The 57185-nt window shown below is 37.7% G+C and carries 59 protein-coding genes and 2 riboswitches (2 of these 61 cut by a window edge); of the genes, 39 read left to right on the top strand and 20 right to left on the bottom strand.

Annotation, left to right across the window (positions count from 1 at the left end):
* On the top strand, positions 1–10 hold the end of the coding sequence (locus tag ACH6EI_RS20445; RefSeq protein ID WP_014461489.1) for an alanine/glycine:cation symporter family protein. Its footprint begins 1421 nt before the window's first position; only the last 10 of its 1431 coding nucleotides appear in the window; its start codon lies beyond the left edge, outside the window; the stop codon is at positions 8–10.
* A gap of 30 nt (positions 11–40) precedes the next feature.
* Here the strand turns inward: ACH6EI_RS20445 and ACH6EI_RS20440 are convergent, their stop codons facing one another.
* From ACH6EI_RS20440 to ACH6EI_RS20430, 3 genes are all read right to left on the bottom strand, one after another.
* On the bottom strand, positions 41–1540 hold the full coding sequence (locus ACH6EI_RS20440) for a sodium:solute symporter family protein (protein ID WP_014461488.1): 1500 nt from the start codon (positions 1538–1540) through the stop codon (positions 41–43).
* Positions 1540–1743 carry a DUF3311 domain-containing protein gene (locus tag ACH6EI_RS20435; protein ID WP_013055514.1) on the bottom strand — a complete coding sequence of 68 codons (204 nt, stop codon included), beginning with the start codon at positions 1741–1743 and terminating at the stop codon, positions 1540–1542. Before ACH6EI_RS20435 ends, ACH6EI_RS20440 begins: the two co-directional genes overlap by 1 nt.
* Positions 1744–2120: 377 nt before the next feature.
* Positions 2121–2720 carry a cupin domain-containing protein gene (locus tag ACH6EI_RS20430; RefSeq protein ID WP_014461487.1) on the bottom strand — a complete coding sequence of 200 codons (600 nt, stop codon included), beginning with the start codon at positions 2718–2720 and terminating at the stop codon, positions 2121–2123.
* Between the two features lie 385 nt (positions 2721–3105).
* Positions 3106–3184, top strand: a riboswitch (ZMP/ZTP riboswitch).
* A gap of 56 nt (positions 3185–3240) precedes the next feature.
* Here ACH6EI_RS20430 and ACH6EI_RS20425 point away from each other — a divergent pair.
* The 7 genes from ACH6EI_RS20425 (at position 3241) to ACH6EI_RS20395 (ending at position 11974) form a co-directional block, all read left to right on the top strand.
* Entirely contained in the window at positions 3241–4836 is a 1596-nt protein-coding gene (locus ACH6EI_RS20425) for a glutamate/serine transporter AimA (RefSeq protein WP_108674395.1), read from the top strand.
* A gap of 182 nt (positions 4837–5018) precedes the next feature.
* Positions 5019–6065, top strand: a complete 1047-nt coding sequence (locus ACH6EI_RS20420) for a DUF5105 domain-containing protein (protein ID WP_226313317.1) — start codon at positions 5019–5021, stop codon at positions 6063–6065.
* A 151-nt stretch (positions 6066–6216) separates the two neighbouring features.
* Positions 6217–6726, top strand: coding sequence for an acyl-CoA thioesterase (locus ACH6EI_RS20415; RefSeq protein ID WP_014461483.1), 510 nt, complete (start codon positions 6217–6219; stop codon positions 6724–6726).
* A 129-nt stretch (positions 6727–6855) separates the two neighbouring features.
* Positions 6856–7008, top strand: a complete 153-nt coding sequence (locus ACH6EI_RS20410; RefSeq protein ID WP_181170519.1) for a hypothetical protein — start codon at positions 6856–6858, stop codon at positions 7006–7008.
* A gap of 135 nt (positions 7009–7143) precedes the next feature.
* Complete coding sequence (gene ppc / locus ACH6EI_RS20405) at positions 7144–9912, top strand: phosphoenolpyruvate carboxylase (protein ID WP_014461481.1); 2769 nt, start codon at positions 7144–7146, stop codon at positions 9910–9912.
* Positions 9913–10130: 218 nt separating this feature from the next.
* A complete protein-coding gene (locus ACH6EI_RS20400) occupies positions 10131–10574 on the top strand; it encodes a hypothetical protein (protein WP_014461480.1) in 444 nt (147 codons plus the stop codon).
* Between the two features lie 392 nt (positions 10575–10966).
* Entirely contained in the window at positions 10967–11974 is a 1008-nt protein-coding gene (locus tag ACH6EI_RS20395; RefSeq protein ID WP_042992318.1) for an aromatic ring-hydroxylating dioxygenase subunit alpha, read from the top strand.
* A 30-nt stretch (positions 11975–12004) separates the two neighbouring features.
* On the opposite strand, the gene ACH6EI_RS20390 is transcribed toward ACH6EI_RS20395, so the two are convergent.
* From ACH6EI_RS20390 to ACH6EI_RS20380, 3 genes are all read right to left on the bottom strand, one after another.
* Positions 12005–12760 (bottom strand): ABC transporter permease, encoded by a 756-nt coding sequence (locus ACH6EI_RS20390; protein ID WP_014461477.1) that lies wholly within the window; start codon positions 12758–12760, stop codon positions 12005–12007.
* Entirely contained in the window at positions 12757–13494 is a 738-nt protein-coding gene (locus ACH6EI_RS20385; RefSeq protein ID WP_014461476.1) for an ABC transporter ATP-binding protein, read from the bottom strand. Before ACH6EI_RS20385 ends, ACH6EI_RS20390 begins: the two co-directional genes overlap by 4 nt.
* 97 nt (positions 13495–13591) lie before the next feature.
* On the bottom strand, positions 13592–14899 hold the full coding sequence (locus tag ACH6EI_RS20380) for a homocysteine synthase (RefSeq protein WP_098113695.1): 1308 nt from the start codon (positions 14897–14899) through the stop codon (positions 13592–13594).
* Between the two features lie 345 nt (positions 14900–15244).
* Between ACH6EI_RS20380 and yknW the strand changes: the two genes are divergently transcribed.
* The 4 genes from yknW to ACH6EI_RS20360 are packed head-to-tail and all read left to right on the top strand — an operon-like array spanning position 15245 to position 18941.
* Positions 15245–15931, top strand: coding sequence for a YknW family membrane protein (gene yknW / locus ACH6EI_RS20375; protein WP_014461474.1), 687 nt, complete (start codon positions 15245–15247; stop codon positions 15929–15931).
* Positions 15932–17062, top strand: coding sequence for an efflux RND transporter periplasmic adaptor subunit (locus ACH6EI_RS20370; protein ID WP_099000224.1), 1131 nt, complete (start codon positions 15932–15934; stop codon positions 17060–17062).
* A complete protein-coding gene (locus tag ACH6EI_RS20365) occupies positions 17059–17748 on the top strand; it encodes an ABC transporter ATP-binding protein (RefSeq protein WP_014461472.1) in 690 nt (229 codons plus the stop codon). The genes ACH6EI_RS20370 and ACH6EI_RS20365 overlap by 4 nt, the downstream gene beginning before the upstream one ends.
* Positions 17745–18941 carry an ABC transporter permease gene (locus ACH6EI_RS20360; RefSeq protein WP_028412099.1) on the top strand — a complete coding sequence of 399 codons (1197 nt, stop codon included), beginning with the start codon at positions 17745–17747 and terminating at the stop codon, positions 18939–18941. The genes ACH6EI_RS20365 and ACH6EI_RS20360 overlap by 4 nt, the downstream gene beginning before the upstream one ends.
* 97 nt (positions 18942–19038) lie before the next feature.
* Here ACH6EI_RS20360 and ACH6EI_RS20355 read toward each other — a convergent pair whose 3' ends face one another.
* A complete protein-coding gene (locus ACH6EI_RS20355) occupies positions 19039–20025 on the bottom strand; it encodes a S8 family peptidase (protein ID WP_014461470.1) in 987 nt (328 codons plus the stop codon).
* A 353-nt stretch (positions 20026–20378) separates the two neighbouring features.
* Between ACH6EI_RS20355 and folP the strand changes: the two genes are divergently transcribed.
* Together folP and ACH6EI_RS20345 are read left to right on the top strand one after the other, a co-directional pair.
* Complete coding sequence (gene folP / locus ACH6EI_RS20350; protein WP_098113697.1) at positions 20379–21227, top strand: dihydropteroate synthase; 849 nt, start codon at positions 20379–20381, stop codon at positions 21225–21227.
* A 284-nt stretch (positions 21228–21511) separates the two neighbouring features.
* Positions 21512–21706 (top strand): hypothetical protein, encoded by a 195-nt coding sequence (locus ACH6EI_RS20345; RefSeq protein WP_013055532.1) that lies wholly within the window; start codon positions 21512–21514, stop codon positions 21704–21706.
* Positions 21707–21732: 26 nt separating this feature from the next.
* Here the strand turns inward: ACH6EI_RS20345 and liaG are convergent, their stop codons facing one another.
* Complete coding sequence (gene liaG, locus ACH6EI_RS20340; RefSeq protein ID WP_098113698.1) at positions 21733–22602, bottom strand: LiaG family protein; 870 nt, start codon at positions 22600–22602, stop codon at positions 21733–21735.
* Between the two features lie 389 nt (positions 22603–22991).
* Positions 22992–23093: riboswitch (purine riboswitch) on the top strand.
* A gap of 138 nt (positions 23094–23231) precedes the next feature.
* Here liaG and ACH6EI_RS20335 point away from each other — a divergent pair.
* The 5 genes from ACH6EI_RS20335 to bioA all read left to right on the top strand — a co-directional run bounded on the left by ACH6EI_RS20335 (position 23232) and on the right by bioA (position 28984).
* The gene (locus ACH6EI_RS20335; protein WP_028412102.1) at positions 23232–24425 is read left to right on the top strand and encodes a NupC/NupG family nucleoside CNT transporter; all 1194 of its coding nucleotides are present in this window, start codon (positions 23232–23234) and stop codon (positions 24423–24425) included.
* Positions 24426–24738: 313 nt separating this feature from the next.
* Complete coding sequence (locus tag ACH6EI_RS20330) at positions 24739–26175, top strand: amino acid permease (RefSeq protein ID WP_013055535.1); 1437 nt, start codon at positions 24739–24741, stop codon at positions 26173–26175.
* 137 nt (positions 26176–26312) lie between these two features.
* Positions 26313–26876: a biotin transporter BioY gene (locus tag ACH6EI_RS20325; RefSeq protein WP_033578115.1), complete on the top strand. Its 564-nt coding sequence runs from the start codon at positions 26313–26315 to the stop codon at positions 26874–26876.
* Between the two features lie 31 nt (positions 26877–26907).
* On the top strand, positions 26908–27630 hold the full coding sequence (gene bioD, locus ACH6EI_RS20320; protein WP_047751605.1) for a dethiobiotin synthase: 723 nt from the start codon (positions 26908–26910) through the stop codon (positions 27628–27630).
* Positions 27611–28984, top strand: a complete 1374-nt coding sequence (bioA, locus tag ACH6EI_RS20315; RefSeq protein WP_028412105.1) for an adenosylmethionine--8-amino-7-oxononanoate transaminase — start codon at positions 27611–27613, stop codon at positions 28982–28984. The genes bioD and bioA overlap by 20 nt, the downstream gene beginning before the upstream one ends.
* 79 nt (positions 28985–29063) lie before the next feature.
* On the opposite strand, the gene ACH6EI_RS20310 is transcribed toward bioA, so the two are convergent.
* A complete protein-coding gene (locus ACH6EI_RS20310) occupies positions 29064–29246 on the bottom strand; it encodes a YolD-like family protein (RefSeq protein ID WP_013081858.1) in 183 nt (60 codons plus the stop codon).
* Between the two features lie 376 nt (positions 29247–29622).
* Between ACH6EI_RS20310 and ACH6EI_RS20305 the strand changes: the two genes are divergently transcribed.
* The gene (locus ACH6EI_RS20305; protein WP_028412106.1) at positions 29623–30288 is read left to right on the top strand and encodes a TerC family protein; all 666 of its coding nucleotides are present in this window, start codon (positions 29623–29625) and stop codon (positions 30286–30288) included.
* 130 nt (positions 30289–30418) lie between these two features.
* A complete protein-coding gene (locus tag ACH6EI_RS20300) occupies positions 30419–30556 on the top strand; it encodes a hypothetical protein (protein ID WP_165573229.1) in 138 nt (45 codons plus the stop codon).
* 74 nt (positions 30557–30630) lie between these two features.
* Here the strand turns inward: ACH6EI_RS20300 and ACH6EI_RS20295 are convergent, their stop codons facing one another.
* Both ACH6EI_RS20295 and ACH6EI_RS20290 read right to left on the bottom strand, forming a co-directional pair.
* Entirely contained in the window at positions 30631–31899 is a 1269-nt protein-coding gene (locus ACH6EI_RS20295; RefSeq protein WP_013055541.1) for a dicarboxylate/amino acid:cation symporter, read from the bottom strand.
* Between the two features lie 145 nt (positions 31900–32044).
* Positions 32045–33103, bottom strand: coding sequence for a DctP family TRAP transporter solute-binding subunit (locus tag ACH6EI_RS20290; RefSeq protein WP_033578117.1), 1059 nt, complete (start codon positions 33101–33103; stop codon positions 32045–32047).
* Between the two features lie 108 nt (positions 33104–33211).
* Here ACH6EI_RS20290 and ACH6EI_RS20285 point away from each other — a divergent pair, with 108 nt between their 5' ends.
* The 4 genes from ACH6EI_RS20285 (at position 33212) to gdh (ending at position 37362) form a co-directional block, all read left to right on the top strand.
* Positions 33212–34780, top strand: coding sequence for an ATP-binding protein (locus ACH6EI_RS20285; RefSeq protein WP_098113700.1), 1569 nt, complete (start codon positions 33212–33214; stop codon positions 34778–34780).
* Between the two features lie 12 nt (positions 34781–34792).
* Positions 34793–35479 carry a response regulator gene (locus tag ACH6EI_RS20280; RefSeq protein ID WP_098113701.1) on the top strand — a complete coding sequence of 229 codons (687 nt, stop codon included), beginning with the start codon at positions 34793–34795 and terminating at the stop codon, positions 35477–35479.
* 219 nt (positions 35480–35698) lie between these two features.
* The gene (locus tag ACH6EI_RS20275; RefSeq protein ID WP_098113702.1) at positions 35699–36559 is read left to right on the top strand and encodes a RhaT/GlcU family sugar-proton symporter; all 861 of its coding nucleotides are present in this window, start codon (positions 35699–35701) and stop codon (positions 36557–36559) included.
* 17 nt (positions 36560–36576) lie between these two features.
* Complete coding sequence (gene gdh / locus ACH6EI_RS20270; RefSeq protein ID WP_033578120.1) at positions 36577–37362, top strand: glucose 1-dehydrogenase; 786 nt, start codon at positions 36577–36579, stop codon at positions 37360–37362.
* 33 nt (positions 37363–37395) lie between these two features.
* Here the strand turns inward: gdh and ACH6EI_RS20265 are convergent, their stop codons facing one another.
* The 6 genes from ACH6EI_RS20265 to ACH6EI_RS20240 form a co-directional block, all read right to left on the bottom strand.
* Positions 37396–37974, bottom strand: coding sequence for a ferric reductase-like transmembrane domain-containing protein (locus tag ACH6EI_RS20265; RefSeq protein WP_098113703.1), 579 nt, complete (start codon positions 37972–37974; stop codon positions 37396–37398).
* Positions 37949–38872, bottom strand: a complete 924-nt coding sequence (locus tag ACH6EI_RS20260) for an FAD:protein FMN transferase (RefSeq protein ID WP_098113704.1) — start codon at positions 38870–38872, stop codon at positions 37949–37951. Before ACH6EI_RS20260 ends, ACH6EI_RS20265 begins: the two co-directional genes overlap by 26 nt.
* A gap of 12 nt (positions 38873–38884) precedes the next feature.
* A complete protein-coding gene (locus ACH6EI_RS20255) occupies positions 38885–39271 on the bottom strand; it encodes a hypothetical protein (RefSeq protein WP_098113705.1) in 387 nt (128 codons plus the stop codon).
* Positions 39272–39485: 214 nt separating this feature from the next.
* Positions 39486–39956: a DUF2178 domain-containing protein gene (locus ACH6EI_RS20250; RefSeq protein WP_033578130.1), complete on the bottom strand. Its 471-nt coding sequence runs from the start codon at positions 39954–39956 to the stop codon at positions 39486–39488.
* Positions 39946–40164 carry a helix-turn-helix transcriptional regulator gene (locus tag ACH6EI_RS20245; protein WP_013081870.1) on the bottom strand — a complete coding sequence of 73 codons (219 nt, stop codon included), beginning with the start codon at positions 40162–40164 and terminating at the stop codon, positions 39946–39948. The genes ACH6EI_RS20250 and ACH6EI_RS20245 overlap by 11 nt, the downstream gene beginning before the upstream one ends.
* A gap of 148 nt (positions 40165–40312) precedes the next feature.
* Positions 40313–40495, bottom strand: a complete 183-nt coding sequence (locus tag ACH6EI_RS20240; RefSeq protein ID WP_013081871.1) for a YolD-like family protein — start codon at positions 40493–40495, stop codon at positions 40313–40315.
* A gap of 393 nt (positions 40496–40888) precedes the next feature.
* On the opposite strand from ACH6EI_RS20240, the gene ltaS reads away from it, so the two are divergent.
* A complete protein-coding gene (gene ltaS, locus ACH6EI_RS20235) occupies positions 40889–42817 on the top strand; it encodes a lipoteichoic acid synthase (RefSeq protein WP_028412117.1) in 1929 nt (642 codons plus the stop codon).
* 76 nt (positions 42818–42893) lie between these two features.
* Here the strand turns inward: ltaS and ACH6EI_RS20230 are convergent, their stop codons facing one another.
* Together ACH6EI_RS20230 and ACH6EI_RS20225 are read right to left on the bottom strand one after the other, a co-directional pair.
* Positions 42894–43094, bottom strand: coding sequence for a YolD-like family protein (locus tag ACH6EI_RS20230; RefSeq protein ID WP_074893948.1), 201 nt, complete (start codon positions 43092–43094; stop codon positions 42894–42896).
* 229 nt (positions 43095–43323) lie between these two features.
* Positions 43324–43794: a GNAT family N-acetyltransferase gene (locus ACH6EI_RS20225; protein WP_034269568.1), complete on the bottom strand. Its 471-nt coding sequence runs from the start codon at positions 43792–43794 to the stop codon at positions 43324–43326.
* A gap of 111 nt (positions 43795–43905) precedes the next feature.
* Between ACH6EI_RS20225 and pdxR the strand changes: the two genes are divergently transcribed.
* The 11 genes from pdxR (at position 43906) to ACH6EI_RS20170 (ending at position 54387) form a co-directional block, all read left to right on the top strand.
* Positions 43906–45303, top strand: a complete 1398-nt coding sequence (pdxR, locus tag ACH6EI_RS20220; protein WP_228123027.1) for a MocR-like pyridoxine biosynthesis transcription factor PdxR — start codon at positions 43906–43908, stop codon at positions 45301–45303.
* Between the two features lie 134 nt (positions 45304–45437).
* Positions 45438–46373, top strand: a complete 936-nt coding sequence (gene mmuM / locus ACH6EI_RS20215) for a homocysteine S-methyltransferase (protein ID WP_098999800.1) — start codon at positions 45438–45440, stop codon at positions 46371–46373.
* 339 nt (positions 46374–46712) lie between these two features.
* Complete coding sequence (locus tag ACH6EI_RS20210; RefSeq protein WP_098999799.1) at positions 46713–47345, top strand: fumarylacetoacetate hydrolase family protein; 633 nt, start codon at positions 46713–46715, stop codon at positions 47343–47345.
* 148 nt (positions 47346–47493) lie between these two features.
* Positions 47494–47628 carry a hypothetical protein gene (locus ACH6EI_RS20205; RefSeq protein WP_257041451.1) on the top strand — a complete coding sequence of 45 codons (135 nt, stop codon included), beginning with the start codon at positions 47494–47496 and terminating at the stop codon, positions 47626–47628.
* A gap of 166 nt (positions 47629–47794) precedes the next feature.
* Positions 47795–48256: a CBO0543 family protein gene (locus ACH6EI_RS20200; protein ID WP_098999798.1), complete on the top strand. Its 462-nt coding sequence runs from the start codon at positions 47795–47797 to the stop codon at positions 48254–48256.
* Positions 48257–48484: 228 nt separating this feature from the next.
* Positions 48485–49048 (top strand): ImmA/IrrE family metallo-endopeptidase, encoded by a 564-nt coding sequence (locus ACH6EI_RS20195; protein WP_014461444.1) that lies wholly within the window; start codon positions 48485–48487, stop codon positions 49046–49048.
* Between the two features lie 327 nt (positions 49049–49375).
* Positions 49376–50680, top strand: coding sequence for a CitMHS family transporter (locus ACH6EI_RS20190; RefSeq protein WP_028407583.1), 1305 nt, complete (start codon positions 49376–49378; stop codon positions 50678–50680).
* Positions 50681–50833: 153 nt separating this feature from the next.
* Positions 50834–52423 carry an ATP-binding protein gene (locus ACH6EI_RS20185; RefSeq protein ID WP_098999797.1) on the top strand — a complete coding sequence of 530 codons (1590 nt, stop codon included), beginning with the start codon at positions 50834–50836 and terminating at the stop codon, positions 52421–52423.
* 27 nt (positions 52424–52450) lie between these two features.
* Positions 52451–53122 (top strand): response regulator, encoded by a 672-nt coding sequence (locus ACH6EI_RS20180; protein ID WP_047751596.1) that lies wholly within the window; start codon positions 52451–52453, stop codon positions 53120–53122.
* 24 nt (positions 53123–53146) lie between these two features.
* Positions 53147–54115 (top strand): tripartite tricarboxylate transporter substrate binding protein, encoded by a 969-nt coding sequence (locus ACH6EI_RS20175; protein ID WP_028412127.1) that lies wholly within the window; start codon positions 53147–53149, stop codon positions 54113–54115.
* A 134-nt stretch (positions 54116–54249) separates the two neighbouring features.
* Complete coding sequence (locus ACH6EI_RS20170; RefSeq protein WP_165573233.1) at positions 54250–54387, top strand: hypothetical protein; 138 nt, start codon at positions 54250–54252, stop codon at positions 54385–54387.
* A gap of 74 nt (positions 54388–54461) precedes the next feature.
* On the opposite strand, the gene ACH6EI_RS20165 is transcribed toward ACH6EI_RS20170, so the two are convergent.
* Entirely contained in the window at positions 54462–55334 is an 873-nt protein-coding gene (locus ACH6EI_RS20165; protein ID WP_028412128.1) for a LysR family transcriptional regulator, read from the bottom strand.
* Positions 55335–55474: 140 nt separating this feature from the next.
* Between ACH6EI_RS20165 and ACH6EI_RS20160 the strand changes: the two genes are divergently transcribed.
* Positions 55475–56593, top strand: coding sequence for an AbrB family transcriptional regulator (locus ACH6EI_RS20160; RefSeq protein ID WP_099330629.1), 1119 nt, complete (start codon positions 55475–55477; stop codon positions 56591–56593).
* A 65-nt stretch (positions 56594–56658) separates the two neighbouring features.
* Positions 56659–57185, top strand: partial view of a class I SAM-dependent methyltransferase gene (locus tag ACH6EI_RS20155; protein ID WP_028412130.1) — the 5' portion only. It continues 247 nt past the right edge of the window; 527 of the gene's 774 nt are visible here — the first part of the coding sequence; it begins with the start codon at positions 56659–56661; its stop codon lies off the right edge, out of view.

Genomic DNA, 57185 nt, shown 5'->3' with positions numbered 1-57185 from the left:
TATTATCTAAAAAAAGTTCAGCCAGTCGGCTGAACTTTTTTTATGCGTTTTTCTTTAATTCAGTTTGCGTAGTGCCTTTAGAAAATAATGTTTCTTTCACGCCATTTGTTGCTGCTTTCGTTTTTGCCGAAAAGATTGGATTTAAAATAACAACTACGAGTAGGTTAGATAATAATCCCCAGAACCCTTCATAAAGACCAAATGAATTTCCTGTGGCATGGACGGTAAACGTTACAACCAGCCCTACTACTAATCCAGCAATCGTACTTTCTTTCGATTGATTTCTCCAAAACAGGCTGATAACGATAGCCGGGAAGATTTGTACCATACCGGATACCCCTAGTAACTGTAGGGAAACAAGTGCTTGAGGGAATAATAAACCGAATAAAAGTGCCAGTCCAATAACAACGAAAACCATAGAACGAGTAACCATTGTTAATGTTTTACCCTGTACATTTGGATTAATTAAATCTCTGAATATATTATTTGCAAATAAGTTAGACGCTCCGATAGCCATGATAGAACATGGAATTAATGAAGCAAGAGCAATCGTTGCATAAGCTAACCCTTGGCCAATGCCGCCATATGAATATTGAATTAAGGTTAATAATGCTAATCTAGGATCCGTTGTATCTTGAGGTAATACTTGATAAGCAATAAATCCTAAGAAGATGACTAGAATTAAAACAATATTGTAAAGCGGTAAGAAAATAGCATTTTTACGAAGCGAATCTGCACTTTTAGCAGTGAAAACACCTGTAGCAGCGTGGGCCCACATGAATAAAGCTAAAGCAGATACGAGTGATGCTGTAATAAACCATGGAATGCCTTTAGGTCCTTGTGTTGGGACCGTTAATAGCTGAGGCGCATCCTTTGCAACATTGTCGATCATGTTGCCCCAGCTTCCAAAATGCATAATTGGCAGAGAAACAACCATAAATAACATAATCGCCCATACTAAAATATCTTTAATAATTGCCGTATATGTGGGACCTTTAATTCCGCTGAAAAAGGTATAAAGAGCCACAAGAAAGAATGAAAGAATAACGACAGCTTTTACGTTAATGTAGCCAGTTCCTGCAACGCGAAGAGTATCTTGAATACCGCTAAGCTGAAGATCAATATATGGAATAAGCATCAATACACCTACTATGGCAATTAAAGAGGAGAGAAATTTACTGCTAAAACGTTCTCTGGCATAATCAGCAAGCGTAGTAAGTTTGTGCTTTTTAGCAACAGTCCAAAGCTTTGGAAGAAAAAAGTATGAAATTAAAAAGGCTAAAACAGAGTAAGGGATGGCAAAAAATGCGATGCTTCCTCCCTGATAAGCTGTACTCGTAAGACCTAGGAATGTATAAGCAGTATATAAATCTGCTCCTACTAAAAGCCAGACAAGCAGGCTTCCAAAACGTCTTCCACCTACAGCCCACTCTTCAACTGAGCTTCTAGATGATTTGTCACGTCCCGCTATAAAGCCAATTGCGATAACGACAAGAACAATTGCTGATGTGATTAAAAGTGCTGTTAAATTTCCTTGCATTATTCAATGTCCCCCCAAGATTTTTGTAAACGATAAATAATAAATGTACAAACAGGCGTTAAGAAGACCCATAAAAATAACCATAAATGCAAAAGAGGTAATCCAAAAATAATTGGATGAATGTTATTTACAAAAGGTAAAAAAGCGAATTGAGCAATAAATGGAATGATGAATAAAATAAAAATTATGAATTTTCTGTTCAATTTTACTCCTCCTACTAAAAATTTATCTAACAATGTTCACTATGATAGCAAGTCTGACATGGTAAAGCAATAAGTTTTTTGAAAATTTCGTTATAATCCATGGAAATTTTTTTAGAAAAACAAAAAAGAGCTTATAATGAGAGTATATTTGAAATGATTATGAAAGAAAAAAAGGGGAGGAATCTAAGCGAAGTTGCTCTTGAAGCAAAAAGAAAATGGAAAAGAAGAAATTTAGTTTTGACCGAGAAATTTTTGTTATTTCGATGAGATAAAGTATATTGCTATTGCATCATAAGAAAAGAATTTGTATGTTCCAATAGAGATTCATGGGAAGAATAAAACAGAGCAAATAAAAAAACTAGACAATAAGTGCTTGTCTAGTTCCACCACTCTGTCAATGGTCCTTTGTCGCCATAAACAGGATCTGTTGTAGGAATAGGTACTTGGGCAATTTCATCAAATACGTGAGGGCGATCAGTTTGTTTTCCTGTTCGTAAATTGTAATCCATGCCCTCAGGATAAGCTCCAACCACTTTAAAATCAGCAGTTGACTGCAGACGCATGTGCCCTGTGCCTGCAGGAAGTACGAGCACATCGCCAGCATGCACCACGATATTTTCCCCCATATGTCCACCTAGTTTTAAACGTGCAGATCCGCTAATTACACCTAGTGCTTCATGAGAATTGCTGTGGTAATGGTGGAAATCATATATGCCGCCTACCCAGCTGTTTTTCCAGTTGTGAGAATTAAAAATGCTCTCCACTTTCTCTTTCTTACTAATAAATACGTGTTCATACAACAAAACTGGGAGACGAGGGTGATTTGGAATGGTTCCGTCGTCATCAAAATAAAGAACTTTTACATTTGCATAATTCATAAGCATCCCTCTAACAATCTTTTTTCGTAATTTTCCCTGTTTTTTGCTTGTGTAAACAGAGAAGTTTGCTCGAAGTACTTCATTCGTTGCGAAGTGCATGATATGTAGGTTTTAACGTTTTCCCAAAAGCAGTGTCCCACTTCAAGCGTAGCTAAGTGGTGGGCAGTTCACTTTAGTATCTTTTCTTCATATTGTATATAAGTAAAGGGTCTAGTGCAAGAATTCTATGGATATATAGCTGTTAATTCTTATTTTGTAAATGAATAATATATATTAATATAATTTGTAGAAGGTAATTTGCTCGTGGAGTAAAAAAATTAAATGATAGAGAAAGTTAGGATTTTAGTTCTTTTTGTAATTTAAAAGAGGTTTTCAGAAGGATTATTCGAAATTTTACGAATAATTTATTATTTTTAGAAAAGCAATGTAAATATTTTTGTGTATTGAGTAATAGTAATGAATATTATATACTGATAAAAAATATATTCCTATATGTGACTGGCGCAACATGGATGACCATGGGGGAGCATATAGCGTATAAGCCGCGCGCCTGGGCAAACACTTGAGAAAATTTCGCAAGTGTTTTTTTTATTTTCCTAGGGAAGAGGAGTAGATTTGGATGAGCAATATGCAAAGGAAGATGGGAACATTTGCTTTAACCATGACAGGCATAGGTTCGATTATTGGTTCGGGATGGCTGTTTGGAGCATGGAAAGCAGCTCAAATTGCGGGACCCGCGGCTATTTTTTCATGGGTTATTGGAATGGTGGTTATTTTGACCATTGCTCTATCATATGCTGAACTGGGCGCCATGTTTCCACAAGCAGGGGGGATGGTTAAATATCCTCAGTATTCACACGGATCATTTATTGGGTTTTTGGCTGCTTGGGCTAACTGGATTTCAATCGCTTCAACGATAACAGTGGAGGCTATTGCATCTGTGCAATATATGAGTACTTGGCCGTGGAAATGGGCTCGCTGGACTCATGAATTAGTAGATAATGGCATTTTAACGCCCAAGGGCTTGGCAGTTGCGTCTTTGTTATTATTCGTTTACTTTTTTGTGAATTATTGGACGGTAAATCTTTTTGCTAAAGCAAACTCATTTATTACGATTGTTAAATTGATTATTCCTGGTTTAACGGCAGGGGCTTTATTTTTTGCTGGTTTTCATAGTGGAAACTTTTCAAGTGAGCATGGGGTTGCTCCTTATGGGTGGGCCAGTGTTTTAACGGCAGTTGCAACATCAGGTATTGTGTTTGCATTTAACGGGTTTCAAAGTCCTGTAAATATGGCAGGAGAAGCAAAATCACCTAATAAATCAATTCCGGTAGCTGTAATTGGTTCAATTTTTATTGCTGGAATTGTATACATTATATTGCAAATTGTTTTTATCGGAGCAGTAAGTCCGTCATCAATTGCTGATGGATGGAATCATTTGAATTTTAATTCTCCTTTTGCTGATTTAGCGATTGCACTTGGAATTAACTGGCTAACAATTGTGTTATACGCAGATGCATTTGTTTCCCCTTCCGGCACAGGTGCTACATATACGGCAACTACTTCTAGAATGTTATACGGGATGCAGAAAAATGGATATTTGCCAAAGATATTTGGTACTCTTCATCCACTTTACAATGTTCCGCGCCCAGCTATGTGGCTAAATTTAGCAGCTTGCTTTTTGTTTCTCTTTTTATTTAGAGGATGGGGTGTCTTAGCAGAAGTGATCTCAGTAGCGACGCTTATCTCTTATATTATGGGCCCTGTAGCGCTTATAACATTAAGAAAAACGGCTTCACACTTTTACCGTCCATTTTATTTAAAAGGGGCATCAGTTATTGCGCCATGCGGCTTCGTTTTTGCTTCTTTGACGCTTTACTGGGCAAGGTGGCCGCTTACAGGTGAAGTGATCTTTATTATGGCAATTGGCCTGCCCATTTATTTTTATTACCAAGCGAAAAATAAATGGGTAGGCTTTAAAAAAGAATTTTTAACCGGGGCTTGGATGATTATCTATTTAGCGTGCATGATTTTTATTTCCTACATAGGAAGCGAAAAATTCGGAGGCAAAAATATTTTGCCTTTCGGATGGGATATGGTAGTGATTGCTTGTGTATCATTAGCTTTTTATTACTGGGGAATTAAAAGTGGCAAATCTAACCGATATATGAAAGAAGCTGAACAAATCAATCAAGAAAATTTTCAATCTAAATAAAAAACACGAGCTGATGCTCGTGTTTTTTTTATTTAGATGAGAGGAGAATTTAGACTTAGTTTTTATCAAAATATTGTAAAAAATATAGATTTTAAGGTTTAAGTATTTATATAGAGGGAACCTTTATTTGGGATAAAGTTCTAAAAAAACAAAATAAAGGGGATTAGGCAGCTGTGAAAAAAATGAATGTTTTGGCTTTGGCTTTTGTACTTATGCTAGTATTAGCGGCTTGCAACAGTTCTAAGGAAACGGGAGGATCCACTTCGGCTAAAAATAAGACGATTGAAGCATCCATTGACAGCGCTTCTTATATTTTAGTAGATAGTGATGAAGGAGCTACAAGTGAAGAAAAAGGGCTGTTGAAAGTTGATTTGAAAGTGAAAAATGTATCCAAAAACAGTATATCCTTATCAGATTATGACGGTGTGTATTTATACGAAGGAGATGAACAATTGTCCCCAAAAACGGGAGTGAACAGTCGTGAGCTCGGACTAGAAAACAGTACATCTGACAAGATTGGCGCTGGAAAGCAAAAAAATTTAACGTTTGTCTTTGAAGTCAAAAAAGATAAAAAGTACAAAATTGGGCTTCAGCCAACATCATCTGATTATGATGAAAAAATTGACGAAGTGACATTAACACTGGATACGAAAAAATACGCGAAAAGCTATAATAAGCTGCAAGACCCAGAAAAAGCTCTGCAAGCTTATACAGAAGTCCTTTACTTAAACAAAGAAAACGTAGACTATGATAAATATGTAACAGCAGACAAAACAGCTGTCATAGAAGAACAGAAAAAAGCGTTTAATGAGGAATTAAAAGGTGCTTTTTCTAACAGTTTAACCGACAACGCAAAAAAAGATTTTTTTAACATGTATAAAGATGTTTTAAAAGAAAAAGCAAGCGTGAAAACAAATGTGATTGCGAATGCAAATAATAAAGCCGTAGTAGAAGTGGAGTACACTACTCTTAATTTATCAGACTTATATTCATACGTATCGCAGCTTAAGAGAGCATATACAGATGAAACGAAAGATTACGATACAGAACACTCTGAAGAGTTTGCGGCTTCTAAATTCAAAGATATTGTAAATGAGTTAGAAACGAAAGACGGAAGTCGTCCCCTACGAATTTTTATGGTGAAAGAAGATGGGAAATGGACTGTAAAGTCAAGTGACCTATACAGTGATTCTTTAGGTAAAACGTTTGGATCAAGCTATATTCGATAGACAAAAAAGAGAAGAATTTTTCTTCTCTTTTTTGTTTTCTGTAAATAAATCAACGAGTTTTTTGTAAAGCTAAATTTATCAAAATATGCTAGTATAGGTTCATTCATTCTTTTATTCTTATTATGATAGGCATCAATGGAGGTTCTTACTAATGAAAGCAAATTATTGTAAAGATACAAAGGCCGTTCGAACGAGCCGCATTTTTCCTAATGATATTAATAATCACAATACGTTATTTGGCGGAAAGTTAATGAGTGATATTGATATGATTGCGTCTATTTCAGCTTATCGTCACAGTCGTACAGAGTGTGTGACAGCTTCAGCAGACTCTATTCATTTTCTGCACCCTATTACGCCTCAGGATTCTGTATGTTTGGAGTCATACGTATCATGGACAGGTCGTTCATCCATGGAAGTATTTGTGAAAGTGATTAAAGAAAATTTAAAAACCGGGGAGCGTCAAATTGCAGCCACATCATTTTTAACTTTTGTGGCAATGGATGATGATGGAAAGCCCCGAACAGTACCGGAGCTTATTCCAGAAACAGAAGAAGAAAAATACCTGTTTCAAACGGGGGCAGATCGCGCTGCCACGCGTAAACAAGTGCGTAAAAAAAGCAATGAACTAGCCTCGGTATTGGATTTAGGACAACCTTGGTAGGATAAAAGAGAGGCTGAAAAGTGTTTTAGCTCAAGTGAAAAACGAACCATTGATCAAGATGCTTGATTAGTGGTTCGTTTTTTTTGTTGTGTTAAACGTAGCTTTCGTGTGTGTAGGTACTTCTAGCAGTTGATTGGAGGGCAAGGCGAAGACTCCCGCGGAAAGCGAAGTCTTGCACGGAAACCAACTGCGGTGTCACAAGCGGTTCAGCCTATGTATCCCATTTGTTCGTCTTTAGATTGGATTCATTTCGTTATGTCTCGACCTCTTTTTTATATTTGATGAATCTTTCCTCCTAACCGAGAGGAGGAAATAAAATTATATGAAATTTATTTTCGTTCATGGTAATATGAATTTAATATAATTTTCTAAAAAGTTTAAAAAGTACAACATTTATGAAGAAAGGTGTCGAGTCTAATGGTAACAGTAGAAGCAGCAGAAAGACAAAACAGCAGCACTGCTCTGCGCCGTGATGTAAAGTTTCTCGGTCAATTGTTGGGGAAAGTTCTGGTTCACCAAGGTGGAGAAGAACTGCTCAACAAAGTAGAAAAAATACGCGAAGTGGCAAAATCACTTAGAGAAAACAAAGATGAAGCTATCTATAAAGAAATAAAAAATGAAATCGTTACTCTTGAACAGCCGATGCGCGAGCAGGTTATTCGGGCGTTTGCAGTTTATTTTCATTTAGTTAATATTGCAGAGCAAAATCATCGAATTCGTCGCAGACGCGAATATCAGCAGCAAGAAGATTCTATTATGCAGCCGGGCTCATTGGAAAGTGCCGTTGTTTCCCTTAAAAATAATGGCGTGGCACCAGACGTAATTGCTAACTTGCTTCAAACTTTATCTCTAGAGCTCATCATTACGGCTCATCCAACAGAAGCCACTAGGCGAAGTGTTCTTGATATTCATAAACGAATGGCTGAGCTTCTGAAAAACTTAGATAATCCAACGTTAACAAAACGTGAACGTACGGAAATTGAAGAAAGACTGTTTAGCGAAGTGTTGATTTTATGGCAAACAAATGAGCTGCGAGATCGCAAACCAACCGTAATGGATGAAGTATCCAATGGATTATATTATTTTGATGAAACGTTATTTGAAGTGCTTCCTCAACTTCATCAGGAATTGGAAAATTCCTTGAAGGAGAATTACCCCGAAGAAAATTGGAAGGTGCCTAATATCCTTCGATTTGGTTCATGGATTGGCGGAGACCGAGATGGAAATCCAAACGTAACTCCCAAAGTAACGTGGCAAACGCTTGTCAAACAAAGGAAGTTAGCTATTCGTAAATATAAAGAGTCGCTTACTCAATTGAGACAAAGGTTAAGTCAGTCTACAAAAAGAGTCGCAGTTTCAGATAACCTTCTTGATTCTATTAATCAAGAAATATCCCTGCTGCCTGAGAAAAAGCGATGGAGAATCAAACACGAAGTATACCGCTGCAAGCTTACGATTATGCTTCATAAATTAAATTTAGTTGGAGAGTCAGAAGCAGGTTATCAAAGGTCGGAAGAACTTCTACATGATTTATTTCTAATCAAAGATAGCTTGCAAAAGCACCAGCCTCAGGATTATCAGTTAAAAAGCTTATGCAAATTAATTCGCCAAGTTGAGCTGTTTGGTTTTCATTTAGCAACGCTTGATATCCGTAATCACAGCGGAGAACATGAAGCGGCGATCAAAGAAATTTTCCATGCTGTTTCTTTAGCTGAAGATTATTCAGCCTTAACAGAAGAGGAAAAAGTTAAGCTGCTAGGGAAGGTGCTTCAAGATCCAAGACCTGTGATATCGTTTGTAGAGAATTACTCCAAAGAAACGCAGCAAGTAATTGAAGTATTTAACATGATTCATCGAGCACATAAAGAATTTGGAGAAAGATCTATTGAAGTCTATTTAATCAGTATGACCCAGTCTGCAAGTGATTTGTTAGAAGTCATGGTACTTGCCAAAGAAGCGGGTATTTATCGCCTTCATGCAGATGGCCGCATTGAAAGTAAGTTAAATATAGCTCCGCTGCTTGAAACAATCGATGATCTCACAGCAGGCCCTAAAATTATGGAACAGCTATTTCAATTAGATTTTTATCGAGAGCACTTAAGAAAACAGCAGGATTTGCAAGAAATCATGCTTGGCTACTCAGATGGAAGCAAAGACGGAGGAACGCTTACCGCTAATTGGAAGCTCTACAAAGCGCAGCAGGAAATTCACGATATGGCGAGGAAGTATCAAGTTCGTCTGAAGTTTTTCCACGGTCGAGGCGGCTCACTAGGCCGAGGAGGTGGCCCGTTAAACCGAAGTATTTTATCTCAGCCTGTTGAGACACTAGGAGACGGCGTTAAAATTACAGAGCAAGGAGAAGTTCTTTCTTCTAGATACTCTTTATATGACATTGCTTACCGAAGTCTTGAGCAAGCGGTCTCAGCTCTTCTTACAGCGGCAGCAAATGTTTCCCAAGAAGCTGAACAATGTGATATTCGTACACATGAATGGGAAGAAACAATGGACGAGATTTCAACTGCTTCATTACGTAAATATCAAGAGCTTGTTTTCAAAGATCCAGACTTTTTAACGTATTTTAAACAAGCTACACCTCTTCCTGAGCTGGGGGCTTTAAATATCGGGTCACGTCCAATGAGTCGAAAAGGAAGTGATCGCTTTGAAGACTTACGAGCGATTCCGTGGGTATTTGCATGGACGCAAAGCAGACAGCTGCTTCCAGCCTGGTACGCTGCAGGTACGGGCTTACAGCACTTAGTAGAGAAATCCGGAGATATACAGCTTCTTCAGCAAATGTATAAAGAATGGCCATTTTTCCGCTCGACCGTTGATAATCTGCAAATGGCCTTAACAAAAGCAGATTTAATGGCAGCAAAAGAATATACGGAAATGGTACAAGACCCGGTTATTTCAGAGCGGATTTTTACCGCTATTAAAACAGAGTATAATGTTACGAAAGAAATGATTCTTCAAATCACGGGTCAAAAAGAATTAATGGATCATCTTCCTACGATTAAAGAATCTATTAAATTACGAAATCCGTATGTGGACCCTCTAACCTTCTTACAAGTTAAGGTCATTTCCAAGCTGCGTGAAGATGAGGCTGAAACGTTAAATGAAGAACTTTTAAAAGAAGCGTTATTAACGATTAACGGCATTGCAGCAGGGTTGCGTAACACAGGTTGATGATATTAAAGGACACCTCAAGAAAACAAAAGAGGTGTCTTTTTTTTTATTATTCTCACATAAAGAACTGCCTGTCAGTTCCCTCTCTTTTAAAGAGAACTTCCGCTTGTTAAATAGGCACTGAGAAAAATCAATGATAAAATAGAGAGGAAATGGTAATATTCTACAAGCAAATGCCAGTGGTGGGGTAACTAGATTGAATATGGAGGACGAGGATAATGGTAAAAAATTCGCAAATTTTCATTGAAGCTGACTCCGAGAATTCTGTATTTATTGGACTAGAATTTTGTGAGTATACACAAAAAATGAATCCTACTTGTTTGTCCAAACAGCATATAAATGTGTTTATTCATCCGGAAGAACTCACTGTGGAATTTAAGAAAACAAAAAGTGATAGAACTATCGATGATTTCCATCTGATGCATATCGTTCCGGTTCATTGCTTTAATTATTTATTATGTTCAATTTCGCAAGGTATTGTTACAGATGTTCAGCTGAAAGCGGTCGGTCATCAAGGAGAAACGTTGTTTGAAGAAAATCTTACATTGAAGTTTCATGAAAAAGCGACGGATTATGAAGAAACCCTCTCATTTTTCAAACATTTAAATCAAGAAATACAAAAACAGACGAAAAAATATACAGCCAGTTATATGAGCTCATGATAAAGGAAGCTGCGGTTTTTAAAACCGCAGCTTTTATTCGTTTAACCGAAAAAATTATGTTAGAGATGCTTACAAAGCAAGAGATTTTTCCGTGGGAAATTGATAAAGTGAAAATAAGAGAAATCAGTGGACAGAAAAGCTTTTAGCGGCTGGCCGCTCTTTATTCAATATATAAGGGTTAGGTTTTGAGATTAAAAAAATAGCGATGAATACGTATTGTCATTGTAGATGAAGTGCTAAGGTCGCTCTATCTGCAATTATGTAAAATCTTCGCGTGCTTATAGTCTGTTTTACGGAATGAAAAAGCTGCGGAATTAGAAGAACTCCTTCTATTTCTGCGGTTTTTTTTATAAACAAGAAATAAATTCACTTATCGTACGGAGGCGATGCAGATGATTAAAGATTTAGTATTGGCTAAGGAATGGCTGCCTGCAGCTTATTCACATGATTTAACGGATCAGCCCTTGCAAGTAACGATTTTAGAAGAGCGAGTTGCGCTTTTTCGCACAACTAATGCCATTAAAGCATTTAAAGATTTGTGCATCCATCGTGGTGCAGCATTATCTCTTGGAAAAGTAGTAGATGATTGCATTGTGTGCCCTTATCACGGATGGAAATACGATGAAGCCGGGGCTTGTGTGAAAATTCCTCAACAGCCGCCGGGAAGAGCTATTCCTTCAAAAGCAAAAGCACAGGTATATGATTGCGTTGAAAAGTACGGGATTATATGGGTGAAGATGAACAGCGAGGCAAGTGATACTCCTCTTCCTCAGTATGACGAATACCTTAACCCCGGATTTAAAACGGTTTGCGCCAACCCTCATACTCTGCAGGCAGCAGCTCCTCGTGTAGTAGAAAACTTTTTAGATGTAAGCCATTTGGCTTTTGTTCACGAAGGAAGCCTTGGACACTCGGACTACGCCGAAATTCCTGATTATAAGGTACATTGGAAAGATAACCGATACGTTTCTGATGAAATCGCTGTGTACGCAGATGCAGATGGTACGGGTAACTTTGCAACTATTTATTATACTTTTGAAATTCTTCGTCCTACCGTTGCAAGGTTGAAAAAAGTGAACTATGAAACGGGTGAAATCTTTTCGATGCTGTTTGCGGTTTTACCTGAAGAGGAAAGAAAGTCGACCGTGTTTGCATTGGTTTCTAGAAACTATTCGTTTGATGAACCTGATCAATATTTCCGTGATTTTCAGCAGCTTATTATTGAACAAGATACGAGCATTGTAGAAAGTCAAAAACCGGAAGAGCTGCCGCTTGACTTACAAGCAGAGCTTCATTTGAATCCGGACCGACTGAGTATTGCCTATAGAAGATGGCTCGGTGATTTAGGAGTGACCTTTGGAAGTGACATAGGAACAAGGTTAAAAAAAGCTGCTCAATAAAAAGAAGAAAGGAGACTCCTTTCTTCTTTTTTATGTATGTTCACGGATAAGCTGCTGATAGCTATTAAAAAGGGTAGGATATGTTAAGCGGCTTAAGATGACGCAGGAAAGCGTAGCAGAGGCTAGGATAGTAAAAACGATGAGCAGCTGGAATTTGACTGCTTGTATCGGATCTGCCCCTCCAATAATCTGGCCTGTCATCATGCCGGGAAGCTGAACGAGTCCAATTGTTTTTTGGCTTTCTACAGTAGGAATCATGCTAGCTTTGATTGCGGCATTTAAAATACTATGAATAGCTTGTTTAGGAGTTCCGCCAAGCGCCAGAATCAATTGAATTTCGTCTCGCCTTCTATTTACTTCAGCGTCTAACCGATTTAAAAATAAATTGGCCAAAATCATCGAATTTCCAATAATCATACCGCTGACAGGAATGACATATCGCGGAGTAGCAGGGATAATATGTAGGCCGAGCATAACGCTTTGGGTCAGGATTTCTACAATAAAAAGAGTGACAAATACACGAAAGAAAGCTTTAAACCCCTGCTTTTTTTTCTTTACAACATTTTGGGAAGCGACCGTCAGCATAAGGAATAAAATGAGAATCATAAAAGCAGGGTGATTCGCGTCAAAAATAAAAGATAAAACATATCCTATCACTAACAGCTGAACGGCTGCTCGAATACTCGCAATGATAATATCTTTTTCGAGTCCTATACGAAAAGATTTTGATAAAAAAAGAGCAATAAAAACAAAAACAATGGTGAAAATCAGTGAAAGTGAACTCATAGAAAGGCTCCTTCAATAAATTGTTTTGTTTCAGCTTTTACAGGAGCATGAAAAAAGGTCTCCGTCTTCGCTTTTTCTACAATCACTCCGTTCATTAAAAGCCAGACTTCCTCTCCTAAACGTTTGGCTTGATCTAAGTTATGAGTAACCCAAATAATCGTTTTATTCTGTTCTTTATGTAAATGAGAAATAAGCTGTTCAATTTCATGAGCAGAAGTGGCATCCAAAGCGGAAGTGATTTCGTCTAAAAGTAAAAGGTCCGATCCGTTCGACAGCGTACGGGCTAATGATAACCTCTGTCTTTGACCACCGGATAAATCTCTTGCATCCTGCTCTAACAAGTCAGGGGAAAGGCCGGTTAAGGCACAGAGTTCGTCAGGCATAATATCCTGTTTGCCATGCAGTTTTTGAACAAGCATCATATTCTCTCGTACTGTTCCATCAATAACAGGAGCCGATTGAAAAGCGATGCCCACTTTTTTTCGTAAATCAGAGATATTCCATTTGCTAATGTCTTTACCATATACTTCAATACTTCCTTCATCAGGTGCAGAAAGTAGATTGCACATGGAAAGAAGGGTGCTTTTTCCGGATCCTGATGGTCCTACCATCATGACGAGCGAGCCTTGCATCACTGTACCCGATATGCCTTTTAAAACACTATGTTCTTTATCTTTAAATGTTTTATGAACGTCTGTAAATGTAATAGCAGGTATTGAATTGAACGTGTTCATAGTAGCTCCTTTTTCATTCGTTTTGTTTATTGTAGCATAAGCGAAAGTATAAAAAGTTATTGGGCGATATAAAAAAAACTGTGAAAAATCACAGCTTTTAAACAGTTGTATTCACTTTTTGGCTGGCTTTTAAGGCATAATCTAAATCTTCAAGAAGGTCGTCGATTGCTTCTGTTCCAACCGATAGACGAATGAGTTCTGGCGTCACGCCGGAAGCTTTTTGTTCATCTTCAGATAGCTGTTGATGAGTGGTGCTTGCCGGGTGAATAATGAGTGACTTCGAGTCGCCGATATTGGCTAAATGAGAAAATAACTGAACGGAATCAATTAACTTAGCCGCAGCGTTTTTTCCTCCCCTGACACCAAAGGTTAAAATGGCTCCTTGTCCTTTAGGCAAATATTTTTGTGCCAATGAATAGGAAGGGTGAGAAGGAAGCCCCGCATAATGTACCCAGTCTACTAATTCATGCTGCTCTAAAAATTTCGCTACCTTTAATGCGTTTTCGCTGTGACGCTCTAATCGCAGATGGAGTGTTTCTACTCCTTGAAGAAGTAAAAAGGAATTAAAAGGTGATAAAGCAGCGCCAATATCTCGTAAAAGCTGAACGCGCGCTTTTGTAATATAAGCAGCTTCACCGGCGGCTTCTGTGTATACGAGGCCATGGTAACTTGGATCTGGAGTTGTTAAGTCTGGAAATTTCCCGCTTGCTTCCCAATCAAATTTTCCACTGTCTACGATAACACCGCCAATTGCTGTCCCATGCCCCCCAAGAAACTTAGTAGCAGAATGAACGACAATATCTGCTCCGAAATCGATGGGACGAAGAAGGTAAGGGCTTGGAACAGTATTATCAATAATAAGAGGAATTCCATGTTCGTGGGCAATGTCTGCAACTGCCTCGATGTCTAGCACATTTCCCTGCGGATTTCCAACGGATTCAGCATAAATTGCCTTTGTTTTGGAAGTGATTGCACTTCTAAAATTTTCTGGATTATCGGCGTTTACAAATTTTACAGTAATGCCTAGTTTAGGAAGCGTAGACGAAAAGAGGTTATATGTTCCCCCATATAAACTGCTTGCTGATACAATTTCATCTCCTGCGGAAGCGATATTCAAAATGGAAAAGGTAGTAGCTGACTGACCCGAAGCTACTCCTAGAGCACCAACTCCGCCTTCTAATTCAGCAATTCGCTGTTCAAAAACGTCCGTAGTAGGGTTTACAATTCGAGTGTAGATATAGCCTTGTTCACTTAAATTAAATAAAGAAGCAGCATGCTCCGTATCTTTAAATCCAAATGAGCTTGTTTGATAAATAGGTACGGCACGCGAAAAAGTAGCAGGATCGAGCTGTTGACCAGAATGGATGGCTTGTGTTTCAGGACGAAATGGTTTCTTAGCAGACATTGAAACTCCTCCTTAGATATAAAAACGTATAAAAAACATAGGAATAATAAACTTTAATCATAATATACGAATTCTACTGAATGATGTCAAATAATAATTAGAATATTTAGAAAATATAAATAAGATCAATACTATAATTCAGTGTCGATGTATCTCTTTAATTGTTAAAAATACCATAAAAAATATAAAATGTAAGAAAAATGTCAATATATTTGTATAATTATGTTAGAATATTAGGTGTTTGAGAGTTTTTTAGACAGAGTCGATTTTGCTAGAAGCCTTGAAAAAGTAGTGAAAGACGGGTCTTAAGAGCTACTAACAAAACAAAATAAAAGGAGTTTGATTATGAGTACAGAAGTTAACGTATCTTCCGAAGTCCAAGAGAAAGGAAAGCCTTCTATTTTTGGTTTTATTACGAGTCCGGTTGTACAGTTTGAGAAAATGAAAAGTAATCCGATCATCTGGGGACCTCTTTTACTTATCCTCATCTTAACAGCTGCAACAACGATTCTAGCCGTCTATACCCCTCAGGCACAAGAGGCGCTGCAACAGCAAAAAGAAGCTGGCATTGAAGTGAATTCAACATTTAGTATGATTGGCGGAGCAATTGGCGGAGTTATTGCAGTAGTTGCTACACTGGCATTCACAAGTTTGATTCTGTTTTTAATTGCAAAGTTAGGAACTGGAAAAACAACGTACCGCCAAATGTTTAGTTTGAATTTGTTTGTTACGTTCATCACAACAATCGGTCAGCTAATTAATACGGGAGTCGCTGCACTAGCACATACTTCAGCGAATGTGACTTCGTTAAATGGAATGGTTGGGGCTAAAGGTGCTATGGGAGGAGTATTTAATTCCATTGAAATCTTTTCTATTTGGGGACTTATTCTGACAGCAGTAGGACTACAAAAAGTGGCGAATGTATCAAAAGCTGCTTCTATTATTACAGTGATTATTTTATTCATCTTAGGAGCGGCTATTTCAGGAGTTGGAGGAGCTGCTTCAGAAGCGCTTAAAGGAGCAGGGTTGTAAATGAAAAAAGGAATAATTATTACAGCTGTAGCAGTTGTTATTGTTGCGGTTATTGGGATTAACGTATATCGTGCACAAAGTGTAAGTGGGAAAGCAATCAATGTTCACGTAGCGAATATAAAGGAAAAAAAGTTAAGAAATACAGTTATGGTTCCGGGTACGCTAAAGCTTGCTGATGAGCAATATGTCTATTTTGATGCTGAAAAAGGCGAGGTTGAACGATTTCACGTAACAGAAGGTTCTCGTGTACAGCAGGGAACCTCTCTTGTAACGTACGAAAGCGATGCGCTTGATTTAGAGCAAGAACAAAACAAGCTAGAAAAAAAATCGAGTCAGCTGCAAATTGACTCAGTAAGCAAACAGCTTTCTAATTTAAATAAAAAACAAAAAGAATTAGAAAAAGAAATGAGTAAGCAAGAAGCGAGAGATCAAATCGACACGGAGCGTACGCAGCTCAATCTCGATTTAGAAACGGCTAAAATTGATTTAGAACGAAACAAACTAGAAGCCAAATCAATTGCTAAAAAAGAACGTAATTTAGATGTAGCGAGTGATATTAATGGGACGGTGCTAGAAGTAGATAAAGAAGCGGTTAATAACACAAGTGACGTTCAAAAACCGCTTATACATATTGGTAATACCGATGAATACTTAGCTACTGGTGTGCTGTCTGAGTACGATGCATTAAAAATTAAAACCGGTCAAGCTGTCAAAATTACATCAGATGTTTTGCCTGATAAAGAATGGGCAGGTAGCGTAAAACAAATTGACTATCTACCTCAGCAGCAGGCGTCAGCAGAAGCCGGCAATGATGCGGCTAATCAATATCCAGTTGAAGTAAAAGTAGATGACCAAGATATCACGATGATTAAGCCGGGATTTAAGCTGCTGCTCGAGATTGAAACAAGCAGTAAAAAAGCTTCATCACTGCCGATAAAAGCAGTTGTAAATGAAGACGGAGAAAAATATGTGTACGTAGTGAAAGATAAAAAGGCGGTTCGTAAGGAAGTAAAGATTGGAGAAACAACAAATAAATTTATTGAAATTAAAAGCGGCGTATCTTCTAAAGACAAAGTTATTACAAATCCTTCAAAGGACTTAACTGAAGGTGCGGAAGTGACTGTTCAATGATTGAACTTGTAAATATTCATAAAAGTTATCATCTGGGCAAAGAGGAAGTGCCAATTTTAAAAGATATTAATTTGAAGATTTACGACGGTGAGTTTGTTGCGATTATGGGTCCTTCAGGCTCCGGTAAATCAACGCTAATGAACATTATCGGATGTTTAGACCGCGCTTCTTCAGGCTCCTATTTATTAAATGAACAAGAAATCTCCACTTATAGTGATGAGGAGCTGGCAAAAGTAAGAAATATTCATATTGGTTTTGTTTTTCAGCAATTTCAGCTGTTGCCGCGTTTAACAGCGGTAGAAAACGTAGAGCTTCCAATGGTATACGCCGGCGTATCTCGTAAGGAAAGACGCGCCAGAGCAGAAGCTGCGCTTGAAAAAGTAGGGCTGAGTGAGCGGATGAAACATTTACCGAGCGAGCTATCAGGAGGGCAAAAGCAGCGCGTTGCTATTGCTCGCTCTATTGTTAACAATCCGACGCTTATTTTAGCCGATGAACCCACAGGAGCCTTAGATACAAAAACGAGTGCTGATATTATGGAGCAATTTTCTAAGCTAAATGCAGATGGGACAACAGTTGTAGTTATTACTCATGAACCTGAAGTGGCAGAGTACACATCGCGTACAGTTATCGTTCGTGACGGTAAGGTATTAAGTCATAGCGACAAGGAGAACGATAGCTTATGAGTTTAATAGAAAATATTCGTATGGCTTTTTCCTCGGTTCTTGCTCATAAAATGCGCTCTATTTTGACAATGCTTGGTATTATCATTGGCGTAGGGGCGGTTATTATCGTTGTTGCTATCGGCCAAGGCGGAGAACAGATGATTAAGTCAGAAATAACAGGAGCAAGCAATACAGTTGATGTCTACTATCAGCCTCCTGAAGACGAGATGCAAGCTGATGACCTTTCCATGACGGGGGAGCCGATCTTTACAGAGGATGATATTAAAGCTCTTTCGACTATTCCCGGCGTGAAGAATGTGGTGGCTTCTAGCTCAATGGGAATGGGAATAAGATATAGAGACAAAGAATCAGATACAACTGTTAACGCAATTAATGAAGGGTATATTGAGGTTAATCAGCTTGAAGTTTCAAAAGGAAGAATGTTAGACAGCTCTGACTTTTTATCAGGTAATCGAGTAGGTGTGATCACAAGCGATATGAAAAAAGAGCTGTTTGATAAAAAGGAAGCCCTTGGACAAGTAGTATGGGTTCAAGGACAGCCTATCAAAATTATTGGTGTGACAAAAAAGCCAACGGGCTTTTTAGCATTTGAAATGCCAACTATTTATATTCCAGATAATACGTATAAATCAAGCTTCGGTAAGCTTGACTACACAAACCTTAGCGTTCAAGCAAAAAGCTCTGATCAACTGAAAAAAGTAGGCAATGACGCAACGGATTTGTTAAATAATTTGCATGATGCTGAAGATGCTTACCAAGTGCAGAACTTAGAAGAAATAGCAGATAGCATTGGAAATGTAACGCGAATTATGACAACGATTATTGGATCGATTGCAGGCATTTCCCTGCTTGTTGGCGGGATTGGCGTTATGAACATTATGCTGGTTTCTGTAACGGAACGTACAAGAGAAATTGGTATTCGTAAAGCATTAGGAGCCTCTAAAAGACAAATTTTAACTCAGTTTTTAATTGAATCTATTACGCTCACGCTTATTGGTGGTTTGCTTGGCATCGGCCTTGGCGCAGGCGGAGCGTCTCTTGTTTCGCTATTTGCCGGCTGGCCGTCATTAATTTCGTGGCAAGTAGTACTTGGAGGAGTGTTGTTTTCCATGACGATTGGCATTGTATTCGGCATGCTTCCTGCAAACAAAGCGGCGAAGCTAGATCCAATCGAAGCATTAAGATATGAATAGAGACATTCATTTGCATGTTTTTATTTCAAACTGACGAAAAGCTTTCCAATCATTTTTGAAAAAGCGGACCATTATATGATCCGCTTTTTCTTATTTGTCACTTACTAATATTGATGCGGGCTACGTTGATAATATCGTGTATTTTTTCCACTAGATTAAGCATGAGAAATCCATTTCCTTCGGAGCTTTTTCGATATCCAAGAGGAAGCGTCCTTCTTACAAGTTGAGCATAGATTTCAGCTTCAATTAAAGAACGTCCAAATTCTTTCTCACATAAATTAATTAATAGTGCTACAGCTCCTGCAACGTGGGGAGTTGCCATAGAAGTTCCTGAAAGCGTAGCGTACTTACCTTCTAAATAAGTAGAGATAATGTCAACACCAGGTGCGACCAAGTCTACTTCTTCATTAACATTGGTAAAAGGAGCTAAGTCTAGGTTGCTGTCTACGGCTCCTACTTGAATCACTTCGTTGTAACTTCCTGGGTACGAATATTCAAGTGTTTCTTCGCGGTCATCGCCTTCGTTTCCAGCTGCAACAACGACAGAAACATCTTTATTAACAGCATCTTGAACAGCTTTGTGCAGTTCTGGAACGTCTTGTGGTCCACCCAGTGACATGGAAATAACTCGCGCTCGCTCATTGTTAGGACCGCGCCATTCGACGGCGTAGTTAATAGCGTCAATAATCCATTCGTAATTTCCAGATCCTTCACCGGTAAGTACTTTTAAGCTTAAAATTTTTGCTTTGGGCGCCACCCCTACTACCCCTTCATTATTGAGCGCAGCAGCAATGGTACCCGATACGTGAGTACCATGCCCATTATTGTCTTCAAATATAGAAGAATCTCCATTATGATCGGAAGTGAAATTTCTTCCTCCGATAATACAATCTTTTAAGTCAGGATGATTTGTGTCAACACCAGTGTCGATAACTGCAATTACAATGCCTTCCCCTTGATTGCTTTGTTCCCAAATAGACGGCGCTTGAATTAAGCTTACTCCTTTAGGCGTTTCGTTTGTTGAGTCGATAATCGACTCAATTGTATAAGGAATTAATTTGACTTGTAACGGTTGTTGAGTCATAGTCATCCTCCTTGAAATGAATTCCATAAAAATGGAAGTTGCTTAATTATAAATTCCCAACTATTGCTATAAATTAAACGCTTTTTATGCGATTCCTTTCTTTTTGAATAAAAAGACTCATAAAAGATGTGAGAAGAGGAAAAAAGACCCTAAAGACAAGCCCTACAAAGATTTTTAATGTTATCTGTGTATTCGCTTTTAATGTTTATCTCACACTATAGAAGAAAGAAACTCCAAGAAAAATAACATAGAACTGGTGACTTTTGATATAATTACGAACGGTATGACATTCTCAAAATACATGATATTTATAAATATACATCAATTTGCAAATTACGAAGGGGCTGAGTATAGTGTCAACTTTAACGTCTCAATCTGTCATTAAATGCGGAAAGTATGAACTGAATTATGCGGACCGTACGCTTATTATGGGGATTTTAAACGTAAACCCGGATTCATTTTCAGATGGCGGAAAATACTACGATGTAGATAAAGCAGTTGCTCATGCTGAGGAAATGGTGAAGCACGGAGCAGACATCATTGATATCGGAGGAGAATCAACTCGTCCTGGTTATACAAGAATTAGCGATGAAGAAGAGATTAAACGGATTGTACCCGTTATTTCTGAAGTGGCTAAGCGCGTAGAGGTGCCGATTTCCGTAGATACATACAAGTCGGAAGTGGCCAAGCATGCGCTAGAAGCAGGAGCACATATTATTAACGATATATGGGGCGCAAAGGCTGATCCCAAAATGGCTCAAGTTGCAGCTGACTATAATGTTCCTATTATTTTAATGCATAATCGCCATGAGTCCAATTATACAAATCTGATTACAGATATGATAAGTGATTTAAAAGAAAGCATCTCCATTGCAAAGACTGCAGGAGTTCGAGATGATCAAATTATTTTAGATCCAGGCGTTGGTTTTGGAAAAACGGCTGCCCATAATGTAGAAGCAATTCAGCATTTAGATCAGCTGACGAATATGGGTTATCCGGTGCTGCTTGCTACTTCTCGTAAAGGATTTATTGGACAAATAGTCGATGCTCCTCCTACGGAAAGAATGGAAGGAACCGCAGCTACTGTATATGCTGGGATTGCACAAGGCGTACAAATAGTTCGGGTTCATGACGTATTAGAAATTAAGCGCTTTGTAAAGATGGCAGATGTACTGGTAGGAAAACATGTCTTTCAGTTTTAATAATCATCAAGATAACTGCATTAAAGTCATTTTAAAACCTTAAAATGTCATGTCTATTAGGTAAAGATTCCTGAGCAGTGAAGCTCGGGAATTTTTTATGTATGTAAAGTGGCGGAGGAAAATAATGTACGATTGGATGGTTGATTTTACATAATTTAGCTTTATGATAGAAAGAGAAGATATAACGCTTTCATATTCTGATTAAATCGTGCTGCTTAAAATGAAATAAATAATATCTTGGTATTCAATCTTATTCAATCACCGAAATATGGAGGAGAGAATGAATGAAATTAGCATTGCTTCTTGTCATTATTATCGGCGTTGCTGCCCTTGCAGGTACGATCAGTGCTGCAAAGAAAGTAGATGAAGATTACGGGAAATCTAAAAAGAAAAGTATAGTGAATTTATCTATTATTTACGGAGTCGTATTCATAGGATCAATTGTAGGAGTAGCATGGTATATTGCAGTGAGACCATAAATAAAACGAACACTTCCGTGTTCGTTTTATTTTGATTTTAACGTTAACTCTCCGCTTGAAACAGCTGCATCAATAGGATATTTTCCATTTCCATGCTTTCCTTTTAATACATCTTCTGTTACGGTTGCATTGCTTAACTTAAAGTCATTGTTTATATCACCGCTGCTTACTTTTCCATTCACTTTAAAACCAGCGCTTTTCGGAAGAACCAGCACGGCATCTCCAGATCCTACATCTACAGACACGGCTTCTTCTAGCTTTTTAAAATCCATATAGAGATCACCAGATCCAATGCGCGCCTGAAGTTTTCCTTGATAGTTTGTTCCTTTAATTTCCCCAGAGCCTACAGCAAATTTAGCCGTTTGGCTTTCAACATTACTCAGCTGTAAATCTCCAGAATTAACATCCGTACGAAGAGAGGTGCTCATCAAGTTTGAAATGCTTGCATTTCCAGAACCTACTTTAATCGAAACATCTTTCAGCTGAAGCGCTTGTTCAGGATGTGTAGCAATTTGAAGGTCCCCCGAACCTACGTTAAGCGCAAGGTTATGGTGATAATCTTTAGGAATGTAGATTGTTACTTTTGTGTTTGAAAAAATAGAAAGCCATTGAAAGGGACTTTTTTGATACGCGACAACTAGGGTGTCTCCATTTTGCTTTACATCTACTTTTCCTTTACCTTCTACTTTTGTTTTAATATCTTGACGATCTTGCGGAACAACAGTTGTACTAATGCTTGGAGAGTCGATTTGAATACGCTGAATATCACTTGATAATGCCGCTTCAGACTTGGACGTCTTGAATGAACTTAACGACCAGGAGGAAGGCGCAAACGCAGTAGAAAAGAGGACTGCCGTACCACCTATCACTAAAATAAAAGCCAATATTTTTTTCACGTTATAACCCGCTTTCTATCTATAATTAAATTTGTTTTCTTCTACCATAAAGTGTAAAATGAAAACCGGTTAATTTCAACGAACAGCAGGATTATTTTTTTCTACGTCTCAAGTCGTAAAAATGAAATGTTTTTTGTGAGGAGTTAAATGAAAAGCGAAGTAGAGATTTAAACATACTCATCAAAGAATTAATTTCTTTATTTCAAAAACAGGAAAATAATTGAGTTAAAAGAATGATTAAATTCACTTTTTTTGTGTGATTTTCCGATGAGTAGTTCAAAAGAAGTAATAAATAAATAGAATTTTCATACCAATTTTATTATTCCGAAAAACTTTTAAAGTGTTGATTATTAAAAAAATAAAGGGTAGAATTTGTTCATATCAATTGAATACAGCTAAGATTACGATCTTGTATATTATCAGTAATATGGTCTGATAGTCTCTACCTAGTAACCGTAAAAAACTAGACTACAAGAAAGTTTGGATATAAGCAGCAAAAAGAAGGGCGTATTATCATAGATACAGCCTTCTTTCAAAGCTCTTACTTTTCATACTTTCTGTTATTGTCAGAATTTATGAAAAGTAAGAGCTTTTTTTGTTTTTCAAATACACACCTGGGAGTGGCTTGCATGTACTTTTTATTAAATTTATTAGGCGTTTTTGTAGTAATGGGCGTCGTCTTCTTATGTTCTCCTAAAAAGAAAGAAATAAAGTGGCGTCCGATTGCTTCACTATTAGTCGTTGAAGTCCTCATTACTTGGTTTATGTTAGGAACTTCAATCGGAACATGGATCATTAATAAGATTGCTTCGTTCTTTACTTGGCTGATTTCCTGTGCCAACGATGGAATTGCCTTTGCGTTTCCATCCGTAATGGGAAATCAAACGGTTGACTTTTTCTTCAGTGCATTACTGCCTATCATCTTTGTCGTGACGTTCTTTGATATTTTATCTTACTTTGGTATTTTAACGTGGATTATTGATAAAGTAGGCTGGGTCATTTCGAAAGTTTCTCGCTTGCCTAAATTAGAAAGCTTTTTCGCTATCCAAATGATGTTCTTAGGAAATACGGAAGCATTAGCAGTTATTCGTAATCAGCTTTCTGTGTTAAAGGACAACCGTTTGCTTACGTTTGGAATTATGAGTATGAGCAGTATTAGCGGATCTATTATCGGTGCTTATTTAACGATGGTTCCCGCTACGTACGTGTTTACAGCAATTCCACTGAACTGTTTAAACGCGCTTATTTTAGTGAGCTTATTGAATCCAGTTCATGTTACAAAAGAAGAAGATATGATTTACGTACCGCCAAAGTCAGAGAAAAAAGACTTTTTCTCTACCATTTCAAACAGTATGTTAGTCGGAATGAACATGGTAATTGTTATTTTAGCGATGGTTATTGGATATGTAGCTCTTACATCTGCGCTTAACGGTATTTTAGGCGTTATTGTAGACGGCTTGACTGTACAAAAGATTTTCTCTTACATCTTTAGTCCATTTGCATTCTTACTAGGGCTAACGGGACATGATGCCATGTACGTAGCTCAGCTGATGGGTATCAAGCTAGCAACAAATGAATTCGTGGCGATGATGGATTTGAAGAAAAATCTAGATACACTTCCACCGCATACGATTGCAGTTGCTACAACATTCTTAACATCTTTTGCTAACTTCAGTACGGTGGGTATGATTTATGGTACGTATAATTCTACGTTATCAGAAGGTAAATCAACGATTATTGGAAAAAACGTATGGAAACTGCTTGTGAGCGGTATCGCTGTTTCTTTATTAAGTGCTATGATTGTTGGATTGTTTGTTTGGTAAAAAGTGAAAAAGCTGTGCTTTCGTCTTCGAAAGCACAGCTTTTTTCTTGTTGTATCATCTATTCATTTGAAGAAAAACGCTTATGAATATCAACAGTAAAAGGAAATCACACTATTCAAGAAAAATTCATTTTACTTTTGCAGAAAAACATTTTAAATCTAGTGAGCATTATGTTAAGATTACAAAAGGTTGTTTCATTTAAATTGAGAACACCGCATAAATATGTAAGTAAATATGCATAGAAAACAAAGGTTTATTAATTTTTTCTAGGTAATATCTCGTAATAAATAGGTTGAAAGGAAATGTCGTTAATATGATAGAAGGACAACAGCAAACAAATGAATTAAAAAAGACGATGAAAAGCAGACATTTGTTTATGATTTCGCTCGGCGGGGTTATCGGTACAGGTTTCTTTTTAGGAACAGGATACACGATTAGCCAAGCAGGGGCGATTGGAGCTATCCTTTCGTTTATCGTAGGTGGCTTCATTATGTACTTAACAATGCTTTGCTTAGGGGAACTTGCAGTAGCAATGCCAGTTTCTGGTTCGTTTCAGACATATACAACAAAATTTATTGGCCCTGGCGTTGGTTTTGCTTTTGGATGGTTATATTGGTTGGGCTGGGCTGTAACGGTTGCATTAGAATTTTTGTCAGCAGGTCAGCTTATGCAAAGATGGTTTCCTGATTCTCCTGTATGGATCTGGTGTGCTATATTTGCGCTTTTATTATTTTCATTAAATGCACTGTCAGCTAAAGCATTTGGTGAAGCGGAGTTTTGGTTCGCCAGCATTAAAGTGTTAGCTATTATTTTATTTATCGTACTTGGTGGAGCTGCTATGTTTGGTTTTCTTCCATTAAGCAATGGAGACAGCGCGCCGCTTTTCTCTAACTATACGGCTCACGGCGTGTTCCCTCACGGAATTAGTGCCGTGCTGATTACGATGATTACAGTTAACTTCTCATTTCAAGGTACGGAGCTTATCGGTGTAGCTGCTGGGGAAAGTGAAAACCCAGACAAGACTGTACCAAGAGCCATTAAACAAACGGTATGGAGAACGCTTGTATTTTTTGTACTAGCTGTAGCTGTCTTAGCGGGGATGATTCCGCTTGAAAAAGCAGGCGTAGTTGAAAGTCCATTTGTTGTTGTATTTGACCAAATTGGTATCCCATACGCAGCGGACATTATGAACTTTGTTATCCTAACGGCACTGTTATCTGTAGCTAACTCAGGTCTTTATGCAGCAACGCGTATGCTGTATTCATTGTCAAAAGATAACATGGCAAGTTCAGCTTTCATGAAAGTAAATAAACGCGGTGTGCCGATGAACGCCTTGCTTTTAACATTAGGCATTGCACTTTTATCTTTGCTTTCAGGATTCTTTGCTCAAGAAACAGTATTTGTATGGCTTATTTCTGCAGCGGGTTTAGGTGCACAAATTGGCTGGATTACAATCGCTGCATCACTGCTTGCATTTAGAAAAAGATATATAAATCAAGGAGGGCAAATCGAGGATTTAAAATTCAAAGTCCCTCTTTACCCGGTATTACCTTTAATCGCATTAGTATTAAATACGATTGTACTTGGAAGCATGGCATTTGATGCAGAGCAGCGAATGGCACTGTATGTCGGTATTCCACTAGCGCTGCTGTTTTATGCTTATTATCATGCACGTGTAAAAAAGAAAGTTGATTTATCTATCAGCCGTCAAGAAGTGCAGCTTAAAGACGACAAAAAGGTAATTTTATAAAAATCAAAAAGACGCAAAAGCCCAGGTTTTTGCGTCTTTTTTTATATCTTATTTGTAAACTTAAATTAAAATTAAGTTGACAAATAAAAAGAGATTATTGCAAACTTAAAGCAGCGAACAGAGAAAGGAGGGTGAACATGAAAACGAGAACAATGGCGTATGTTTCTTTATTTGCTGCTTTAACGGCGATTGGTGCATTTATAAAAATTCCTATTCCCTACATACCGTTTACTCTTCAAATTGTTCCTGTCTATTTAGCCGGGGCGCTGTTAGGACCGCGTTTAGGTTTGTATAGTCAGCTATGCTACATAGGTATCGGGTTAATCGGTGTTCCGGTTTTTGCAGAAGGAGGAGGTTTAGGGTATATCTTCAAACCAACGTTTGGCTATTTAATTGGCTATGCTGCAGGGTCATTTATGAACGGCTACCTTATTCAAAAATATGACTTAAAGAAACCTTTTTCTATCTTTTTAGCCAACTTATCTACATTGGTTATTGTGTACGTATTCGGGTGCGTTTGGCTTTACGGAGCAATGAAATGGATAATTGAAAAGCCACTTTCACTGAGTGATACACTTCTTTTTGGAGCTGTTTTGCCAATGCCTGGAGATCTTTTATTGTGCATTTTATGTTCAGTGCTGATTCACCGAATGAAGCCTCAATTTAGCCGTTTATCATCAAAGCGGGCTAAAGCGGGGTAATGAAGACATAGAAAAAAGAGGAGGAAAGAAAGTGGGCAAAGCGTATTTTATTACGGGAACTGGAACAGATATTGGTAAAACGCTGGTGACAAGCATTTTGTATAAAGTACTTAGCCGTCTAGGAATAAAAACGACAATTTGCAAACCGTTTCAAACCGGCTACCAAGATGAAATCGGAGGTTATCCAGATATTCACTGGTTTGAAACAAGGCTCGGAGTAGCAAATACAGGTATTTATCAGTTAAAGCCAGAGACGTCTCCTCACTTGGCTATTAAACTGAGCAATAGGCAAGTAGAGCCTTCAATCGTCTTAAAGCGCATTAATGAATTAAAAAAGGCATTTGACGTAGTACTCGTGGAAGGAGCGGGAGGACTTGCCGTACCTTTAATTGAAGAGGAAACAACGTTTTATATGACAAAAGATTTGATCCTAGATGCACAAATGCCGGTTATTGCTGTTGGAACAACGGAATTAGGAGCTATTCACGATGCGCTTTCTACCTTTTCATATGCAAGTGAGCATCATCTTAAAATCAACGGACTCATTTTTAATCGTTTTAATCACAGCAGTATCATTCATAAAGACAATGTTCGAACGATTGAAAAGCTGCTTCAAGTCTCTTCTTTAATGACTGTACCTGTATTTACTCATATCGATGAAGAGTTAGAAGCATATATTGAGAAATTGGTGAGGCAAAAAAGTGTGATTCAACATATTGAGGAGGTGTTTGACTGTGTCGTATCAAAAAGCTGAGCTGGAAAAATGGGATAAAGAATATGTATGGCATCCCTTTACACAAATGAAAGCTTACCGTGAATCGAATCCCCTTATCATTGAAAGAGGAGAGGGAAGCTATTTGTATGACGTAGCGGGAAACAAATATTTAGATGGATACGCTTCTCTATGGGTGAACGTGCATGGACATAATGATCCGGAATTAAATACAGCTTTACATATACAAGTGGAGAAATTAGCGCATTCTACACTGCTTGGATCGGCAAACGTTCCATCCATTTTGTTAGCTAAAAAGCTAGCGGAAATTACTCCTGGCAGCTTATCGAAAGTATTCTATTCTGATACAGGCTCTGCCGCTGTTGAAATTGCGTTGAAAATTGCCTATCAATATTGGCAAAATCTCGACTCTGCAAAGTACAAAAACAAAAGTAAATTTATCTCATTGAATGAGGCATATCACGGAGATACAATCGGGGCAGTCAGTGTAGGAGGCATGGATTTATTTCATCGCATCTTTAAGCCTTTACTGTTTGAACGCATTCCCACACCTTCTCCTTACATCTACCGTATGGACGGGTTCGAAACCGAAGAGCAAGCTTCAGCTTACTGTATTCACCAGCTGGAGAAGCTCTTGCAGAACAACGGAGAAGAAGTAGCCGGCTTGATTATTGAACCGCTTGTGCAAGGAGCAGCGGGTATTATTACTCATCCTCCCGGTTTTTTAAAACAAGTAGAGCGTCTGTGCAAAGCGTACGGGGTATTGCTCATTTGTGATGAAGTAGCTGTCGGATTCGGGCGAACAGGAACGATGTTTGCATGTGAACAAGAAGACGTAGTACCAGACATTATGTGTGTAGGAAAAGGGATCACAGGAGGATATATGCCGCTTGCTGCTACGTTAACAAGCGAACAGATATTTAATGCTTTTTTAGCTCATCCAGATGAAAATAAAACGTTCTTTCATGGACATACGTATACGGGAAATCAATTGGCCTGTACAGTAGCGCTTAGAAATATTGAACTGATAGAAGAAAGAGAGTTAATCCGTAGTGTAAAAGAAAGGTCGAAAGTTTTTAAACGTTATCTATTAAAGCTTTATGAACTGCCTAACGTGGGAGACATTAGACAAAGAGGATTAATGGCAGGAATCGAGGTTGTCAAAGACCGCCAAACAAAGTCTATTTTTGAAGATAAAAAAGTGATGGGAGATATTATTTTAGCGGCTCGCCAAAAAGGTTTAATTATCAGAGAGCTAGGTCCTGTAATTACGATGATGCCTATTCTTTCAATGACGGACGAAGAATTAAAAACAATGGTTGAAATTGTATATGAATCAATTAAAGAAGTAATCGCACGCTATACAGTGAGTTAAATAAAAAGAGACTAAGACAAAAATATTTTATTTAATTGAAAAAAGATCCGAACGATTTATCGTTCGGATCTTTTTTCAATCAATAAATGTTTTTAATACTTGATAGTCGCAGTGATCGCACATGCTGATTTTCATCTTTTAATAGAAGAGTTTGTTCGAGCAAGTTTAAGTTTTGAATATAACCTTTGACCGTTTGAACAAAACCGTTGTTTTGATAGTTAATAGTTAGTAATTTATTCGTTTTTAATGCTTTTAAAATCATACCTGTTTTCTCCCTTCTTATATCGCAGTTGACGAAAAACTACAAAATAATGAAGAAGCATTGGAGGCTTGTATTATTTATAAAAATTACTCTATTTTTTATAAATGCTCTCCTGCTACTAATAGTAGAGAATGATGGTGAAAAACAGATGAAAGATAAAGAATAAGGTTTGATTTATTGTAATGAACTGACTTTTCCTTTACAAATACCTATTTCAAATTTCTTTTTAGTGATAAAATACTGTTAGTGAAATAACTACTTCTTTTCATTAAAGGGTAAGAACGGGTTATATTGATAGAGTTTTAGTTCTCTATTTCTAGTAATGAAATAAGAGATAGAGAAATAGACTAATAAAAATCAATCAAGGAGTTTTTGTATGGATCAGAGTTTTATTTTAAATCTTTTAGAAATTTTACTCATTAACATTGTACTAAGTGGCGATAACGCAGTCGTGATTGCTTTAGCTTGTCGGAATCTTCCGGACGAGCATCGAAACAAAGCGGTTGTTTTCGGTACATTAGGAGCGGTTGTATTACGTGTAGGGCTAACGTTTGTCGCTGTATATTTATTAACAATCCCATTTTTAAATTTCATCGGAGGCCTGCTGCTTCTATGGATTGCGATTAGTCTTTTAAAAGGGGAAGATGACGGAGATATTAAAGCGAATTCAACTCTAGCAGGTGCTATTAAAACAATTATTATAGCGGATCTTGTTATGAGTTTAGATAACGTAGTAGCGGTTGCGGGTGCGGCCAACGGCAGTATTCTACTCATTATCCTTGGTCTTGTTATCAGCATTCCGTTAATCATTTGGGGAAGTCAGCTTTTAATGAAAATCATGGAAAAATTCCCGATTATCATCATTGCCGGAGCAGCGCTTCTTGGCTATACTGCTGGTGAAATGATCTTTAAAGACAAAGCGGTAGGACATGTATTAGAAGGGTTAAATCCGCATTTGCATACAATTGTTCCTATTTTGTTAGCTATTTTAGTTGTTGTTGTTGGGAAACTTAGCGGACGTTCTAAAAAAGAAACTCATTAATCCTAAAAAAGAGGCTGGGACAAAAGTATTTAAGATGAAATGAAAAACGAACCACTAATCAATTTTGATTGGTGGTTCGTTTTTTTGTTGTGGTGAACGTAGGCTTCATTTGTTTAGATCCTTCTAGCAGTTGATTGGAGGACAAGGCGAAGACTCCTGCGGGAAAAGCGGAACAGATGAGACCCCGCAGGAGCGTACGCGACGAGGAAGCTCATCGGCCGCCCGCGGAAAGCGAAGTCTTGTACGGAAATCAACTGCGGTGTCATAAGCGGTTCAGCTCATGTATCCCATTTATTCGTCTTTAGATTGGATTCATTTGGCTATGTCTCAACTTCTTTTTTATTATTTAGCTAATGGAGGTGCGGAATTAACGTCTTGTATCGTCTCTACAGGAGGATGAAATTCATTTTCCATTTTCGATACAACTACAGTTGCTACACCATTTCCAATTAAGTTTGTAATGGCACGAGCTTCCGACATGAAGCGGTCTACCCCGATTAACAGCGCGATTCCTTCAACTGGAATCATTGGGAATGCAGCAAGCGTAGCTGCTAGTGTAATAAATCCAGAGCCAGTAACTCCGGCCGCTCCTTTAGACGTTAGCATTAAAATACCAAGTAGCGTAATCTCTTGCATTAACGACAAGTCGACTCCATACGCTTGAGCGATAAAGATAGCAGCCATGGATAAGTAGATTGCTGTTCCATCTAGGTTAAATGAGTAACCAGTTGGAATGACAAGTCCTACTACAGATTTTGAACATCCGTACTTCTCCATTTTGTCCATCATTTTTGGCAGTGCAGATTCCGAAGAAGACGTACCTAATACAAGTAGAATTTCTTCTTTAATAAAAGCAATGAATTTAAAAATATTAAATCCATAAATCTTAGCGATGGTTCCAAGTACAAATACAATAAATAAGAACATAGTAATGTAAACAGATCCCATTAAGAAACCGAGTTTTTGAAGAGAGCCTATTCCAAAGTTACCGATCGTATAAGCCATCGCTCCGAACGCCGCAATAGGTGAAAGTTTCATAATCATATTAACAATGCCAAAGAAAATATCTGTACAGCGTTCAAAGAATGTAATGACAGGAGCCGCTTTTTCGCCGAGTGTAGCTGTAGCCATTCCAAATAGTACGGCAAAGAATAAGATTGGCAATAATTCACCATTTGCCATTGCGCCAAATACGCTGTCTGGAATAATTCCCATGATAAACTCCATAAAGCCATGCTCCGCTTCAGCTGCTTGCTGCGTATATTGAGTAACATCAGCTCCGCTTGCGCCATTGATATTAAAGCCAGCCCCAGGCTTGATAAAGTTTACAACGATAATTCCAATTGCTAAGGCAAAAGTAGTGACAATCTCAAAGTATAAAAGAGCTTTACCTCCAATTCGTCCCACTTTCTTTAAATCTCCCATGCTTCCGATACCGATGACCACTGTTAAGAAAATAATTGGGGCAATCACCATCTTAATTAATTTAATGAAGATATCAGCCAATACTTTTAATTTAGCTCCAAATTCAGGAAACATAAAGCCAATTGCAATACCAAGAAGGATACCAATGACAACTTGAACGGTTAGGTTTTTAAAACTTAATTTCATATGTAATGCTCCTTTCGAGAATGTTTTTGTTAACGCTTACATTATTCTTATCCTTATATTAACTGATAATTTTAACTATTTATATTTCTGGTGATAATGTTCTTTTTGGTCATTTTGGTCAAAAAAAGTGATGAACATATAGTCATCACTTTTTGCTTTCGATATTTTTTATTTGCTGAATGATATCAAGCGTTTGTTTTGTTGCATTGGCTTCAAACGATTGATAAAGAGAGTTAAACTGCTTTTTCCATTCGGCTTTCTGTGTATCATTTAAGTAATAAACGCGCATGCCAGATTTATTTTTTATTTGCTGCAGCTGTTCATCGTTCATCATTTTTGATTGAGTCCAAATCCAGTTCGTTGTTTCTACCATGGCATCACTTAATAGTTGTTTTACATCTTCAGGGAGGCTGTCCCAATATTTTTGATCCATTAAAACAGCATAGCCCAAGTATCCATGGTTGCTGATGGTCATATATTTTTGCAGCTCGTACAAACGTTTTGAATAAATATTAGAAATCGTATTTTCCTGTCCATCAAATTCCTGTCGTTCAAGGGATTGATATACTTTATTAAACGAGACAGCCTGAGGCTTAGCGCCAAGAAGTTCGAATTGTTTTTTGATTACTTCACTTGGCATAATGCGAAATGTTTGACCTTGAAAATCTGCTGGATGGAGCAAAGGTTTTGTATTGCTGGTCATTTGTTTAAAGCCGTTGCTCCATAAAGCAAGCCCTTTAATGTTTTTCTCTTGCAGCGTACTCAACAAATCCTGTCCGATTTTCCCGGTAAACACTTGTTTTGCCTCGCTGTAATCATCGAAAATGAAGGGGAGATCAAAAAGTTGCCACGTAGGGGAAAGGTCGGTTAGCTTTGAAATAGAAGGCGCAATCATTTGTACATCGTTTCGGCGCAGAGCGGCAAGTTCTTCGTCGTCTGAATACAACACACCGTTTGAATATACTTCAATTTTAACTTTACCATCCGATTTTTGATTAACGATTTCAGCGAATTTTTGAGCGGCTAAGCCTTTTGGAGTGTTCTCAGCTACAACGTGGCTAAAATTAATCACAATTTGCTTATTTAATCCTTTTTGCTCATCGTCATGATACACATTATCCTGATTTATAACCGTATACTGCAAAAAAACATAGATCATCAAGAAAACGCTAACAATGATACTTGCCCCTATAAACATCTTCAAAATGTCCAACCCCGCGATTCAATAATTTTTCTCTACAAATATTCTAACACGCAATTTCTCAACGTGGTAAAATTAAAATAAACTTCAATCAGCAGTAGGTGTTCCGCTATGATGCGCTTATCGATGCAAACGAAAATGACGGGGCTAATCTTTTTTATCGTGGTCTTTTCGTTGTTTTTAGCAAGTATTGTCGTGATTAATAATTTTGTGCAGTCAAAAGAAAATGATTTAGAGCAAAGGGCTTTGATCACTTCGAGAACAGTTGCTGAAATGCCTGAAATTCGAGAAAAAATTGAAAAAGATAGCAAGAACATTAATCAAATTGTAGAGCCGATTCGCATTATTCACGGTGCTTATTATGTAGTGGTGATGAATATGAATCACGAACGTTTGTCTCATCCTTTGCAAAGCATGATTGGGAAAATTTCTAAAGGAGAGGACGAGGGCCAGGCGTTTGCAGAACATACTTATACTGATAAAGCAAAAGGAGAAGGCGGGATGGTCATTCGTTCTTTTGTTCCCGTTGTAAACGATCAGCATGAACAAGTAGGAGTCGTTGTCTCAGGCTACCTTCTTCCGAAATTTACAGAGGTTATTTTAAGTTTGAAAAAAGAAATTTTTCTCATCTCAGGTCTCGCTCTTTTTTTTGGAGGATGGGGAGCGTGGGCGCTTGCATCTCGTATTAAAAAAGAGATGTTTGAGCTTGAGCCTCATGAAATTGCTCGTTTGTTTGTAGAACGAACGGAGACTTTTAATGCCATGCATGAAGGAGTCATTGCCATTGATAAAGAGGAGAACATCACTATTTTTAATCATAAAGCGAAAATTATGATGGATGTACCCGATGAGGTAATTGGGAAAAAGATCTATGATGTGATTCCAGATACAAGACTGCCAGAAATTCTGCAGCTTAATCAGCCTGTTTATAATCGAGAGCTTCAAGTTCGCAATTTAAATATTTTAAGCAATCGTGTGCCGATTAAGGTTAATAATCACACAGTCGGTGCGGTCGCTATTTTTCAAGACAGAACAGAAGTTAAAAAATTAGCTGAAGAGTTAACAGGGGTTAAATCATTTGTAAGCGCTCTTAGAGTTCAAAACCATGAATACATGAATAAACTTCATACCATTGCAGGGCTTATCCAACTTGGAAATAAAGACAAGGCTCTTCAGTACGTTTTTCAAGTGTCTGAACAGCAAGAAGAGCTCACCCAGTTTCTTCATAAACATATTAAAGATGAAAGTATATCGGGATTGCTGTTAAGCAAAGTCAGCCGTGCCAAAGAACTTGGAATTGAGTTAGCTATCGATCGCCACAGCGAGCTTCACTCATTTCCTCCTTACTTAGATCATCATGATTTTGTGATTATTATTGGTAACTTAATTGAGAACGCTTTTGATTCGTATCATCATATGGAGCGTCGTGAACGGAAGGTCTATATAAGTATGGAACAAAATGACGGCATTCTTTCTATATTAGTTGAAGATAACGGATGTGGCATGAATGAGGATCAAGCAGAGAGAATCTTTGATGAAGGTTTTTCAACCAAAGCAAAGGAAACTAGAGGAATTGGTTTGCATTTAGTAAAACAAATTGTTGAAAAAGGAAACGGTCAGATCGAAGTAGAGTCAGAATTAGATGTTGGCACGACTTTTATCATTACATTCTTTTTATAGGGGGAGTGGGAAATGAATAAAAAAGAATGGACGGTGCTTCTCATAGAAGACGATCCTATGGTACAAGAAGTGAACCGCCAATTTATTGAACAAGTTGAAGGATTCATCGTTATCGCGGCAGCTTCGAATGGTTTAGAAGGTATACAGCTCATTAAACAGCATCAGCCTGATTTAACGATTATTGATATGTATATGCCTAGTCAAGATGGCCTAACCACCTTACAGCAAATTCGAGCAAATGGCTATAAAACAGACGTGATAGCAGTTACGGCTGCAAGTGATATTGAAACCGTACGAAAAGTTCTTCAGTACGGCGCGGTGGATTATATTATGAAACCGTTCAAGTTTGAACGAATGAAGCAAGCGCTTGAGCAGTATCGTTCGTTTCAAGTTAAAATAAGTCAAAAAGAATATATTACTCAGTCTGAATTAGATTCTATGCTGTTTCAGCAATTCGAAGAAAAAGCCGATTTTCTTCCAAAAGGGCTAAATGCGGTTACGTTAAGGAGGATACAACAATATCTTTCCGAACAGAAGCATCCGATTTCTGCTGAAGAAGTGGCGGACGGCGTAGGAATTGCGCGTGTTACGGCAAGAAGGTATTTAGAGTTTTTAGAACAGGAAAACGAGCTGAAATTATCAGTTGAATACGGCAGAGTGGGGAGACCTATTAATCGCTATATGTTAAAAATAAATTAAATCATACAGAACAGCTTTTATTTGGAAAAGCTGTTTTTTTGCGTTAGAAAGTATATCTTTTTCTCTCCTAGAACAAATTAAGGTATACAGTTTTCGCTATCCAAAGAATACTTCGTGCGGTCATTAATTCATAAAATGTCCCTGAAAAAGGATTAATGGCGGAAAAATTGGGGAATATGCATTTTGACATTTAATTTTAGCACAGGAAGGTTTTGAAACATGGACATATTTTTAGCTGTCTTACCAGCCATATTTTGGGGAAGCATTGTGCTTTTCAATGTGAAACTAGGCGGAGGACCTTATAGCCAAACGCTTGGAACCACGTTGGGAGCTTTGATTTTCTCTATCGGTATTTATATTTTTGTACACCCTACGCTTACACCTTTAATCTTTGGCGTTGGAGTTGTATCGGGATTATTTTGGGCAGTTGGACAAAGTAATCAGCTGAAAAGTATTGATTTAATCGGAGTTTCTAAAACGATGCCTATTTCAACTGGGCTTCAGTTAGTTTCCACTTCATTATTTGGAGTAATTGTGTTTCACGAGTGGTCTACAAAAACTTCAATTATTCTTGGTGTGCTCGCTCTTATCTTTATTATTGTAGGGATTGTTTTAACATCACTTCAAAGCAAAGAAGAGAAAGAGGCTGAAGAAGGAAAAGGAAACTTCAAAAAAGGAATTGTTATTTTATTAATTTCAACCGTTGGTTATTTAGTTTATGTTGTAGTAGCCCGTCTATTTAATGTAGACGGATGGTCGGCTTTATTACCTCAAGCAATTGGTATGGTTATTGGAGGAGTATTGCTGACGTTTAAGCATAAGCCATTTAATAAATATGCAATTCGCAACATTATCCCAGGTCTTATTTGGGCCGCTGGTAATATGTTTTTATTCATCTCGCAACCTAAAGTAGGCGTAGCGACAAGCTTTTCGCTTTCTCAAATGGGAATCGTCATTTCAACACTAGGCGGGATCATTATTTTAGGTGAGAAGAAAACGAAGCGTCAGTTAGTTGGGATTATTATTGGAATTATACTGATCATCATAGCAGGAGTCATGTTAGGGCTCGCCAAAAGCTAACTAGGAGGGTATTAACAATGTATAAAGATTTAGAAGGAAAAGTAGTGGTCATAACAGGTTCATCTACAGGTTTGGGAAAATCAATGGCGATTCGTTTTGCGACAGAAAAAGCCAAAGTAGTTGTGAACTATCGTTCTAAGGAAGACGAAGCTAACAGCGTTTTAGAAGAAATTAAAAAAGTTGGCGGAGAAGCAATTGCTGTCAAAGGTGATGTAACAGTTGAGTCTGACGTTATCAATTTAGTTCAATCTGCTATTAAAGAGTTTGGAAAGCTAGACGTTATGATTAACAACGCAGGGTTAGAAAATCCGGTTTCATCTCATGAAATGTCTTTAAGCGATTGGAATAAAGTCATTGATACGAACTTAACGGGAGCTTTTTTAGGCAGCCGTGAAGCGATTAAATATTTTGTGGAAAATGATATTAAGGGAACAGTTATTAACATGTCGAGTGTTCACGAGAAAATTCCTTGGCCATTATTTGTTCATTATGCAGCAAGTAAAGGCGGTATGAAGCTTATGACTGAAACACTGGCATTAGAATACGCTCCAAAAGGTATTCGTGTAAATAACATTGGACCAGGAGCGATTAATACACCGATTAACGCTGAGAAATTTGCTGATCCTGAGCAGCGTGCAGATGTAGAAAGCATGATTCCAATGGGATACATCGGAGAGCCGGAAGAAATTGCAGCAGTTGCTGCATGGCTAGCTTCTTCAGAGGCGAGTTATGTAACAGGAATTACGCTCTTTGCTGACGGCGGTATGACACAGTACCCATCATTCCAAGCAGGACGCGGATAAGAAAAAACGCACTCTATGATAGAGTGCGTTTTTTTAGTTTTCCTGAGCTTTTTTTTGGTTCTTAGGAGCTGACTGGTGTTGAATTCGCAAAAAAAGCAAAATTAAAACGATGCAGCCAGTGATGCTGTACATCCCGAGAATAAGCGGCTGCTGTGTATCTGTTCCAGAAGTAATGCCGTGATACAGTGCTAGCAAATAGCCTGGAAAAGCAAGAAAATGAATGGCTTTCCATGTTTTTCTCCCAAGCTGTTTTATAAAGTCGGATGTACTAATTAGTACGAATAAAATGTAGAGTGAAATAGTACCAAGACCTGTGCTAATTGGTTTGTAATCGGAAGTGAACGGAATTAAAATGTCAGAAAGTGAAAAATGAATAGATTGATCAAATGATAAAACAAGTCCGTGAATCATTCCAAATAATAACCCGAACCACCCTGATGATTGATGAACTAGCAAAAGCTGTTTTTTTCGTTTTGGTTTAAAAAACGAAAAGCTGTGAGAAATGCCAGCGGCAACCGATACAAACATTAGTAAATAAGAAGTTAAGCCGGCTGCCCGAATGGTGTTCCATACGGGAAAATGAGCACTAAATTGCGCGAGGAGAGTAGCCATAATGGTATACCTGACCTTTCACATGTTTTTCGATTAGTACGTTGCCTTCTTTTGTAACCGCAATTACTTCTAAAGAAGGGTGATGCATTTTAGCTAACCTTAATCCAGCGTCCCAGCCGAGAATAAGTATGCACTTTGCATAGACTTCAGAAATGGTCAAGTCTTCTGAAACGACCGTTACTTGCAGAAGCTCTGATGAACTAGGCTTGCTATTTCTGCCGTCAATAATATGATGGTGAGTGTGTCCGTTCACTTTCCACGAACGCTTGCCTACACTGCTTGTGGCAATACCGCTGTTGCTTTTTACTTTAATGGTCGTGAGATTTTTTGATGCATCAAATGGATGAGAGAGAGAAATGGACCAGTGCTTGCTAGCGGGCCCCCACGTTACAATATCTCCGCCTCCATCGATTGCTCCAAGTGAAGTTCCTTTTTTCTTTAATTGATTCGCCATTTGCTGAATGCTCCAACCTTTTGCGATTCCTCCTAAATCCAGACCGATATTAGAAGCAAGCTGAATACTTCTCATTCCTTTATGAATCATAATAGGGTTAACAGCATCAAAAGCTGCTACTTCTTGAGGTAGCTGATTGTTAGGCAGTTGTTCAAAGCTTTGGTCATATCCTAGAGTTTGAATAGAATGATACAGAAATGGGTTGAAAATTCCGTTTGTCTCATTGTAATAGTAATAGGCTGCTTTTACAGCTTCATACAGCATTTTTGACGGTAGAAATAATCTTCCGTTCAGCGAATTAAGCTGTGAAAGCTCGCTTGTTGGAAGAAAGCGGCTTAGGGTTTCTTCTACAAGATAACACCAGCTCTCTACTTTTTGGCTGACAGGTGTTTCAAGCTGATATACATTAAATGTGGTATTCATCGCTTTAAATGAATAGCTCATTTCATCACATCCTTAAGAAGGTCTTGTTTGCATAGAAGAATCATTATTGTTGCCCCAATTATCCTGACCATTTGTGGAATCATCATTTGACCACTGATCATCTTCACTGCTTGAATTATCGTCTGACCATTGATCACTTTGTTTGCTAGAACTGTCATTTGACCATTGATCTTGCCCGTTAGTTCCATTGTCCGTATTGGAGTCAGATCCTGAATCTGGAAATAGATCCGTCTCATCTTCCGTTTGAGTTTGCGATGAATTATTGGCGGATGTATCGTTATTTAGTGCTGTAGATGTTGAATTTGTTTGATCATATTTTTGAGAAAGCCCTACAAATGTTGTAAATGCAGCAACGCTCGATAAACCAACCATCCATTTTGTCCATTTATTAGCTGCCATTGATATGCTCCTTTTATCTTTCCTATTTTGCAACTGAACACTGAAGAAAAACTGAAGTGGAAGGTAACATACATCGTTCAATTGTTATAGTTCAATATAGACAGAAAAAATGAAAAAATAGTGAAATAGATGTAGGTTGGATTATTCTCGTAGGGAATTCAGCGAATTATTAGATTAAAAAAAGGTTGTTCTTTTTAGAACAACCCTTTTTTAATCAGCGATAAATCTTACTAATCGATACGTAATAAACCGTTAACTGTACAAGAGAAAGAAGCAAAAGAACGGCAATGGGATAGAAGCTAAAAGAATTAGGTAACAGCGGATAAAAAGCGATTAAGATAGCGCCTATAGGAATAGAAAATAGGAGAAAAACAAAGGCTTTTTTACAAGCTTCTGCTGTTATCATCTTTTCACGTTCATCTTCCTCTGCAAATTCAAAAGGAAATAATAAAGGCGAAACGTTCTTCGTCTTTTTACGCGCTCGGTAGTAAAAAAAGGACACGATTAAAAGCACAATTAAAGAAGCGAAAGAGCCTATAGACATGGTAATTTCCCACGGGGGTTCAGGGTGGTTCATAACTTCACTAAATTGAATATTTAGGCTTAAAAAATCATATAAAAACCAACCTACGCATAGCAGAGACACTACATTCAACAAATAAGATTTAATAACATTACTCAACATTTTTCTCCTCCTTTTGAAGTGTAAAAACATCTTCCATTTTTAATTGAAAGACATCACAAATTGTTAAACCAAGTAGTAGGGAAGGAACGTAATTTCCCTTTTCAATAGCTGCAATGGTTTGGCGAGTGGCTCCAACTTTTTCAGCTAAATCTCCTTGCGTATATCCATGTTTAGCTCTAAGCTCTTTTACGTGATTAATAAGAGTCAATATGATCACCCGCTGCCTTTTTAATAAATTTGTTAAGTTGATTTAACATTATGTAAAGTTAATTTAACATCAATTGGATGATTTTTCAATATATAATGGATAAAAAATACAAAAAAGATCCTAGAAGAATTCTTCAGGATCTTTTTTGTTAATAAATTTCTTTAATGCCAGACAAACGAATGGAAAAAATGTTTTGTTTTTCATCTCGTAGGGAGAGGGTTTGGTCGGTTAGGTTTAAATTTTGGATTTTTCCTTTGAAGGTTTGAAGCAGGCCATTTTCGTAATAATTCACGGTTACATGTTTGTTTTTCTTTAACGCTTTTAAAATCATTTATTCATCTCCTTTCATGTGTGCATCTGTTATGAAAAGAAAGCTGTGGCTTAAGCATAAGAATTTGGAGAATGCTCAAGGCAGAATTATTATTATACAGCAAGATGAGAATAGTTTGTAGATAAATTGTGAAAAAATGCACAAGTTTGCAGTGCGGGTGTTGCAACAGAATACAGTATATGAGGAGAGGAGGGGTTTTATGATAAAAAAGGTGATTTTAGTTTATTTATTTGTGGGTATTAGGTAAACTAGTAGATGAATTTAAAGAATCTATCTATAGTTGTGAAGGCTAGGATTTCATTTAATTTTCATTTTCTATGAGTATAATGATAAAGGTTTTCTATATGTTCTTTGTGAATCTACTCATAAACTAATCGAGAAAGGAAAATCAAAATGAAGCGAATCGTTTCTAAGCCGCTGCACTATTTCATATTAGCCGCTGTTTTAATGTGGATAAAGTCGTATGTGGCTTATAAAACTGAATTTAACTTAGGCGTAAGTGGCGTAATGCAGCAAATGCTGCTGTTTATAAACCCTGTAAGTTCAGTGCTGATCTTTTTAGGAATCGGCTTATTTTTTAAAGGAAAGAAATCAGGAGCTTGGATTCTTGCAGGCAGTTTCATTATGACGCTGCTGTTGTACAGCAACATTCTCTATTATCGTTTTTTTAACGATTTTGTAACTCTTCCCACACTGTTGCAGACAAGTAATGCAGGAAGTATGGGTGGAAGCATTATGGATTTATTAAAAGCACATGATGTTTTTTATTTTGTTGATTTTATTATTTATCTTTTCTTCTTTTTTAGTAAAAAAATTGACTGGCATAATGAAAAAGTATCGGTTAAGAATGCTGTAACCATTCTTTCTTTAGGATTCATGGTTTTTTCTGTCAACTTAACATTAGCAGAAATTGATCGCCCGCAGCTTCTATCTCGAACTTTTGACCGCAATTATCTAGTAAAGTATTTAGGCGCCTATAATTATACGATGTATGACGGTGTTCAGACTGCTCAAAACTCTAAACAGCGAGCTTTTGCAAGCAGCAATGACTTAACGAACGTCGTTAATTTTAAAAACAGTCACTATGCGGAGCCTAATTCCGTTTACTTCGGAAAAGCTAAAGGGAAAAATATTATTAAAATTCATTTGGAATCATTTCAGTCTTTTTTAATTGATTACAAATTAAATGGCCAGGAAGTGACACCGTTTTTAAATTCGTTGGCCCATGGAAATGACTTTACGTATTTTGATAACTTCTTTCATCAAACAGGACAAGGAAAAACATCAGATGCTGAGCTGATGATGGACAACTCTCTATACGGCCTTCCTCAAGGTTCTGCCTTTGTACTAAAAGGAAGCAATACGTATCAGGCAGCACCAGCTATTTTAGATCAAAAAGCTGGCTATACGAGCGCTGTACTGCACGGAGACTATAAGACTTTTTGGAACCGTAACGAAATTTACAAGCAGTTCGGTGTGGATAAGTTTTTTGATGCAAGTTATTACAATATGACGGGTGAAAATAAAATTAATTATGGCTTAAAAGACAAACCGTTCTTTAAAGAATCTGTTCCAATGCTGCAGTCTTTACCACAGCCGTTTTATGCGCATTTAATTACGTTAACAAACCATTTTCCATTTTTACTTGGAAACAATGAGGCAAGCATACAGCCAGCTAACACGGGCGATGCGACAGTTGACCGCTATTTCCAAACGGCTCGTTATTTAGACGAATCATTGCAATCTTTCTTCCAAGAACTGAAAGCTTCTGGGCTTTATGATAATTCTGTGATTATGATTTATGGAGATCACTACGGTATTTCTGAAAATCATAATGCGGCAATGGAAAAAGTAATGGGAAAAGAAATTACACCTTATGAAAATGCTCAGCTGCAGCGTGTACCTCTATTCATTCACGTTCCTGGAGTAAAAGGCGGAGTTAATCATACGTACGGTGGAGAAATTGATGTTGTGCCAACTCTTCTTCATTTAGTAGGGATTGACAGCAAAGAGTTTATCCAATTTGGTACAGATTTATTTTCTAAAGGTCATGATGATGTAGTAGCGTTCCGCAATGGCAACTACGTATCTCCGAAATATACACTAGTGGATGGAACGTATTATGATTCTAAGACAGGCCAAGCGCTTAAAGAAAATAATCAAATGAAAGCTTATAAACAGAAGGTAGCGAAAGAACTGGAGTTATCTGATCAAGTGCTTTATGGAGACTTACTTCGTTTCCACAAGCTGAAGGATTTCCAAACAGTCGACCCTTCGAAATATATGTACGGGAAAGAAGAAACAGAAACATCAGCTAAATAAAGCTAAAATCAAAAGAACATGATGACTTCTGCAAAGCAGAATGAGCATCATGTTCTTTTTTACTGTAAACTATTCATCAATAAATTTCTTTAATTCCCGATAAGCGAATAGAGAAAGTATTTTGCTGTTCATCTTTTAATGAAAGCGTTTGGTCTGTTAAATCTAGGCGCTGTACTTTTCCTTTAAACGTTTGAAGCAAACCGTTTTTATAATAGTTAATTGTAACGGCCCCGTTTTTTCTTAATGCTTTTAAAATCATTTTCAAAACTCCTTCCATATTTAAAATGTGTATGATTAACGAGCTGTAACATTCATTTTCATTTGCATATTTTTATTATACACAAAAATAGAAAGCGTTTTCACTAAAAGTTTGAACACTTTGTGAAAACTTTAACAGAGAATGTGACAAATACATACAGAAACTGATTTATTTGTCGTATTCATCATAAAACACATTTATGAAAGGAGTGTTAAGAACGTGTTAAAACTTTATGGATGGAAAAATATTATAAGATGTCGTTTGAAATGTCGTAGTGAATCCATTCACCGTTCGTTACATTTCCTCCCATTTTTCTGTAAAGCGTTTGAGCTCTTATATTATCATAAGCCGTTTCCCAAGACATGGCTGCATACTGATGTTCTTTTGTATACTGGTGACTAATCGAAAATAACTTTTCCCCAATTTTTTGACCTCTTGCTTTTTCAGTAACGTACAAGTCATTTAAAATCGCTACAGGCTTTACACGCGTGGTGCTAAATGTAAAATAAAGCGTTGAAAAACCTACTGCCTCGTCATTTTGAGTCGCGATAAACTGAACGCCAGTATCGGGACGTTGAAACAAGTGATCAATTAAATTTCTCAGCTGTTTTTTGGCAGGCTGAGGGCGCTTGTAAAAATCAACAATGTATTCGTTCATTAATGAAATAAGTGCTTCCATGTCAGCAGCATTAGCTTGACGAATTGTAATAGTAGTCATTAAATCTTCTCCTTTTTAATTAGATGATCTACACTTATAGTAAAAGAAATGTATCCCCTCTAAAAGAGCCAGATTTAAAAAATAAGATAGGGACAGATGAAAGGAGCTAGCGTGAAGTTCACACCTTTATTAAACCGAAGGAATGATATGCCTTTATATCACCAGCTATATGAATATATAAAAAAAGAAATTGTATCCGGCAGGGTGAAAGTAAATGACAAACTGCCTTCTATCCGGTCTCTTGCTGATTACTTAAACGTAAGTCGAAATACTGTAGATATGGCCTATCAGCAGCTTTTAGCTGAAGGATATGTAGAAAGCAAGCCCAAAAGTGGACTGTACGTAACGAATACACAGTTTGATTTACTGCAAACAGATAGAAAGCCGACTGTATTTTTACAACCTCACTCAGAAACAAAGTCGTGTACCTATGATTTTCGGTATGGAAAAGTTGATAGCCGTTTGTTTCCCTTGAATGAGTGGAAAAAACGATACAATGAAAGTCTTCAAACTTATAAAGAAGCGCTGTTCACGTACCAAGAAACTCAAGGAGAAGAATCACTGCGAGAAGAAATTGCGACGTACCTTTATCAGTCAAGAGGAGTGGTTTGTTCGAAACATCAAATTATTATCGGAACAGGTACTCAGCAATCGCTCAGTTTGCTAGCGCAGATGTTAAAGCCAAGCATCAGAGATATTGCCTTTGAAAATCCTTGCTATGACGGGGCTAGCTTTGTATTTAAACAGCATGGATTCTCCTTAAAACCTGTGTCACTTAATAACAGAGGCATAAACATCCAAGAGCTTTATGATAGCCAAGCACGCGCTGTTTATGTCACACCATCTCATCAGTTTCCATACGGAATGATCATGCCTGTTTCAAGAAGAATAGAGCTTCTTACATGGGCGAATGACTGCAGTGGATTTGTTATTGAAGATGATTATGACGGAGAATTTCGTTATAAAGGAAGTCCCATTCCTTCATTGCAAAGCTTGGATACTAAAGGGCGCGTCATTTATACAGGGACATTTTCAAAATCTTTTATGCCTTCTTTAAGAATCAGCTACCTTGTATTACCGGAAGTGCTTCTAAAGGAATATCATGAACGTTTCTCTTTATACGAGCAAGCTGTTCCAGCCCTTCATCAGTGGACGCTCGGACTGATGATGAAAAACGGAGAGTGGAGTAAGCATTTAAGAAGAGTGAGAACTGCTTATCAACTCAAACACGGTACTCTTTTAGCAGCTTTACAGAAGGAGTTTAACAAAAACATCACGGTGTCAGGAGAATATGCAGGTTTGCATATCCTTGTCCGCGTGCACAACGATATGAACGAACAGCAGTTAATTAACGCAGCTCAAAAGCAAGATGTCTCTGTCTACGGCACTTCTCGTTATTGGCTTACGGAATCACCTCAACAAAAGACTCATCTATTATTAGGTTTTGGAAGTTTGGAGAGAGAAGAAATAGAAGAAGGAATAAGGAGGTTGAAAAATGCTTGGTTATAAGCCTCTCCTCATTTCTTTGATTTCTTGACAAAAGCTGCCTAGTCCTTTAGACTTTTTTGCATATATTTTAAATTATCTGAAAGGAGGATAGGGTAATCGAAGCTAACTGCTAGTGGACAACCCTAGATCAAACAATGAATCCTATCCAACAAATTTTACATACATTTCCTGTGATTGTACTAGATGGTGCAATGGCAACTGAACTGGAGAGATATGGCTGTGATTTGAACGACAGCTTATGGTCTGCAAAAGTGCTTATGGAGCAGCCGGAATTGATTAAGAGAGTGCATCAAGATTACTTTGCAGCAGGAGCTGACTGTGCAATTACTGCAAGCTATCAAAGCACGTTTGAAGGTTTTGCAAAACGTGGTTTAAGTGAAGCAGAGGCGCGCGAGTTAATTCAAGCATCTGTAAAAATTGCGGCTGAAGCAAGAGATGAATTTTGGCAGAAAGAAGAGAATTGTCTTAATCGCCCAAAACCAATTGTCGCCGCTTCGGTAGGTCCTTACGGAGCATTTTTAGCAAACGGGTCGGAATATACTGGACAGTATGACGTAACAGAAGAAGAGTTAATGGAATTTCATCGTCCTCGTATGAAAGCATTAATTGAAGCAGGAGCAGATGTGTTAGCTTGTGAAACCATTCCTAATCTAATGGAAGCAAGAGCCATTGCGAGGCTGCTAGAAGAATTTGAAGGAGCGTACGCATGGATTACGTTCAGCGCAAAAGATGACCTGCACATTAGCAGCGGAACATTAATCTCGGAGTGTGCACGCTATCTGGATTCCTATAAGCAAGTAGCAGCTATTGGAGTTAACTGTACGCCGCCTCAATATATTTCTTCACTTATTAAAGAAATTAAATCTCAAACGGATAAGCCAGTCATTGTGTATCCAAATTCAGGAGAGCATTATGATGCTGAATCTAAAACATGGAACGGGACATCTGCAGGCGAAACGTATGGCTGCAGCGCTCACAGCTGGTATGAAGCAGGTGCTCAGTTAATCGGAGGGTGCTGTCGCACAACTCCAGATGATATCAAAGGCATTACAAAATGGGCTAGAAAATAACGGATTGAAAAAAAGAGAATGTGAGAAAAGCTGTTTCGCTAACCTTAAACACGAACGATCTATCAAAAATAGATAGTTCGTGTTTTTTTTATGGTCATGGTGAACGTAGGTTTCGTGTGCGCAGTTCCTTCTAGCTGTTGGCTGGAGGGCAAGGCGAAGACTCTCGCGGAAAGCGGAGCCTTGCACGGAAATCCACAGAGGTGTCATAAGCAGTCCAGCTCATTTATTCCCTTTTTCCATCTTTGGATTGAATTCATTTTGTTATGTCTCAATTTCTTTTTTCTTGTAAAATAAAAGAATACAAGTTGAAAAATCTTTATTTGAACGAAAGAAGGGATGATGAAAGTGAAAGATATTAAAAATATTTATTGTGTAGGCCGAAACTACGCACTGCATGCAAAAGAATTACATAATGATATTCCAACATCACCTTTTTTATTTTCCAAACCTACTCACGCTCTCGTTGAAGCAGCTGGACAATCAATCACTCTTCCTAGCGACCAAGGAGAGGTGCACTTTGAAACCGAACTGATTCTTCATATTGGACAATCTTATAAAGAAGGCATAGCAGTGGATGAACTTGTTGACGAGATGACGATTGGATTAGACTTGACGCTTCGAGATGTACAGAGCAAATTAAAACAAAAAAAGCACCCTTGGCTGCTTGCAAAAGGATTTAAACATTCAGCGGTCGTGGGAAATTTTCTGCCGTTTGAAGGAGTAGAAGCATCTAAGGAGAAAGACTTTTCGTTAGTGAAAAACAATAAACGCGTGCAGCTGGGAAATATCAAAGATTTGATTTTTGATTTACAAACGATTATTGATTTTACAGGAAAACATTTTGGTCTTGATAAAGGAGATCTTATTTTTACAGGTACACCTGAAGGAGTAGGTCCGCTTTCACATCAGGATCATCTTTCACTTAAATGGGGAGAGCAAGAGCTTGGTTCTTGCATCATTTCCTTTCGTTAAAAAAAGAGGCTGAGAAAAAGTAGTTTGTAGTTTTAATTGAAGGAAAATCCGAACGGTGAATCGAGATTCTTGATAGAGAATCCAACCTGTTCGGATTTTTTATTGCGATGGTGAATGTAGGATTCACGTATTTCGTTGTTTCTAGAGGTTGATTGGAGGGCGAGACGAAGACTCCTGCGGGAAAAGCGGAACAGGTGAGACCCCGCAGGAGCGGAAGCGACGAGGAGGCTCACCGGCCGCCCGCGGAAAGCGAAGTCTTGCACGGAAATCAACACAGGTGTAACAGGCGGTTCACCTTATTTATCTCATTTGTTCGTATTTAGATTGGCTTGACTTCGTTATGTCTCCATCTCTTTTTTTATGAAGTCTTAATTTTTTAGCCTTCAGAATGAATTTAATATCCAATGGGAAAGCTGTTTCTATCTCCTTTAGAAAACGAGGTCCTCAGCATGGTGCTCTTAATCTTTACAACGGTGATTTCTATTTTGAGTGTACTAGTCATGCCAAAACGTATCAGCTGGATAGAAATGTACACAACTTCTTTGTTTGTTATGTTTTTAGGATCGGTAGCAGATATATATCTTGATGTTAAATATGATCTTTATGGATTTTTTACAAAAGGAGTAGATTTTGAATATCTTTTTATTTTTATTTTTATTTATCCTGCGACAAATAGTGTATTTTTGAATTTTTATCCACAAGGCAAGAGTCTGTTTAGAAAAGCTTTATATATTACAGTGTGGGTAATTCTTACGACATTGTTTGAGTACATTTCTACCCAAACGGAAGTGTTTTATTATAATGGATGGAAGATTCTATACTCGTTTTTTTGCTATCCGTTTCTTTATATAGCAATGGTCTTAAATTTAAAAATGATACGCAGGCTCCAGGTTATCGATAAGCAAAAATAGAAATAAAAAAAAGTAATGATAAATCATAAAAAAATGATATTTTATTAATGGCTACATATGTAATATAGTAAAAATAGAAAATAAATGAAGCAGCATATAAGCAGGGTTAAAAAACATCAAAACGGGAATCTTGACATTAACTTCATGTTTTTAACCATGTATTGTGAATGAATATACTTATTAATAAATAATATGTTGTAGAAGGAATTTAGTAAAGGAGGCAAGAAGATGTTTAAGCGTAGTGAAAAAATCCAAATTCATGGCGTAACGTTTCATGGAGTCATGAGTGCGAAGCAAAAAGCCGCCCTGCAGGAAATTGCTAATGTAACAGACGAAAAAGACTGGGATGGGCTAAAAGGTGTGTATTGCTTAGGCAGTGTAAAGGTGCAAGGAAAAGATGTGCTAGGCGTGTACTATGGCCAATTTAATGATAACCTTCCAAAAGAGAAGCGCAAACTTCAGTTTGAAATTGACTATATTAAATATACAGTAACGGAATGCCCGATTATCTTTATCGATACAACAAAAAATAAAAAGCCTCATCAATTTGCTTTTATCATTTTGCATGAATTAGGCCATCATGTGGATCGTATGACAAATGGAACGCTTTTAAAAGAAGGAAATAGAACGCAAGAAATGTTTGCTAATACGTATGCTTTGGAGAAATATTCAAAAATAGAAAAGTTCCAAACAAAGAAGTTGAAAAACATTCCATTTTTAGAGGAATCTCTTACTCAATGGAATAAAACTCCTCACCCTGGAGCGTATTCTCTTAGAGTTCAAATTGAATAATTCATGAGAATAGTTCCTTTCTCTCCGTTTTTTACTTTCCTGTCTTTTTCCTCTTTCTCTCTTTTATCCTTTCAATGAACAAAAAGGATTTAATTACTCATAAAGTTTTAAAAGTTTTTATAGTACGAATTATTTACACTATACCCTCCTGTAAATTATGATTATTTTAAGAAAAAACAGAAAATTTTAAAGTTTTAAGGTACAACTTAATAGTGAACAAGCGATGTTGTAATCGTATAGACAAACTGGCATACATATGCGAGTCATACATACAAACGAATCGCTTCCACTGTTATGAAAGCGGATTCAAAAATAGGAGGGGTAATAATGTTAGCTATTCTTGGGTTTTTGATGGTTTGTACATTTATGTTTCTGATTATGACAAAACGATTAACGCCGCTTATTGCTTTAATGGTTATTCCAGTATTGTTTGCAATCATAGGGGGATTCACAAGTGATATTGGAGAAATGGCTTTAAATGGTGTAAAAGAATTAGCGCCTACAGGCGTTATGTTAATGTTTGCTATTTTATATTTTGGAATTATGATTGATGCTGGTTTGTTTGATCCAGTTGTAGGAAGAATTTTGAAAATTGTAAAAGGTGATCCACTAAAGATCACAATTGGTACAGCTATTTTAGTTCTTATTATTTCATTAGACGGAGACGGAACAACAACATATATGATCACGCTCTCAGCGATGCTTCCGCTTTATAAAAAGCTAAATATGAAGCCGATGATTTTAGCTTGTATCGCGATTATGGGTAGTGGGGTTATGAACTTAACACCTTGGGGAGGACCAACTGCTCGTGTGATGAGTGCATTGAAGTTAGATGCTTCACAGGTGTTTACACCACTGATTCCAGCCATGATTGGTGGAGCTGTTTGGTTATTATTCACGGCTTACTACTTTGGGAAAAAAGAGCGCCAGCGCCTAGGTGTTATTGATATTCAAGATGTTACAAATGCTCAAGTAGCTTTTGCAGAAGCAGCAGCCGCTGAAGGAATCGAGTACAAGCGTCCGAAGCTTTTATGGGTAAACTTTGCTTTAACAGCTTTATTATTAGTAGGACTCATCACAGCAGTTATGCCGCTTCAAATTCTATTTATGATTGGATTTGCAATCGCTATCATGATTAACTATCCAAATCTAGAAGTTCAAAAAGAGCGTATCACAGCACATGCTGGTAATGTACTTGCTGTTGTGTCTCTTGTATTCGCAGCAGGCGTATTCACGGGTATTTTATCAGGTACCAAAATGGTAGATGCAATGGGTAATAGCTTAGTAGGATTAATTCCAGATGCGTTAGGGCCTTACATGTCTGTGATTACTGCCATCACAAGTATGCCATTTACATTCTTTATGTCAAATGATGCTTACTACTATGGGATTTTACCAATTATTGCTCAAGCAGCTTCAGCATACGGTATTGATGCTGCAGAAATTGGCCGTGCTTCATTGATTGGTCAACCTGTTCACTTACTAAGTCCTTTAGTTGCTTCTACGTATCTATTGGTCGGTATGGCAAAAGTCGAGCTTGGTGAATTTCAGCGCTTTACTTTAAAGTGGACGATTGGAACAGCTATGGTGATGCTTTTAGTAGCTATTATTACAGGAGTTATTACGCTGTAAAGATCAGGAAACTAAAAACTTATCAATTCCGCTTTTGGGATTGATAAGTTTTTTTGTCTAAAAAGCTTTTGGAATAAGGAGCGGATATACAAAAAATTTTGATAAAATAAAAGAAGAATAGAACTATAAGGTAAAGGCTAAAGGTGCGATGAAATGAAAAAATGGTTTCAAGTATCGCTGCAAACAAAAATCGTAGGTTTATCCGCAGCATTAATCATAACTGTTATTGTTCTTTTAGCGAGTATTTTCTCTTACATGCAGTTTGTAGAATCTAAAAGGCAAGCCGAGCAGCTGGCTCTTCAAGCAGCCAAATCAATATCATTTATGCCGGAAGTCAAAACTGCTTTTCAAAAAAAACAGCCGAGTCGATATATTCAGCCGCTTGCCGAGCAAGTGAGGGAACAAATCGGAGCAGCAAGTATTGTGGTTCAAAACCGTGAGCAAATCATCTATTCTCATTCTAATCAAAAATGGATAGGAAAGAAAAACAAAGAGGCGGTTAACGATAGAGCACTATTATTCGGCGGATATTATACGCTGGACGGAGAGGGAACCACAGGTCCTGCTATTATGGGGAAAGCGCCTATTGTCATCAGTCACGGAAAGTATACGGAAGTCGTGGGAGTGGTGACGGTTGAGTTTTTAAAATCTCATGTTCATGCTCAGCTCATTACGCGTATTCAGCAAATTATCCTATTTTCACTAGCTGTTTTATTGCTTGGTATGATCGGGGGTATTTTTTTAGCTAAAAGTATTAAAAAAGATACTCTTGGTCTTGAACCCCATGAAATCGCTTCTTTGTACCGTGAACGAAATGCGATTTTACTTTCGATAAAAGAAGGAATTATTGCTATTGATCATCAAGGCTTTATTACGATGATGAATACATCAGCTAAAAATATGCTGGGGTTACAGACGGAATATTTACATCATCATATCATTGAAGTATTTCCTTATACGAATATGATTAAAGTGCTAGATACGGGAATAGCCCGAAGCGACCAAGAAATTTTTTTGAATGAAAAAACGTTTATCTTAAACTTAACACCCATTATTGAACATCAGCGAATTGTAGGAGTGGTCGCTAGTTTTCGTGATAAGACAGAATTAAAAAGCTTAATCAATACGATTTCAGAAGTACGAAAGTATTCAGAGGATTTACGAGCTCAAACGCATGAGTTTACGAATAAGCTGTATGTTTTGTCGGGTTTGCTGCAGTTAGGGCAGTACAAAGATGCATTGGAGTTTATTCAAAAAGAATCAGCCGTACACCAAACGCAAAATCGTATTCTATTTGATCAGATATTAGATTCCAAAGTTCAAGCAATATTGCTTGGGAAGATTGGAAAAGCATCTGAAAAGAAAATTCATTTTTCGGTTGATTCGGAGAGTACACTCGATACGCTCCCAGAACATATTGAAATTTCTCATCTCATTATCATTATTGGGAACTTAATTGATAATGCATTTGAAGCCGTGAGTCAGCGTTCTAAAAAAGAAGTGTCGTTTTTTATTACCGATATTGGTCATGATTTAATTATTGAAGTGATGGATAACGGACCCGGTATATCAGAAGAAGTACTAAATCAAATTTTCACAAAAGGGTTTTCAACCAAAGGTACAGACAGAGGGTACGGACTGGCAAATATAAAGAAAATGGTAGATGAACTTGGAGGATCTATTGAAGTGTATAATCAGCCAGAAGGAGGAGCCATTTTTTCAGTTTACCTTCCAAAAAACTGAATCATGAGAAGTAAGGGGAGAGTCGAAATGTTACGAGTCGCAATTGCAGAAGACGATTTTCGAATTGCTCAAGTTCAAGAGCGATTTTTATTAGAAGTAGATGGTGTAGAAGTCGTAGGCAAAGCGTTGAATGCAAAAGAGACGCTTGAAATGCTAAAGGAGAAGAAAGTTGATTTACTTCTTTTAGACATCTATATGCCAGATGAAATGGGAACAGATTTACTCCCAAAAATCAGAGCCCAGTTTCCACAAGTTGACGTTATCGTGGTAACGGCTGCAACAGAAAAAAACATTGTAGAAATCTGTTTGAGAAACGGCGTCGTTAATTATTTGATTAAGCCGGTTATGATGGAATCCTTCATTAATGCTATTAAACAGTATCAAGAGAAAAAGGAACTGTTTAGTACGCATGAAGAAGTTGATCAATCATTTATTGATGCGTACTTTGGACATGTCAGAACAAAGCCAAAAGCGGATAAATCTCTTCCTTCAGGTATTGATGGTATCACATTACAAAAGTCAAAAGACATTTTGAAAAGCATCAAAGGAATTACGATCGAAGAGATGGGCCAACACATGGGAGTATCTAGAACGACAGCTAGACGATATTTAGAGTATCTAGTATCAGCCGGTGAATGTCACGTTGAATATGATTATGGGATTATTGGAAGACCGGAGCGCAAGTACTATTTAGCGTAGCATTAGCCTTGAAGGATGGTATATATGATCAAAAAGCTCATGATAGTGTTTATAAGTGCATTGCTTGTTAGCTGTTCTACTCCCTCTAAAAAAGACCGCATTAGTATGGAAAAAATTGAAATTGTGGCAGCCGGTGCAAAAGGCGGAGGAGCAGATGCAACAGTAAGAGCCATTCAACAAGTGCTAACGGAAAAGAAGATTGTGAAGGTACCCGTTTCTGTTAGTAATAAAATAGGTGGGCAAGGTGAAGAAGGATGGAAATATATTAAACAGAGAAAAGAAGGAAATATTGTTTCCGGGAATTCCAGTTTGCTGATTACAAATAATTTGCTAGGGCAAAGTCAATTAACCTATAAAGACTTTACTCCGCTCGCTATTTTAACATCTGAATGGGAGGTCATCGTAGTTCCTGTTAACTCTCCTATATACAATTTAAAACAGCTCATACGCACGTTAAATCAAAGTGAATCCAGTATGAAAGTGGGAATATCACCTCGATTAGGAAACGACGATCATTTATCGTTCATGCAGCTAAATAAAAAAGCAGGCGTAGACTCTTCCAAGCTTGAGTTCTTCGTTTATAACAGCAGTCATAAAGTAATTGATGCGCTCGTTCATCATCAGCTAGATGTAGCACCCATGTCATTATCAGAAGTAAAAAAGCAGTATGAACAAGGGCAGGTAAGGATACTCGCCGTTTCTTCTCCTAAAAGGCTAGAAGAGCTAAAAGAGATACCGACGTGGAAAGAAGCGGGAATTGACGTAACGTTTAGCCATTGGAGAGGTCTAATGGGACCGCCTAATATGACCAAAGAACAGGTAGCATATTGGAATAAGGCCGTGTATGAAATGGTTCATACAAAAGAATGGGAACAGCTTCTTAAAGATAATGATTTAACCTCTTTTTATAAAAATAGCAGCGGTGCTAAAGTCTTTCTTGAGCAGCAAAGCAAGCTGTATTCTGACTTAATGGGCGGAGCAAATGATGAATAAATACAATAGAAAAAGGTTGGGACAAAAGGATTTTAGATGGAGTGAAAAACGAACCATTGATTAAAGTTTTTAATTCTTGGTTCGTTTTTTTGTTGTGGTAAGTGTAGTTTCATCTGTTTCGTTCCTTCTAGCAGTTGATTGGAGAGCAAGACGAAGACTCCTGCGGGAAAAGCGGAACAGGCGAGACCCCACAGGAGCGTGAGCGACGAGGAGGCTCACCGGCCGCCCGCGGAAAGCGAAGTCTTGCACGGAAATCAACTGCGGTGTCTTAAGCAGTTCCGCTCATATATCCCATTTGTTCGTCTTTAGAATTAGATTCATTTCGGTATGTCTCAACCTTTTTCTGTCAGTGTACATCTTTTAAATCCAAGTTTTGAATGAACTCAATAAAAGCTTTTACAATGTTAATTTTTAAGGAGTCCTCATGATAAAACATCCATGTGCTGCGCGTTAAAGGTACTTGATCTTTAGTTTTTAACGTGTATCTGTAAATCTCTGCAGCATCGTCAAGCAGCATACTCGGCAAAATCGCATAGCCCAGTCCGTTTACAACCATCTTTTTACATGTTTCTGCTTTATCTACTTCAATGCTGACAAGGGGAGGCTGAGAGTAATTTTCAGCCCACCAGTTATCAACGGATGTTTTTAAAAAACGATCTTGATGATAATCAATTCGAGGTAAATTGGGAAGATTGTTTATGTCGACAGGCTGTGCAGACGCAATGCAAATTGTTTCTTTAAAAAGCAGCTCTTTTTGATCTTGCCAGTTATAATCACCTTTTACAAACGCAATATGAACATCGTGCTTATAAAGCAGATGAGCCATGTCGCTGCTCCATCCGGTTGTGACTTTGAATTCAACATCAGGAAATCGCTCTTTAAATAAACGCAATAGCCCAGGGAGCTTGTAGTCAGTGAAAAAGTTAGACACGCCTAGACGTAAAGTTCCGGTTAATTGATCATCCATGTTTAACACATTTTCTTTTATTTTTTGAACCGTAAGCAGCATTTCTTCTGCGCACTTCACTAAATATTCTCCCTGCGGTGTAAACTGAACTCCGCGGCGCCCTCTATTTACAATCTGAACATGAAATTCCTTCTCCATCTGCTGCAGTCTATGCGTAAGCGCAGGCTGAGATATAAATAGCTCCTTGGCTGCTTTTGTAATGTTTTTCTCACGGTACAATACTTGTAGAATAAGCCAATCTCGATCGTCCATACTACCCCTCCAGGAATAAAAAAAATGAATGGTTTATAATAAAATTTCGATATTTTAATTATTTCTAAAATTATACTATAGTTAAGAAGAGAAATGTTCGGTGTAAGAAAGAAAAGCCTTGTAGAAGGAAGGAAGTAGGTATGAACGCAAGAGTTGTTTTTTTACAATCTATATTTTTTATTCTATTAACAAGCGTGGGAGGATTTCTTTTATCGTTAACAGGCTTATCCATTGGCTGGATGCTTGGGACTCTCATTTTAGCTGCTATTCTAGCTTTTCGAAAGCCGCGTTTTTTATCTCAAACAAGCAAAAAAGGCATTCCAAAATATTGGCTGTACGCTGGACAGTGCATTTTAGGGATTGAATTAGGTCAAAAGATTAACTTATCTGTGGTGACTACGTTTCAATCTCACTGGTCCACCATTACGATTATGCTTTTGCTGTCCGTTGTTTTTTCTCTTTTATCCGGTTATTTGCTATGGAAGTTCAGTTCCACAGACTTATTAACAAGCTTTTTCGGTACGACTCCGGGTGGAATGAGCGCCATGCCAGGCATGGCTGAAGAAGTAGGAGCCAATACGGCAGTTGTAAGCATCATTCAAACGATGCGCGTGTTTTTAGTTGTGCTTGCTGTTCCTTTATTTGTAGTCTATTGGGGAAGTAATACAGGACGGCATGCAGTGTCCGTTACCCCGAGTGTTTTTGAGTGGGGATCACTGTTGTGGACAGGCGTTTTAATTGTTACAGCAGTAGTCGGCTATTATATAGGGAAAAAACTAAAATTTCCTGCTCCTTGGTTAGTAGGAGGAATGCTTACTGTTGCAATTGTTCAAACAGCTGCTTCATCGTACGTGGGGTATAATCTTCAATCATACTGGCCTCATTCTGTGATGATTTTATCGCAAATTTTTATTGCTTCAAGCATTGGTTCTCGCTTTCATAAGGAAATGTTCATTGGAGTAAAAAAAATTATGGTTGTGGCGCTTATTAATACAATTGGTTTAATCGCCGCCATGTTTGTATGTGCACTATTCGTTTCCAAAATAACTGGAATTGAGCTTATCACGTCTATTTTAGCGTTTGCTCCTGGAGGCATTGCAGAAATGGCGACTACATCCATTGTACTGCAGGCTGATTCGACGTTAGTAGTAGCGGTCCAAGTGCTTCGTATTTTAACAATTTGGCTGCTTCTGCCTCCGCTGTTTCGCATGTTTCATCAGTGGGGAGAAAGAAAAAGAATACATTCACACGTTTCATAATAAATATGTGAATGCACTAGGTAGAGTAAGAGAGAGTTTTAAAGAGGGAAATGGGGGGAGAATAGATGAGTAATAAAGAAATGGTGGTCAGTCAGTTCGGGGGGAATGCCGGAAAGTATGTCAAAAGTAAAGGTCATGCAAAAGGCAAAGATTTAGCGGTTTTAGCGGAAATTGCTGAAGAAAATAGAGGAGGAAAGCTGCTTGATGTAGCGACAGGAGGAGGACACGTGGCAAATAAGCTAGCACCTGTCTTTCAAGAAGTAACGGCTTTTGACTTAACTCCTCAAATGTTGCAAAGTGCTGAAGGCTTCATTAAAGAAAATGGTCATGAAAATGTATCGTTTGTTCAAGGAGATGCTGAGGATATGCCATTTCAAGATGACGAGTTTGATACGGTAACGTGCAGAATTGCACCGCACCATTTTCCTAATATTAAACAGTTCATCAAAGAGGTATACCGAGTGTTAAAGCCAGGAGGACAGTTCTTGCTCATTGATAATGTAGCACCGGAAGTGAATGCTTATGACGAGTTTTATAATCGAGTTGAAAAGACAAGAGATCCAAGCCATTATCGTGCTTATAAAAAAACAGA

This window comes from Priestia sp. JSM ZJ58 (genome assembly GCF_044383985.1).
In the GTDB taxonomy this organism is placed as follows: Bacteria; Bacillota; Bacilli; order Bacillales; family Bacillaceae_H; genus Priestia; species Priestia zanthoxyli.
The sequence above is the reverse complement of the archived record's forward strand: the minus strand, read 5'-3'. Positions and strand labels throughout refer to the sequence as shown.

What these genes read in the sequence shown, in the direction of transcription:
- ACH6EI_RS20440 (WP_014461488.1), bottom strand. Translation starts at nt 1,540, where the DNA reads ATGCAAGGAAATTTAACAGCACTTTTAATCACATCAGCAATTGTTCTT.
- ACH6EI_RS20430 (WP_014461487.1), bottom strand. Translation starts at nt 2,720, where the DNA reads ATGCACTTCGCAACGAATGAAGTACTTCGAGCAAACTTCTCTGTTTAC.
- ACH6EI_RS20425 (WP_108674395.1), top strand. Translation starts at nt 3,241, where the DNA reads ATGAGCAATATGCAAAGGAAGATGGGAACATTTGCTTTAACCATGACA.
- ACH6EI_RS20420 (WP_226313317.1), top strand. Translation starts at nt 5,019, where the DNA reads ATGAATGTTTTGGCTTTGGCTTTTGTACTTATGCTAGTATTAGCGGCT.
- ACH6EI_RS20415 (WP_014461483.1), top strand. Translation starts at nt 6,217, where the DNA reads ATGAAAGCAAATTATTGTAAAGATACAAAGGCCGTTCGAACGAGCCGC.
- ppc (WP_014461481.1), top strand. Translation starts at nt 7,144, where the DNA reads ATGGTAACAGTAGAAGCAGCAGAAAGACAAAACAGCAGCACTGCTCTG.
- ACH6EI_RS20400 (WP_014461480.1), top strand. Translation starts at nt 10,131, where the DNA reads ATGGTAAAAAATTCGCAAATTTTCATTGAAGCTGACTCCGAGAATTCT.
- ACH6EI_RS20395 (WP_042992318.1), top strand. Translation starts at nt 10,967, where the DNA reads ATGATTAAAGATTTAGTATTGGCTAAGGAATGGCTGCCTGCAGCTTAT.
- ACH6EI_RS20390 (WP_014461477.1), bottom strand. Translation starts at nt 12,760, where the DNA reads ATGAGTTCACTTTCACTGATTTTCACCATTGTTTTTGTTTTTATTGCT.
- ACH6EI_RS20385 (WP_014461476.1), bottom strand. Translation starts at nt 13,494, where the DNA reads ATGAACACGTTCAATTCAATACCTGCTATTACATTTACAGACGTTCAT.
- ACH6EI_RS20380 (WP_098113695.1), bottom strand. Translation starts at nt 14,899, where the DNA reads ATGTCTGCTAAGAAACCATTTCGTCCTGAAACACAAGCCATCCATTCT.
- yknW (WP_014461474.1), top strand. Translation starts at nt 15,245, where the DNA reads ATGAGTACAGAAGTTAACGTATCTTCCGAAGTCCAAGAGAAAGGAAAG.
- ACH6EI_RS20370 (WP_099000224.1), top strand. Translation starts at nt 15,932, where the DNA reads ATGAAAAAAGGAATAATTATTACAGCTGTAGCAGTTGTTATTGTTGCG.
- ACH6EI_RS20365 (WP_014461472.1), top strand. Translation starts at nt 17,059, where the DNA reads ATGATTGAACTTGTAAATATTCATAAAAGTTATCATCTGGGCAAAGAG.
- ACH6EI_RS20360 (WP_028412099.1), top strand. Translation starts at nt 17,745, where the DNA reads ATGAGTTTAATAGAAAATATTCGTATGGCTTTTTCCTCGGTTCTTGCT.
- ACH6EI_RS20355 (WP_014461470.1), bottom strand. Translation starts at nt 20,025, where the DNA reads ATGACTCAACAACCGTTACAAGTCAAATTAATTCCTTATACAATTGAG.
- ACH6EI_RS20345 (WP_013055532.1), top strand. Translation starts at nt 21,512, where the DNA reads ATGAAATTAGCATTGCTTCTTGTCATTATTATCGGCGTTGCTGCCCTT.
- ACH6EI_RS20335 (WP_028412102.1), top strand. Translation starts at nt 23,232, where the DNA reads ATGTACTTTTTATTAAATTTATTAGGCGTTTTTGTAGTAATGGGCGTC.
- ACH6EI_RS20330 (WP_013055535.1), top strand. Translation starts at nt 24,739, where the DNA reads ATGATAGAAGGACAACAGCAAACAAATGAATTAAAAAAGACGATGAAA.
- ACH6EI_RS20325 (WP_033578115.1), top strand. Translation starts at nt 26,313, where the DNA reads ATGAAAACGAGAACAATGGCGTATGTTTCTTTATTTGCTGCTTTAACG.
- ACH6EI_RS20310 (WP_013081858.1), bottom strand. Translation starts at nt 29,246, where the DNA reads ATGATTTTAAAAGCATTAAAAACGAATAAATTACTAACTATTAACTAT.
- ACH6EI_RS20305 (WP_028412106.1), top strand. Translation starts at nt 29,623, where the DNA reads ATGGATCAGAGTTTTATTTTAAATCTTTTAGAAATTTTACTCATTAAC.
- ACH6EI_RS20295 (WP_013055541.1), bottom strand. Translation starts at nt 31,899, where the DNA reads ATGAAATTAAGTTTTAAAAACCTAACCGTTCAAGTTGTCATTGGTATC.
- ACH6EI_RS20285 (WP_098113700.1), top strand. Translation starts at nt 33,212, where the DNA reads ATGATGCGCTTATCGATGCAAACGAAAATGACGGGGCTAATCTTTTTT.
- ACH6EI_RS20280 (WP_098113701.1), top strand. Translation starts at nt 34,793, where the DNA reads ATGAATAAAAAAGAATGGACGGTGCTTCTCATAGAAGACGATCCTATG.
- ACH6EI_RS20275 (WP_098113702.1), top strand. Translation starts at nt 35,699, where the DNA reads ATGGACATATTTTTAGCTGTCTTACCAGCCATATTTTGGGGAAGCATT.
- gdh (WP_033578120.1), top strand. Translation starts at nt 36,577, where the DNA reads ATGTATAAAGATTTAGAAGGAAAAGTAGTGGTCATAACAGGTTCATCT.
- ACH6EI_RS20265 (WP_098113703.1), bottom strand. Translation starts at nt 37,974, where the DNA reads ATGGCTACTCTCCTCGCGCAATTTAGTGCTCATTTTCCCGTATGGAAC.
- ACH6EI_RS20260 (WP_098113704.1), bottom strand. Translation starts at nt 38,872, where the DNA reads ATGAGCTATTCATTTAAAGCGATGAATACCACATTTAATGTATATCAG.
- ACH6EI_RS20255 (WP_098113705.1), bottom strand. Translation starts at nt 39,271, where the DNA reads ATGGCAGCTAATAAATGGACAAAATGGATGGTTGGTTTATCGAGCGTT.
- ACH6EI_RS20250 (WP_033578130.1), bottom strand. Translation starts at nt 39,956, where the DNA reads ATGTTGAGTAATGTTATTAAATCTTATTTGTTGAATGTAGTGTCTCTG.
- ACH6EI_RS20240 (WP_013081871.1), bottom strand. Translation starts at nt 40,495, where the DNA reads ATGATTTTAAAAGCGTTAAAGAAAAACAAACATGTAACCGTGAATTAT.
- ltaS (WP_028412117.1), top strand. Translation starts at nt 40,889, where the DNA reads ATGAAGCGAATCGTTTCTAAGCCGCTGCACTATTTCATATTAGCCGCT.
- ACH6EI_RS20230 (WP_074893948.1), bottom strand. Translation starts at nt 43,094, where the DNA reads ATGGAAGGAGTTTTGAAAATGATTTTAAAAGCATTAAGAAAAAACGGG.
- ACH6EI_RS20225 (WP_034269568.1), bottom strand. Translation starts at nt 43,794, where the DNA reads ATGACTACTATTACAATTCGTCAAGCTAATGCTGCTGACATGGAAGCA.
- mmuM (WP_098999800.1), top strand. Translation starts at nt 45,438, where the DNA reads ATGAATCCTATCCAACAAATTTTACATACATTTCCTGTGATTGTACTA.
- ACH6EI_RS20210 (WP_098999799.1), top strand. Translation starts at nt 46,713, where the DNA reads ATGAAAGTGAAAGATATTAAAAATATTTATTGTGTAGGCCGAAACTAC.
- ACH6EI_RS20200 (WP_098999798.1), top strand. Translation starts at nt 47,795, where the DNA reads ATGGTGCTCTTAATCTTTACAACGGTGATTTCTATTTTGAGTGTACTA.
- ACH6EI_RS20195 (WP_014461444.1), top strand. Translation starts at nt 48,485, where the DNA reads ATGTTTAAGCGTAGTGAAAAAATCCAAATTCATGGCGTAACGTTTCAT.
- ACH6EI_RS20190 (WP_028407583.1), top strand. Translation starts at nt 49,376, where the DNA reads ATGTTAGCTATTCTTGGGTTTTTGATGGTTTGTACATTTATGTTTCTG.
- ACH6EI_RS20185 (WP_098999797.1), top strand. Translation starts at nt 50,834, where the DNA reads ATGAAAAAATGGTTTCAAGTATCGCTGCAAACAAAAATCGTAGGTTTA.
- ACH6EI_RS20180 (WP_047751596.1), top strand. Translation starts at nt 52,451, where the DNA reads ATGTTACGAGTCGCAATTGCAGAAGACGATTTTCGAATTGCTCAAGTT.
- ACH6EI_RS20175 (WP_028412127.1), top strand. Translation starts at nt 53,147, where the DNA reads ATGATCAAAAAGCTCATGATAGTGTTTATAAGTGCATTGCTTGTTAGC.
- ACH6EI_RS20165 (WP_028412128.1), bottom strand. Translation starts at nt 55,334, where the DNA reads ATGGACGATCGAGATTGGCTTATTCTACAAGTATTGTACCGTGAGAAA.
- ACH6EI_RS20160 (WP_099330629.1), top strand. Translation starts at nt 55,475, where the DNA reads ATGAACGCAAGAGTTGTTTTTTTACAATCTATATTTTTTATTCTATTA.